The organism is Streptomyces sp. NPDC046870, assembly GCF_040704595.1.
In the GTDB taxonomy this organism is placed as follows: domain Bacteria; phylum Actinomycetota; class Actinomycetes; order Streptomycetales; family Streptomycetaceae; genus Streptomyces; species Streptomyces argyrophylli.
The window spans coordinates 1-53701 of the sequence record NZ_JBEYXM010000037.1 but is presented as its reverse complement, the minus strand read 5'-3'; the positions used below and the strand labels follow the sequence as shown (position 1 = coordinate 53701).

General features: G+C 70.4%; 48 protein-coding genes and 9 pseudogenes. 32 read left to right on the top strand and 25 right to left on the bottom strand.

The annotated features are described in order from the left end of the window. Positions 1 to 48: 48 nt before the first annotated feature. Together AB0946_RS39280 and AB0946_RS39275 are read right to left on the bottom strand one after the other, a co-directional pair. Positions 49 to 702, bottom strand: a complete 654-nt coding sequence (locus AB0946_RS39280) for a hypothetical protein (RefSeq protein WP_366765521.1) — start codon at positions 700 to 702, stop codon at positions 49 to 51. Continuing rightward, on the bottom strand, positions 699 to 1001 hold the full coding sequence (locus tag AB0946_RS39275; protein ID WP_366765520.1) for a hypothetical protein: 303 nt from the start codon (positions 999 to 1001) through the stop codon (positions 699 to 701). The genes AB0946_RS39280 and AB0946_RS39275 overlap by 4 nt, the downstream gene beginning before the upstream one ends. A 158-nt stretch (positions 1002 to 1159) precedes the next feature. On the opposite strand from AB0946_RS39275, the gene AB0946_RS39270 reads away from it, so the two are divergent. From AB0946_RS39270 to AB0946_RS39260, 3 genes are all read left to right on the top strand, one after another. Further along, entirely contained in the window at positions 1160 to 1810 is a 651-nt protein-coding gene (locus tag AB0946_RS39270; protein WP_366765519.1) for a hypothetical protein, read from the top strand. Positions 1811 to 1972: 162 nt separating this feature from the next. After that, entirely contained in the window at positions 1973 to 2581 is a 609-nt protein-coding gene (locus tag AB0946_RS39265) for a TetR family transcriptional regulator (protein ID WP_366765518.1), read from the top strand. 2 nt (positions 2582 to 2583) lie between these two features. After that, entirely contained in the window at positions 2584 to 3540 is a 957-nt protein-coding gene (locus AB0946_RS39260; RefSeq protein WP_366765517.1) for a hypothetical protein, read from the top strand. Between the two features lie 228 nt (positions 3541 to 3768). Here the strand turns inward: AB0946_RS39260 and AB0946_RS39255 are convergent, their stop codons facing one another. After that, complete coding sequence (locus AB0946_RS39255) at positions 3769 to 4542, bottom strand: DUF2182 domain-containing protein (protein WP_366765516.1); 774 nt, start codon at positions 4540 to 4542, stop codon at positions 3769 to 3771. Continuing rightward, a complete protein-coding gene (locus tag AB0946_RS39250; protein WP_366765515.1) occupies positions 4539 to 5153 on the bottom strand; it encodes a DUF1326 domain-containing protein in 615 nt (204 codons plus the stop codon). Before AB0946_RS39250 ends, AB0946_RS39255 begins: the two co-directional genes overlap by 4 nt. Positions 5154 to 5931: 778 nt before the next feature. Between AB0946_RS39250 and AB0946_RS39245 the strand changes: the two genes are divergently transcribed. Then, positions 5932 to 6609, top strand: coding sequence for a lytic polysaccharide monooxygenase (locus tag AB0946_RS39245; protein ID WP_366765514.1), 678 nt, complete (start codon positions 5932 to 5934; stop codon positions 6607 to 6609). 153 nt (positions 6610 to 6762) lie between these two features. After that, positions 6763 to 7956 (top strand): cellulose-binding domain-containing protein, encoded by a 1194-nt coding sequence (locus AB0946_RS39240; protein ID WP_366765513.1) that lies wholly within the window; start codon positions 6763 to 6765, stop codon positions 7954 to 7956. 1236 nt (positions 7957 to 9192) lie between these two features. Here AB0946_RS39240 and AB0946_RS39235 read toward each other — a convergent pair. Next, on the bottom strand, positions 9193 to 9684 hold the full coding sequence (locus AB0946_RS39235; RefSeq protein ID WP_366765512.1) for an amino acid transporter: 492 nt from the start codon (positions 9682 to 9684) through the stop codon (positions 9193 to 9195). Positions 9685 to 10249: 565 nt separating this feature from the next. Between AB0946_RS39235 and AB0946_RS39230 the strand changes: the two genes are divergently transcribed. Together AB0946_RS39230 and AB0946_RS39225 are read left to right on the top strand one after the other, a co-directional pair. Next, on the top strand, positions 10250 to 11005 hold the full coding sequence (locus tag AB0946_RS39230; RefSeq protein ID WP_366765511.1) for a hypothetical protein: 756 nt from the start codon (positions 10250 to 10252) through the stop codon (positions 11003 to 11005). A gap of 92 nt (positions 11006 to 11097) precedes the next feature. Next, positions 11098 to 12015: a hypothetical protein gene (locus tag AB0946_RS39225; RefSeq protein ID WP_366765510.1), complete on the top strand. Its 918-nt coding sequence runs from the start codon at positions 11098 to 11100 to the stop codon at positions 12013 to 12015. A 272-nt stretch (positions 12016 to 12287) separates the two neighbouring features. Here AB0946_RS39225 and AB0946_RS39220 read toward each other — a convergent pair whose 3' ends face one another. The 5 genes from AB0946_RS39220 to AB0946_RS39200 all read right to left on the bottom strand — a co-directional run bounded on the left by AB0946_RS39220 (position 12288) and on the right by AB0946_RS39200 (position 18619). Then, positions 12288 to 13052, bottom strand: a complete 765-nt coding sequence (locus AB0946_RS39220; RefSeq protein WP_366765509.1) for a hypothetical protein — start codon at positions 13050 to 13052, stop codon at positions 12288 to 12290. Between the two features lie 330 nt (positions 13053 to 13382). Next, a complete protein-coding gene (locus AB0946_RS39215) occupies positions 13383 to 13835 on the bottom strand; it encodes a PRC-barrel domain-containing protein (protein ID WP_366765508.1) in 453 nt (150 codons plus the stop codon). 36 nt (positions 13836 to 13871) lie between these two features. Continuing rightward, the gene (locus AB0946_RS39210; RefSeq protein ID WP_366765507.1) at positions 13872 to 14438 is read right to left on the bottom strand and encodes a PRC-barrel domain-containing protein; all 567 of its coding nucleotides are present in this window, start codon (positions 14436 to 14438) and stop codon (positions 13872 to 13874) included. Beyond that, positions 14435 to 14575 (bottom strand): hypothetical protein, encoded by a 141-nt coding sequence (locus AB0946_RS39205; RefSeq protein WP_366765506.1) that lies wholly within the window; start codon positions 14573 to 14575, stop codon positions 14435 to 14437. Before AB0946_RS39205 ends, AB0946_RS39210 begins: the two co-directional genes overlap by 4 nt. Positions 14576 to 14878: 303 nt before the next feature. After that, positions 14879 to 18619, bottom strand: coding sequence for a S8 family serine peptidase (locus AB0946_RS39200; protein WP_366765505.1), 3741 nt, complete (start codon positions 18617 to 18619; stop codon positions 14879 to 14881). A 244-nt stretch (positions 18620 to 18863) separates the two neighbouring features. Between AB0946_RS39200 and AB0946_RS39195 the strand changes: the two genes are divergently transcribed. Beyond that, positions 18864 to 19832 (top strand): helix-turn-helix domain-containing protein, encoded by a 969-nt coding sequence (locus AB0946_RS39195; RefSeq protein WP_366765504.1) that lies wholly within the window; start codon positions 18864 to 18866, stop codon positions 19830 to 19832. Positions 19833 to 20208: 376 nt separating this feature from the next. Here the strand turns inward: AB0946_RS39195 and AB0946_RS39190 are convergent, their stop codons facing one another. Further along, positions 20209 to 20952 (bottom strand): SOS response-associated peptidase, encoded by a 744-nt coding sequence (locus AB0946_RS39190; protein WP_366765503.1) that lies wholly within the window; start codon positions 20950 to 20952, stop codon positions 20209 to 20211. 277 nt (positions 20953 to 21229) lie between these two features. Then, positions 21230 to 21422, bottom strand: a pseudogene (locus AB0946_RS39185) (VOC family protein); the annotation flags it as partial. Positions 21423 to 22099: 677 nt separating this feature from the next. On the opposite strand from AB0946_RS39185, the gene AB0946_RS39180 reads away from it, so the two are divergent. Then, positions 22100 to 23086 (top strand): helix-turn-helix domain-containing protein, encoded by a 987-nt coding sequence (locus tag AB0946_RS39180; RefSeq protein ID WP_366765502.1) that lies wholly within the window; start codon positions 22100 to 22102, stop codon positions 23084 to 23086. A gap of 149 nt (positions 23087 to 23235) precedes the next feature. After that, a complete protein-coding gene (locus AB0946_RS39175; RefSeq protein ID WP_366765501.1) occupies positions 23236 to 23673 on the top strand; it encodes a hypothetical protein in 438 nt (145 codons plus the stop codon). Between the two features lie 657 nt (positions 23674 to 24330). Here AB0946_RS39175 and AB0946_RS39170 read toward each other — a convergent pair. From AB0946_RS39170 to AB0946_RS39160, 3 genes and pseudogenes are all read right to left on the bottom strand, one after another. Further along, a pseudogene (locus AB0946_RS39170) lies at positions 24331 to 25237 on the bottom strand (IS630 family transposase); the annotation flags it as partial. Positions 25238 to 25272: 35 nt separating this feature from the next. Beyond that, positions 25273 to 26871: an NAD(P)/FAD-dependent oxidoreductase gene (locus AB0946_RS39165; protein WP_366765500.1), complete on the bottom strand. Its 1599-nt coding sequence runs from the start codon at positions 26869 to 26871 to the stop codon at positions 25273 to 25275. A 439-nt stretch (positions 26872 to 27310) separates the two neighbouring features. Beyond that, positions 27311 to 27952 carry a helix-turn-helix domain-containing protein gene (locus AB0946_RS39160; protein WP_366765499.1) on the bottom strand — a complete coding sequence of 214 codons (642 nt, stop codon included), beginning with the start codon at positions 27950 to 27952 and terminating at the stop codon, positions 27311 to 27313. A gap of 73 nt (positions 27953 to 28025) precedes the next feature. Here AB0946_RS39160 and AB0946_RS39155 point away from each other — a divergent pair, with 73 nt between their 5' ends. The 3 genes and pseudogenes from AB0946_RS39155 (at position 28026) to AB0946_RS39145 (ending at position 31053) form a co-directional block, all read left to right on the top strand. Continuing rightward, positions 28026 to 28802 carry an MBL fold metallo-hydrolase gene (locus tag AB0946_RS39155; protein WP_366765498.1) on the top strand — a complete coding sequence of 259 codons (777 nt, stop codon included), beginning with the start codon at positions 28026 to 28028 and terminating at the stop codon, positions 28800 to 28802. Positions 28803 to 29339: 537 nt separating this feature from the next. Beyond that, positions 29340 to 29606 (top strand): annotated as a pseudogene (locus AB0946_RS39150) (hypothetical protein); the annotation flags it as partial. Positions 29607 to 29934: 328 nt separating this feature from the next. Beyond that, a complete protein-coding gene (locus tag AB0946_RS39145) occupies positions 29935 to 31053 on the top strand; it encodes an SGNH/GDSL hydrolase family protein (protein ID WP_366765497.1) in 1119 nt (372 codons plus the stop codon). A gap of 64 nt (positions 31054 to 31117) precedes the next feature. Here AB0946_RS39145 and AB0946_RS39140 read toward each other — a convergent pair. Then, positions 31118 to 31360 (bottom strand): annotated as a pseudogene (locus AB0946_RS39140) (helicase); the annotation flags it as partial. Between the two features lie 215 nt (positions 31361 to 31575). Continuing rightward, positions 31576 to 32496 (bottom strand): alpha/beta hydrolase, encoded by a 921-nt coding sequence (locus AB0946_RS39135; protein WP_366765496.1) that lies wholly within the window; start codon positions 32494 to 32496, stop codon positions 31576 to 31578. 180 nt (positions 32497 to 32676) lie between these two features. Between AB0946_RS39135 and AB0946_RS39130 the strand changes: the two genes are divergently transcribed. After that, positions 32677 to 33279, top strand: a complete 603-nt coding sequence (locus tag AB0946_RS39130; RefSeq protein ID WP_366765495.1) for a TetR/AcrR family transcriptional regulator C-terminal domain-containing protein — start codon at positions 32677 to 32679, stop codon at positions 33277 to 33279. Positions 33280 to 33371: 92 nt separating this feature from the next. Here AB0946_RS39130 and AB0946_RS39125 read toward each other — a convergent pair. Further along, a pseudogene (locus tag AB0946_RS39125) lies at positions 33372 to 33842 on the bottom strand (hypothetical protein); the annotation flags it as partial. 72 nt (positions 33843 to 33914) lie between these two features. On the opposite strand from AB0946_RS39125, the gene AB0946_RS39120 reads away from it, so the two are divergent. Beyond that, entirely contained in the window at positions 33915 to 34400 is a 486-nt protein-coding gene (locus AB0946_RS39120) for a MarR family transcriptional regulator (RefSeq protein WP_366765494.1), read from the top strand. Positions 34401 to 34771: 371 nt separating this feature from the next. Here the strand turns inward: AB0946_RS39120 and AB0946_RS39115 are convergent, their stop codons facing one another. After that, positions 34772 to 35422 (bottom strand): NAD(P)H-dependent oxidoreductase, encoded by a 651-nt coding sequence (locus AB0946_RS39115; protein ID WP_366765493.1) that lies wholly within the window; start codon positions 35420 to 35422, stop codon positions 34772 to 34774. Between the two features lie 143 nt (positions 35423 to 35565). On the opposite strand from AB0946_RS39115, the gene AB0946_RS39110 reads away from it, so the two are divergent. Then, on the top strand, positions 35566 to 36234 hold the full coding sequence (locus AB0946_RS39110) for a nitroreductase (protein ID WP_366765492.1): 669 nt from the start codon (positions 35566 to 35568) through the stop codon (positions 36232 to 36234). A 918-nt stretch (positions 36235 to 37152) separates the two neighbouring features. On the opposite strand, the gene AB0946_RS39105 is transcribed toward AB0946_RS39110, so the two are convergent. After that, positions 37153 to 37554 (bottom strand): helix-turn-helix domain-containing protein, encoded by a 402-nt coding sequence (locus AB0946_RS39105; protein ID WP_366765491.1) that lies wholly within the window; start codon positions 37552 to 37554, stop codon positions 37153 to 37155. A gap of 361 nt (positions 37555 to 37915) precedes the next feature. Beyond that, entirely contained in the window at positions 37916 to 39082 is a 1167-nt protein-coding gene (locus tag AB0946_RS39100; RefSeq protein WP_366765490.1) for an ABC transporter permease, read from the bottom strand. Positions 39083 to 39244: 162 nt separating this feature from the next. Between AB0946_RS39100 and AB0946_RS39095 the strand changes: the two genes are divergently transcribed. After that, positions 39245 to 39850 carry a TetR/AcrR family transcriptional regulator gene (locus tag AB0946_RS39095; protein ID WP_366765489.1) on the top strand — a complete coding sequence of 202 codons (606 nt, stop codon included), beginning with the start codon at positions 39245 to 39247 and terminating at the stop codon, positions 39848 to 39850. A gap of 268 nt (positions 39851 to 40118) precedes the next feature. Here AB0946_RS39095 and AB0946_RS39090 read toward each other — a convergent pair whose 3' ends face one another. Further along, the gene (locus AB0946_RS39090; protein ID WP_366765488.1) at positions 40119 to 41618 is read right to left on the bottom strand and encodes an aromatic amino acid ammonia-lyase; all 1500 of its coding nucleotides are present in this window, start codon (positions 41616 to 41618) and stop codon (positions 40119 to 40121) included. A gap of 141 nt (positions 41619 to 41759) precedes the next feature. On the opposite strand from AB0946_RS39090, the gene AB0946_RS39085 reads away from it, so the two are divergent. The 4 genes from AB0946_RS39085 (at position 41760) to AB0946_RS39070 (ending at position 45331) form a co-directional block, all read left to right on the top strand. Beyond that, positions 41760 to 42794, top strand: a complete 1035-nt coding sequence (locus tag AB0946_RS39085) for an ABC transporter ATP-binding protein (RefSeq protein WP_366765487.1) — start codon at positions 41760 to 41762, stop codon at positions 42792 to 42794. A 288-nt stretch (positions 42795 to 43082) separates the two neighbouring features. After that, positions 43083 to 43724 carry an ABC transporter permease gene (locus AB0946_RS39080; protein ID WP_366765486.1) on the top strand — a complete coding sequence of 214 codons (642 nt, stop codon included), beginning with the start codon at positions 43083 to 43085 and terminating at the stop codon, positions 43722 to 43724. Further along, positions 43724 to 44386 (top strand): ABC transporter permease, encoded by a 663-nt coding sequence (locus AB0946_RS39075; protein WP_366765522.1) that lies wholly within the window; start codon positions 43724 to 43726, stop codon positions 44384 to 44386. Before AB0946_RS39080 ends, AB0946_RS39075 begins: the two co-directional genes overlap by 1 nt. Positions 44387 to 44398: 12 nt before the next feature. Next, positions 44399 to 45331: an ABC transporter substrate-binding protein gene (locus tag AB0946_RS39070; protein WP_366765485.1), complete on the top strand. Its 933-nt coding sequence runs from the start codon at positions 44399 to 44401 to the stop codon at positions 45329 to 45331. Here AB0946_RS39070 and AB0946_RS39065 read toward each other — a convergent pair. Further along, a pseudogene (locus tag AB0946_RS39065) lies at positions 45331 to 45447 on the bottom strand (IS5/IS1182 family transposase); the annotation flags it as partial. The gene AB0946_RS39070 and the pseudogene AB0946_RS39065 overlap by 1 nt on opposite strands. A gap of 400 nt (positions 45448 to 45847) precedes the next feature. Between AB0946_RS39065 and AB0946_RS39060 the strand changes: the two are divergent. From AB0946_RS39060 to AB0946_RS39045, 4 genes and pseudogenes are all read left to right on the top strand, one after another. Then, positions 45848 to 46315: a nuclear transport factor 2 family protein gene (locus AB0946_RS39060; RefSeq protein WP_366765484.1), complete on the top strand. Its 468-nt coding sequence runs from the start codon at positions 45848 to 45850 to the stop codon at positions 46313 to 46315. A gap of 197 nt (positions 46316 to 46512) precedes the next feature. Next, positions 46513 to 46647, top strand: a pseudogene (locus AB0946_RS39055) (IS5/IS1182 family transposase); the annotation flags it as partial. A 196-nt stretch (positions 46648 to 46843) separates the two neighbouring features. Continuing rightward, positions 46844 to 47383, top strand: coding sequence for a hypothetical protein (locus AB0946_RS39050; RefSeq protein WP_366765483.1), 540 nt, complete (start codon positions 46844 to 46846; stop codon positions 47381 to 47383). A 212-nt stretch (positions 47384 to 47595) separates the two neighbouring features. Continuing rightward, a complete protein-coding gene (locus tag AB0946_RS39045) occupies positions 47596 to 48372 on the top strand; it encodes an XRE family transcriptional regulator (protein ID WP_366765482.1) in 777 nt (258 codons plus the stop codon). A gap of 204 nt (positions 48373 to 48576) precedes the next feature. Here AB0946_RS39045 and AB0946_RS39040 read toward each other — a convergent pair whose 3' ends face one another. Next, complete coding sequence (locus AB0946_RS39040; protein WP_366765481.1) at positions 48577 to 49428, bottom strand: LysR substrate-binding domain-containing protein; 852 nt, start codon at positions 49426 to 49428, stop codon at positions 48577 to 48579. Positions 49429 to 49509: 81 nt separating this feature from the next. On the opposite strand from AB0946_RS39040, the gene AB0946_RS39035 reads away from it, so the two are divergent. The 4 genes from AB0946_RS39035 (at position 49510) to AB0946_RS39020 (ending at position 51094) form a co-directional block, all read left to right on the top strand. After that, positions 49510 to 50019: a cupin domain-containing protein gene (locus tag AB0946_RS39035; protein WP_366765480.1), complete on the top strand. Its 510-nt coding sequence runs from the start codon at positions 49510 to 49512 to the stop codon at positions 50017 to 50019. Beyond that, a complete protein-coding gene (locus AB0946_RS39030) occupies positions 50016 to 50375 on the top strand; it encodes a DoxX family protein (protein ID WP_366765479.1) in 360 nt (119 codons plus the stop codon). The genes AB0946_RS39035 and AB0946_RS39030 overlap by 4 nt, the downstream gene beginning before the upstream one ends. 118 nt (positions 50376 to 50493) lie before the next feature. After that, positions 50494 to 50787, top strand: a complete 294-nt coding sequence (locus tag AB0946_RS39025; RefSeq protein WP_366765478.1) for a hypothetical protein — start codon at positions 50494 to 50496, stop codon at positions 50785 to 50787. 139 nt (positions 50788 to 50926) lie between these two features. Further along, the gene (locus AB0946_RS39020) at positions 50927 to 51094 is read left to right on the top strand and encodes a hypothetical protein (protein WP_199808327.1); all 168 of its coding nucleotides are present in this window, start codon (positions 50927 to 50929) and stop codon (positions 51092 to 51094) included. A 136-nt stretch (positions 51095 to 51230) separates the two neighbouring features. On the opposite strand, the pseudogene AB0946_RS39015 reads toward AB0946_RS39020, so the two are convergent. Continuing rightward, positions 51231 to 51365 (bottom strand): annotated as a pseudogene (locus AB0946_RS39015) (SMI1/KNR4 family protein); the annotation flags it as partial. Between the two features lie 173 nt (positions 51366 to 51538). Here AB0946_RS39015 and AB0946_RS39010 point away from each other — a divergent pair. The 3 genes and pseudogenes from AB0946_RS39010 to AB0946_RS39000 all read left to right on the top strand — a co-directional run. Beyond that, positions 51539 to 52255, top strand: coding sequence for a hypothetical protein (locus AB0946_RS39010; RefSeq protein WP_366765477.1), 717 nt, complete (start codon positions 51539 to 51541; stop codon positions 52253 to 52255). A gap of 124 nt (positions 52256 to 52379) precedes the next feature. Further along, complete coding sequence (locus AB0946_RS39005) at positions 52380 to 53057, top strand: alpha/beta fold hydrolase (RefSeq protein WP_366765476.1); 678 nt, start codon at positions 52380 to 52382, stop codon at positions 53055 to 53057. Between the two features lie 249 nt (positions 53058 to 53306). Then, positions 53307 to 53701 (top strand): annotated as a pseudogene (locus AB0946_RS39000) (IS5 family transposase); the annotation flags it as partial.

The window sequence follows — 53701 nt, the reverse complement described above, 5'->3', positions numbered from 1 at the left end:
GGACCCCCGGGGGTCCGGCCGCCCTCCTGTTGCGCCCCTCGGCCAGGATCAGGCGGCGACGCCGGAACTCTCGTCGCCCTCGTCGGCCGCGGAGACCTGGACACCGTCGTCGGTCACGAACCGGAAGGTGCCGGTGATGGCGTCGAAGAGGTCGTACACCTCGTTCTTCAGCGGCAGATTCGGGCTGGCGAGGGTGACCACCAGGAAGTCCTCGGTACTGCCGGGCACCGGCATCATCGTGTGCATCGTCAGCAGCTTGACGTCGATGTCCCCGGTCAGGCGCGTCACCTCGGTGCCGGTGACCCGGGCAACGGTGCCCACGTGCGGCACCTTCGCCGGCGTGATGACGCGGTCCCTGGGCGCCACCCCGGTCGCCGAGGAGACCCCGAGCCGCGCGGACAGGACGGGCAGGGTGAGCTCCTCGCCCTCGGGGGTGCTGACGGCGAAGACCATGGCGTACGCCATGAACAGGCCCTCGGTGTACATCGTCGCCGTCCCCGCGGCCAGCAGCGCCCCGTGGCGGCGGGCCGCCCTGGTCACCTCCCGTCCCTGGCGGAACATGTCGTTGATCCGCGCCTTCTCGCGAGGGTCGTCGGTCGAGGCGAGGGCCCGCGCGCGGGTGCGGGCCAGTGCCTCGCCGCCGAGGTCGACCTGCTGCCATGGGTCCGGTATGTCCAGCAGAAAACGCTGCGCGGTGCTCATCGGCCGGTCGCCGCCTTCCCGTCGTCGAGGTTCGACACCGCGTCCTGGTCGGTCTTCTCGAAGGAGTCCAGGATGTTGCCGATGGCGTCCCGGATGCCCTGCACCTGCTTCTGCAACTGGTGCTTGCCGTCCTCCCACTTGTTCTCGAAGTGCTGTGCGGAGCCGTGGGAGAGCTCGGGGCCGAACGCGGCATCGAAGTCGAACGTGTGGTGTCCGATGTCGATGTGATCGTGGACGAAACCCAGCATGTCCTGGGCCTCCTTCAGTTCGCTTCCGGGGATGTTGACGTCCGACGCCACTACGGGCCCCCGTTCGTGTGCGGTGAGGATTCGTTCCTCGTGGTGATTCGTGTCTGCGGGGAACACGAGAGTGCCGACGGGAAACGTTCACCGCCTGCGGGGCCGACCGATCCCGGGCGCGGATGAACCATCGCCGGTGTCCGTCTCGTGTCGCAGACATGACCTCGCTCTTCACCCACCCGCTCCTCCCCGGCGCGTCCGCACGCCGCGCCGTCCTCGCGTCCGTTCTGGCCTTGTGCGGTACGGCGAGCCTGGCGGCCTGCGGCAAAACGATCACCATCGGCGACAGTTCGGCCCCGTCGGCGTCCGTCACGCCGGCGGCGTCCAGCCAGGGAGCGGACAACTCGGCGCTGCAGGTGATCGACTCCACCGCGCAGGACGCCGGTCTCAGCGGGAACGGCGGGACCGTGGTCGGAGCGGCGGTGCAGGAGGATCCGCCGAAATGGGTGCAGTTGTCCGCGGTCACCTCGGCGCCCCTGTCGGCACCGCATCTGATCAACATCAATCAGGCGGCGCTGTACCGCTTCGACGACGACACCGCCGACCCGTCCCAGTCGTCCTGCGTCGGCGCCTGCGCGGTGAAGTGGCCGCCCGTGACCATCGAGGAGAGTGGCAAGGTCTACCTGGCGGGGGTGAACCCCAAGGAGGTCGGGGCCATCCGCCGCCAGGACGGCCAGGTCCAGATCACCGTCGGAGGACTGCCCGTCTACCGCTTCTCGGGCGACCGCGGGCCGGGGGACCTGAACGGCCAGGGCATCGACGGCAAGTGGTTCGCGGTCGGCCCGACGGGCGAGAAGGCGACGCGATAGAGAACCCCCATTGTCACCGGTGCCGGTCCGCTGGCACCCGGACGCAACACGCGTACGCCCGCGTCGCCTTCACCGTGACGTCGGGCTCGGCCCATCATGGGTCAGCGGCTCGAATACCGTACCGAGTTTGTTTCTGAACCAAGTATGGTTATTGTGGCCTGTGTGGCAGGTCTTCGCGAGCGTAAGAAGGAACAGACCAGGCAGCGGATCGCAGCGGTGGCGTTGCGGCTGTTCGCCGAGCGCGGTTTCGATGCAGTGACGGTCAATGAGATCGCCGAGGCCGCCGAGGTGGCCAAGGCAACGCTCTTCGCGTACTTCCCGACCAAGGAATCACTCGCCCTGGAGGGTGTGGGCGGCGACGACCTGGCCGGGATCGTCGCCCGGCGCCCGGCCGACCAGACTTTCCTGGAAGCGCTACGAACGCACTATCGTGCGCTCGCCGCCGGACAGGCACCGGATGCGGGCCTTGACTCGCTGCTCGCCCGCGTGCGTGTGATCCAGGACAGCCCGGCCCTGCTGAACGCGGCGAACGGCTTGCTCTACCAGCAGCGCCAAGCACTGACACAGGTCCTGACCGAGGAGTACAGCCCCACGGCAGCCGCGCTCATGGCCGCCCAGACCGCCGCGACGCTGCTCACTCTCCAGGAGAAGTACTTCCAGCGTCTGCTCGGCGGCACCCCCGCCCAGGACGCCAGCCGTGCTCTGGCCCGGGACGTCGAGCTGGCCTTCGATCTGCTGGAACACGGACTCACTCACGCGGGAGGGCGCTGACGTTGCGCGCACGAGGCATCAACTACGACACCGGAGTCTTTCCTGGCCACCAGCTCACCCGAAAGACCTTCGTTCCCGAGCAAGTCCGACGCGAGATGTCCGCGATCGCCGACGACCTGCACTGCGACGCCGTGCGCATCTCCGGCCGCGACGCGGAGCGGCTGAGCGTCGCAGCCCGGCATGCAGCCGATGCAGGCCTCGAAGTGTGGTTCTCCCCGTTCCCGGCCGACCTTCCCCCGGGGCGGATCCTGCCGTTCCTCGCCGACTGCGCGCAGCGCGCCGAGGCACTGCGACAGGACGGCGCCCAGGTGGTGCTCGTCACCGGCTGCGAGCTCAGCGCCTTCGCCCACGGCTTCCTTCCCGGCGACACCTACCTCGACCGCCTCCACGCCATGGCCACCGCCGACATCCAGTGGTGGACCTCCCTCGGGCCAGTTCCTGAACGCCTCAACGCCTTCCTCGCCCAGGCCGCGACGACGGTCCGCGCCCACTTCGGCGGGACGATCACCTACGCATCCGCCTCCTGGGAACCCGTCGACTGGGGCCCCTTCGACCTGGTGGGCATCGATGCCTACCGAACCGCGCAGAACGCCGACACCTTCCGCACCCGCCTGCGCCAAGCTCTCTCCCATGGCAAGCCTGTCGCTGTCACCGAGTACGGCACGTGCGCCTACCGTGGCGCGGGCGACCTGGGCGGCATGGCCTGGCAGCCGCCGCAAGGAGCGATCCCGGACGAGGACGAACAGGTCCGCTACCTCGACGAACTCCTCGACATCTTCGAGGAGGAAGACGTGGATACTGCGCTGTGGTTCTCCTTCGCCAACTACGACAAGCCCCGCGACCGCGACATCGCCTCCTACGGCGTCGTGCGCATGCTCGACGAGACACGCTGGGAACCGAAGAAGGTCTTCCACGCCATGAGCACCAGACATCAACGGCCGAACGGCCGCCCCGACTGAAGCCTCTCCGCGAATCAGGATCTCCTGACGCCGCATCAGCAACCGGGGCCTGAGCCGGCGTACGGCAGCAGAAACAGGAAGCTGAACCGTCCGGTTCATGCTCCAGCGGCCCGGCCGGCCCGCAGACGCACTGCCGTGCGCCGCCGGGCACTTCCCGGCCCTGCAACCGACCGTGAATGCGCTCACACATCCCGGCGTCCCCGAGGCGCGCGACGCCGATGACCGGGGTCACAGTCGTCGCAGACCCATGTCCGCCATGCCGCCGCCGGTGAGGTTGGGCGCCAGCAGGGGCAGCCAGAAGACGCCGATCGCGAGGGCGAGCGAGGCGAGTCCCACGACGCGGGCGAGGAGACGCCCCCGTGGCAGGCGTTTCTCGGCGGTGATGACGGCGGCCAGGCCCACCGTGGCCCAGAGGTTCATCACTCCGAACGCGGTGAGCAGCAGCATCAACGACCAGCAGCAGCCCAGGCAGAACGCTCCGTGATGGGCCCCGGCACGCAGGTGGCGGGCGGGGCCGCGGTACGACGCGTAGTGCAGCAGCGAACCGACCGGTGAGCGGCACCGGGTGAGGCAGACGTCCTTGAGGGGGGTGAGCTGGTAGGCGCCGCCGAGGGCGAAGACGGCGGCGGCCACCGCCGTCCCCGCGGTGGGATAGGCGGTCGCCACCCGTGCCGCCCCGGCGGCCAGGGCGTACGCGGGCAGTCCGGCGGCCGCCCAGACCAGCAGGTAGCCGGCGGTGAACGCGATCAGGCGCGGCGTCCGGCGCGCGGGTGCGGTCCGCGCGTACAGCGAGGCGACCGGTGCGGTGGCCGGCAGCATCATCGCGGCCATCATGATCGTCCACGCGCCCAGGAAGGCGGGGAGCTCGCCGGCCGCGGTCCCCGCTCCCATGTCGCCCCGGCGCAGCGCCGTCCACGTCCAGGCCGCGGCCGCGGCCACCGTGAGGAGGGCCGCTCCAGTGCGGGCCGTGGGGTGGCGGGCCGCCGTCGCGGGCCGCGTCACGCCGACCACGAGAAGGGCGCCGAGTGGGCGTTGTGGCCGGTGAAGTCCCAGGAGCGGCCGTGCACGCCGTGGCCGACGGCCCGTGTCGACCTGGCGACGGTCAGCGTGCTGTTCGCCGGGTGGAACATGCCGGACAGTTTCATCACGGGACCGTCGCCGCCGAACTGCGGGGCGACCTGGTCCTCGATCTCGATGTGGATGGCGTCCGCCACCCGCACGGTGTGCCGACGGCCGTCGTCGTGGAAGTCGATGGGTGTGCGTTCGACGCCGAGCACCTCGGCAACGAGGGGTGCGAGCGCCGCCATCGGTCCCCCCGCCTGCCCGGAGAAGACCTTGCCCAGTGCCTCCGCCTGGCCGTCGTCGGCCGAGGCGTCGACGTACAGCGCCACCTGCCAGCCGCCGTCGGCCATCACGCGCGGCGCGTCGGCGAAGACGACCACGTTGCGGTCGGACACGTCCACGCCGTCGACCTCACCCTGTGCGACGTGGAACGCGAACGTCACCTGACAGCGCTCGTTGTCGGCAGGAGCGGTCAGGCCCGAGGTGGTGCAGGGGCAGACGGTGTCGCAGTTGCAGCTTTCGAAGTAGGTACCGGTCACGTTCCACGCCATCTCCGTACTCCCGCCTGGTCCACCCGCCGGCGGTACGAAGTGACGCCCACCCGACGGGGCGCGAGGCCCGGCGCGGGCGTCGGCCTGGTGGCGCTCGCGCTCGGGAGAGGAATTCGGGGCCGCGGACACCGCCACGCGTCCGCCGGCCGCAGGATCGGCGTCGGGACGACCTCTCGGCCGAGAGGGCAGCCCGACTGCTGTCCAGGCTAGTCCGCGCCCCCGCGCCCCGCTCGGCACGCGTCGCGGCGCCGGGCCCGGCGAGGAGACCCCCGGTGCCTTCACGCCATCCCGCGCGCTGTCCGCCACGGAGCATGACCCAGGGCCGCCGCCCCTGCCGGCGGACCGTACGGGAGGCGCCGGGGACCAGGGGTGCCTCGCACGAAAGGCATGTCGACCTGGCACTCTCCGGCCAGGACGAGCGGGTACCGCCGGGGTGTTCCGCGCCTCGTCCCCCGCGAACGGGAGAACGACGCGGCTTCCTGCGCCCACCGGTCGGTCCCAGCCGAAAGGGGGCCTCGGCCACACGGGTGCCTCCGGGCTCGCCCGTGCCCTCGGTGACCGTGCGCCGCACGTCATGCCCCTCATCGGGGCCGGGGCGGCCATTCTGCCGACCGGTGCCGTGCAGGGGCGGTTTCCCGCGCTGTTCCGCGTCCAGCGGCTTTGGCGGAAACGAACTGTTGCCGCTCCGACGCGCGCCCAGCAGCCTGGAAGGCGCGGGAGCGCTCCCACGCCCCGCGACCCCCCATGAAACCGACACCCCCACAGGAAGAACCCCGTCATGCATTGTCATGCTCATGCACAACGTACGACCGGCCGCCGCCTGACGCTCGTCCTGAGCACCCTCGTCGCGGCCCTGGTCAGCCTGATCACCTGGGGCGGCGGCACCGCCTCCGCGCACGGTTCGGTGATCGACCCCGCCTCCCGAAACTATGGCTGCTGGCAGCGTTGGGGCAGCGACTTCCAGAACCCGGCCATGGCGCAGCAGGACCCCATGTGCTGGCAGGCGTGGCAGGCCAACCCCAACGCCATGTGGAACTGGAACGGCCTGTACCGCAACGGTTCCGCCGGCAACTTCCAGGCCGTCATCCCCGACGGACAGCTGTGCAGCGGCGGCCACACCGAGAGCGGTCGCTACAACTCCCTGGACACCGTCGGTTCCTGGAAGACCACGGACATCGGCGCCAACTTCACCGTGCGCCTGTACGACCAGGCCAGCCACGGCGCGGACTACTTCCTCGTCTACGTCACCCGGCAGGGCTTCGACCCCACCACCCAGCCGCTGACCTGGAAGGACCTGCAACTGGTCGCCCGTACGGGGAAGTACGCGCCCAGCCAGGACTACTCGATCCCCGTGAGCACGTCCGGCTACAGCGGCCGCCACGTCGTCTACACGATCTGGCAGGCGTCGCACATGGACCAGACGTACTTCCTGTGCAGTGACGTGAACTTCCGCTGACCTCGGCGTCACCGGTTCGCCCCACCCGATCGGACCCGGCCCGGCCAGACCGGGCCGGGTCCGCCGCCGGCCACGCCCGCCCAGCCTGTTGGGAGCGCTCCCTACGCCATCGATCGGGTGCCCGTCCCTCCTCCCCTCCCCTCGGAGACGTACATGCCCTCTCAGCCCGCGCGATGCCCTCGACGGGTGCGCACTCCCTGGACGGTGGCCGCGGCGATCCTCGCGCTGGCGGTGTCCCTCCTCGTCGCGGCGCCCGCCAGCGGCAGCAGCACCGGCAGCGCCGCCGGTTGCCGGGTCGACTACTCCGTCAACAAGTGGTCCGGCGGCTACACCGCGCAGATACGCGTCACCAACCTCGGTGCCGCACTGAGCGCCTGGCGACTCACCTGGACCTACGGCGGTGACCAGCACGTCACCTCCGCCTGGAACGCCACCGTCACCCAGACCGGCCGCTCCGTGACCGCCGTCGGCACCGACTGGAACGCCGCCCTGCCCAGCGGCGCCGGCACCGAGTTCGGCCTGCAGGGGACCTGGCAGTCCGCCGACCCCGCGCCCACCGACTTCGGTCTCAACGGCGTGCCCTGCGGCGACGACGGCACCGTACCGCCGACCACACCGCCCACCACGCCGGGCACCCCTCCCCCCACCCAGCCACCCGCCGACTGCGGCAACGCCGTGCTGTGCAGCGGCTTCGAGGACCAGACCGGCCCCTCCCCGTCCGGCGACTGGCGCTTCACCGCGCCCGACTGCCAGGGCACCGGCACGGCCGCCGTCGACACGGCTGTCGCCCACGGCGGCACCAGGTCACTGCGGGTGGACGGGCGCGCCGGTTACTGCAACCACGCCTTCGTCGCCGCCAGCACCGACCTGTCGTCGGTCGGCCCGGTGCTGTACGTCCGCCTGTGGGTCCGGCACACCACCGCGCTGCCCTCCTCCCACGTCACCTTCGTGTCGATGCCGGACACCTCCCAGGGCGGCCGGGCGCTCCGGGTCGGCGGACAGAACGGCGCGCTCCAGTGGAACAGGGAGAGCGACGACGCCACGCTTCCCGCGCAGAGCCCGGCCGGGGTGGCGCTGAGCAGGCCGCTGCCGACGGGCAGCTGGCAGTGCCTGCGGTTCGCCGTGGACACCTCCGCGCCCAAGCTGGACACCTGGCTGGGCGGCGAACAGGTGCCCGGACTGCACGCCGACGGCGTACCGACGCAGGACGTCGACCAGCAGTGGCTCTCCCGCACCACCCCGCCCCGGCCGACCGCCCTGCGGCTGGGCTGGGAGAGCTACGGAACCGGCGACGACACCCTGTGGTTCGACGACGTGGCCGTCGGCTCGTCCCCGATCGGCTGCTGAGTCAGGCGCCGGGCGTCGGATCCCTCTCGCGCGGGACGACCAGGACCGCGCCGCCGCTCACGACCAGGCCGATGGCCATGCCGGCGATCGGGGGGGAGCCGCCGGTCGCGGCCAGGCCGGTGGTGTCCGTGCCGCCGGCGGCGGCTTCTGCCTCACTCCTGGCCCTGGGCTCTCGCCGGGCCGTCCCGACTGCCTCCGCCGCCCGTACCGCCGCGCGCCTGCCCCGGGCCGCGGCGGCCCGCCGCCGTCACCCCGGGCCCCGCCCGCACTGTCGGCCACCGGCCACAGGCCGTTGCGACCGGCCGCCACGTCGCCCGCGCCGCCCCGCGCGTCGGGGCCGACTGCCTGCCTGTCTGCCGTGCCTCCGGGCGGGCCGCCCTGTACGCCAGTCTCCCGCCGTCCGTCGGCCTCCGTCGAGCTGCGCGACGGCCGGCCGCTTGCCGTCGGCGGGCCGTGCCGCCGCCCGGCACTCCGCCCGGCCGCCGGCAGCCCTCCCGCTCGCCTCCCGCCGTCCGTCGGCCTGCGCCCCGCCAGCCGCCCGCCTTCGGGCATGGGCCGCGGGCCACTGCCGTCCGGCCGCTTCCCCACCGCACGCCGGCCGCCTTCACCGTCCACCGGCCGTGCTCCACTGGTCGCCCACCGGCAACGTCGCACTCGTGTCGTGCCCGCAGTCCTCCCCCTGCCGTGACGCCGTCCGCCTGTAGTGCCCCGTCCGTCCCGCCGCGCCCGGGGAGCGCCGTGCTTGCGCCGCGCGCTGCCTCAGGTTTCCCGTCGGCGGTCCGCCGTTCCGGCTGCGCGCCGACCCGGCGAGCCCGCGCTCCGTCCTGCCGGGATTGGCCTGCGTCCGCCGTCCCGCTTCCCGGCTGTGCGCCGGCTCCGCCCGCACCGTCGGCCATCCATGCGCCCGGCTGTCGGCGCTGCGTCGGTCTCCCGCTCGTGCGCCGACCGCACCCGCCGTTCCCACGCTCGGCGCCGGGCCACCCCCGCTCGTGCGACGCGCGCTCGTGCGACGCCCGTCGGCCGTTCATGCGTCCGTGCCGCGCCGCCGTCCGGCGGAGCTCCTGCCGCCATGCTGCCGCGCACCGTCCGTCCGCTGTCCGAGGATGGCGCCTCCGCCCTGCTCCAGGTGATCAACCAGCGGCATCGCTGAAGCGCACATGTTCCGGCGGACGTGTGCGAGGTGCTGCCGCAGCCGGACGGGTTGAAGACGACGGGAGGGTGCCCTTGGAGATCCGGTCAGAAGTGGGTGGCGATGCCGAATGCCTTCCGGAGTTGGGCCATGTCGTGACGGTCGCGATCAGCCGGTTCGTAGCCTTGGTGGAAGTAGACCTGCTGTTCCGGGGACAGGCACGGGACGGCGGTCGTCAGGATCGTGCCGGTGACGAAGCACGAGGCGGGATAGAAGAACGGGTGTTCAGGCTCTGTGGACGCCTGCAGGGCGGATCCGTCCTCGGCGAAGATCAGAGGATGCAGATCGATCTCCCGGTGATGGGAATCGGTGAGGACGAAACGCACGGGGCGCCAGTCGAGGGTCTCGGTGAATCCGGCATCCGCGAGAGCCGCCACGACAGCCGGTTCCTGGCTCTTGCGGTGCATCAGGTCCAGGTCGCGGTGCTGGCGGGTTTGCTGACCGACCAGGGCATCGATGCCCCAGCCACCACCGATCCAGATGTCGACGTCCGCATTCCGCAGCACGGCGAGGATGGACAGTACGTCGTCGGCCGTCATCACCCGCGCAGGCTAGCGTTGACCATCGGGGTGGGCGAGTGGATTCGCCGTCCTGCGGGAGGCCGGTTCCGCTTCCCGGTCGACGAGGTCCGGTCGATCAGCGCCATGCGCTGGGAGCGAGTGAAGCGGAAGAACTGCCGCAGTAACACCGGCCGGCGCTTTTCCATGGGACCCGCAGGCGGAAGGCGTCGGAGGCGGCAACGACTGGCCTGAGAGGCCCGGGGACGGCACCGATGCGCCGCTCGCGCCACCCGGCGGCGAGCCGTTCGGCCTGATCGGTGGGCAGGGCCAAGCCGCGAAGGCCACGCACAGCAACTGGCCAAGGTGAATGACCACACCTCCTCCGGGATCGCTGCGGCTCTCCAGAAGCGAGCTTGTCGGTCGCATCACCAGGCTCCCGACGGCTGCAAAAGCCGTACCCCCGTGGCCCGGCCGGGCGATAGGGTCCAGATGTGCATTGATCCTCCGGGCGGCAGCCACGTGCAGCCGCGGACGGTGCGGGGCGCCCCGTAACGGGGTCGCCCCAGCAGGCATACCCGTCATCGCCACACCGGAGATCCCCACCATGAATGCTCAGCAGCCGCTCACCTACGACGCGTTCGTCGAACTCGCCGTCGCCGACTCAGCCGTCCTCGGTCTCGTCCTCAAAGGTTCCCAGGCCCACGACGGCATGATCACCCCGCACTCCGACCACGACCTGTACGTGGTCGTCGCCGATGACGCCACGACCGACCTGTCCCGGTTCACGGGGCACCGCAGCACCGAGCTCGACCTCGTCCTCGTCACTCTCTCCGAGTTCCGTGGAACCGCGATGCCGGGTTGGGAACGCTATGCCCTCGCCCGTGCCCGGGTTGTGCTCGACCGGCTCGACGGAGGCATCGCCCGCGTCCTTGCCGACCGGGCCCGGCTGGATGCCGATGAGGCGTTCCGGGACGCCGGCGGATGGCTCGACGCCTACGCCAACTCCCTCTACCGCTCGGTCAAGAATCACCGGGACGGCCTGGCTCTGGCCGCCCGCCTCGACGCGGCCGACAGCATGCGGTTCCTGCTCGAACTGCTCTTTGCTCTCCACCGTCGCCCTCGCCCGTACAACAAGTACCTGAAGTGGGAGCTCGCCCGGTACCCGCTGCCGGGCTGGGACACCGACGTGCTGCTGCATGCTGTGGACCGCATCTCGGCGACAGGCGACGTATCCCTGCAACGGCAGCTGTTCACCCTTGTCGAGCACGCAGCCCGAGAAGCCGGACACGGCGAGGTGCTGGACGCATGGGGCGACGACCTCGACCACATGCGACCGCAAGAGGCAGGCGACACTGCCTGAGCCCTGCCCCGTAATACGGGATCGCAGCCGCCCAGGAGGGCTCCCGTTTCGCCGGGCTGAGCCCGGCCCACGCACCCAGGGAAAGGAAAGCCGTGCTGGAACACACCGACGATCGAGCAGTGAACGACTGGTGCATCGAACACCTGGGCTCCCCGGTTGCCGAGCGCACGTTCACGGCAGGGAACCTCTCCGTGGTTTACGGCCTGCGGCTGATGAACGGCCGCGAGGTGGTCCTGAAGATCCGCGACGACGACGCGCGGCTGGGAGCCTGTACCCGGGTGCAACACCGGATGTGGCAGGCGGGCTACCCGTGCCCGGAGCCATTGGCCGGTCCGTTGCCGCTGGGCACGAAGGTCGCCAGCGCCGAGGCTTTCCTGCCAGGGGGCGAAGAGCCCGCGCCCGCCGATGCTCCCTGGCAGTTCGCCGGTCTCCTGGCCGACTTAGTGACCCGCGCGGAGAAGCTGGATCCGCAGCCCCTGCTACGACCGGCTCCCGCATGGGTCCACTGGTACCACGAGGAGGACGGCGTCTGGCCGGTCCCGGATGACCGCAACGTCGACCTCAATGCCGAACGGTGTTCTGCCACGGCGTGGCTCGACGAACTCGGCGCGGCCGTACGCGAGCGGCTGGAAGAGATCCGCGACGCTGCCTGCGTGCTCGGACACGGAGACTGGGACGGCCGCAACGTGAAGTTCCGCGACGGCCGGCCGCTCGTGGTCCACGACTGGGACAGCGTGATCTACGAGCCCGAGGTGGTGATCATCGGTCAGGCCGCCGCGATGTTCGAGGCCGGGCCCACTGGCGCGGGCGCCTCGGTCGAACGGACGGCGGCCTTCCTGGAGGAGTACGAAATCGCGCGCAGACGAGTGCTGAGCGGCAACGAGGTGCAGTTGTGCTGGGCAGCGGGCCTGTGGGTACGCACCTTCAACGCCAAGAAGTTCCATCTCGACAACTTCGACGCGCTGGGCCGCGACGAAGCCGAGGCGAGGATGAGGCACGCCGGGATCTGATGACGGTGAAGCTTCGAAACTCCCCACACCACGGGGGACCCGGTTCATCTGAAGTGCAGTGGATGCGGCCCTTACCTCGCGCCTGCCTTCCACACCGGCAGCTCACCCACGTGACGGACCCAGCCGAACTGGTCGTCACCGAACCGAATGCCAACCGGCACGGACACGACAAAGGCCCCGACCAGCGGCCGGGGCCCCGTCCCAGCGTCACGCGCGAGTGTGGGATCGGCCCGCCCACAGCGACTGCGGGCGTGAGAGACGGCCCAGGGAAATCACTTCACCACGACGTTGTCCCCGGCCGAAGTCGACGGCCCGGTGGTGGTGTTGCCGTAGTACGCCCAGCGCCACGTGCCCGTCTTGGACGCCTTCACGGTCGTCTTGAGATCACCCGAGCCGTTCGCGTACACCTTCTTCACCGTGGTGTAGGAGGTGGCCCCGGTGGGCTTGAACTGCAGGCTCACCAGGCGGCCTCCGTAGGAGGCGTACTTCCTGGTCTCCCAGTTGGCCCGCGTGACCTTTCCGGTCACGGTGATGGTCCTGCCCTTGCTCACCGGCTCGGGTGAGGCGTTCACGGTCAGGCGGGAGTTGCGCTTGACGTAGACCGTGAGGCCCTCGTCATCGGTGTCACCGCCGCCGCCCTGGAAGTACACCTCGGCCGCGACCTTCCAGGCTCCGGCCTCGCTGTTGTGCATGTCCCACACGCTCGGGTCGAAGTACATCGTCTCTTTGATGTCACAGACGCCCGAACTCACCTTGATGCAGTCGCTTGTCTCGATCGCGTGCCACAGCCGTTCACCCGTGTTGCCGCGGTACAGGAACACCGCCGGCCACTTCCACTTGTGGGTGGTCTCCATCCGGAAGGAGGTGGGTACCGCGACCTCATTCGACACGCCGATCACGATCGGCTTGCCGCCGTTCACCTGGACACGGGTGAACGAAACCCCGCCTTCGGCCGCGCCGGCCGGAACCGCGGCCATGCCGGTGAACACAGCGGCCGCGCCACCGGCCACGACAGCTCTCCAGAGCTTCTTCCCCACTTGATCCCCGATCTCTGTACCGAAAGGCGCCGGAGACTCATCCTCCGGCACGCCCTAGACAGCCGTGATCCACACGGGGTTGTACACGCGTGGATCACGATCGGGCATCACACGACCTTCGCCTCGCGCGAGGCGATGCGCCGGGCGGTGATGTCCGCGAGGTACGGGCCCTGACCGCACCTCGGTGTCCTGCACCGCTCCTGTAGTCAGGGTCCTGAACAGCGGGTCAAGCGGCGCCGAGCAGGCCGCGCTGATGGCACAGACCTGGTCCGGGCGCGGAGTTCACGTGCGTCACCAGCGCACCAGTGCGAACAGGGGAACGGCGGGAGATCACGGTGAGCCGACGGCGCCGGTGAGCGCAGGTTCGGCGCGTACCACCACGGCGTAGGAGCCGAGGCCCATCAGGCGCGCACCGGCGATCTCCCCGAGGGCGGTGTAGAGCGTGAGGATGCGACCGGAGACGGGGTCGAAGGCGATGTCCCTGACCACTCCGTGCTCGACGCCGTGCTCGGTCAGGACCCGGCTCCCGAGTGCCCGGTGATGGGCGGGCACACGGTCCTGCCCCCGCTCGGCCAGGACACGTGAGTGGACGATCACCGCGTCCGTGCCCACTGCCTCCAGGGCACTCCACGGCAGCGCTTCGGCGCGGTCGGCCGCCCCGGACAACCGCACCGCGGCCACCGTGGCGTCCTGCGCGTCGACGGTCAGGTCCGCCACCTTGCCCACGGTGGTCGCGTCGTCGGCCGTGATCACGGGTAGGCCGACGGCCTGGGAGAAGAGCATCGCGGGTCCTCCTTCGTCGGGCGGAGCGGCGCCTGGTCAGCGGTGCCGCATATGAGTGAGGAAGGCTTCGACCTGGGCGGCGAAGCTGGGCAGGTCGTCCGTGACGAAATGCTGTGCCTGCGCGGGAACGACGAGGGCCTGACCGGAGACGGCCAGGGACTGCCCACGCGGCACGAACACCCTGCGGTGCTGCCGGTCGAGATTGTCGTTGGCGGCGACCTCGAAGCCGACCACCCGGCCGCTCGTCCCCGTCTCGACGACCAGGTCGGCCACGGTCCCGATGTCGGTGCCCTCCTCGGTGAGGACCGGAGCCCCCAGGACTCGGCCCCGATCGGCTTCGCCGCGTCCGACGACCGCGTCCCGGTCTTCGAAGAGAGACTGGCTGACGATCATCACCGCGGCTGGTCCGACCGCGTGCACACGGGAGAAGGGAAGACTCTGCTTCAACGGCCCGGCCAGCAGGCCTCGCCCGCTCAGGGTGAAACCGGTGATCCGGCCCGCCGGCCCGTCGAAGACGATGTCCTTGATCTGTGCCACCGCCTCCCCGCCGAGTGTCACCACCACTCGTCCGGACAGTTCGGACGCGAGTACCAGGGTGTTCACCGTCCGCCTCCCCGGCCGGCGCGCCCGCGGTTGACCGCGATCACCGTTCCGGACCGGCGTCGTGCCTGAACGAGGACCACCGCCCCGGCGAGCAATGCCACCACCGCGACGAAGACGACCAGCCAGAACCACAACATCGTCTTCCACCTCCCTGCCGTCGGCCATCCGTCGTGAACCGAGATGCACTCAGCGACCTCTCCGTGGTCTCCTGTTGCCCTCTGTACTGGCAGACACGCCTGCGTTTCGGAGTGGATACGGGCCATCCACGTCCCTTGCAGCGGCAGATGGCTGCGGCGAGGCAGGGAAGGCGAGGTAGTTGCGGGGTTGGCGCTCGTGCGGTGACAGCGCCGTCCGGGGCCGCCCGACGGCGGACGGTCCGTCCGTGGTCGTGCCACCACGGACGGACCGGTCTTTACCCGCGTGCGAGCCGCGGGGTGGAGTCAGCGCAGGCCGAACGCCCGGATCACGGTCTGGTGCACCGCGTTGCCCGCCGAGTCCTCGGCGCTCGCCCTGAGCGACACGTAGGACGCGTTCTTCGGCGCGTCCAGGCGGTACCGTCCGTCATGGTCACCGGTGGCCCTGTGCCATGTCGTGCCACCGTCGTAGGACAGCTCCAGGGTGACCGCGCCGACCCGGCCGGCGCCGGCGGCACCCGGCAGCTGTGCGGCGGTGGCGGACAGGGTGTCGTGCCTCCCGGCCCGCCCGGCCGGGTCGGTGGCGACCGTGTAGTCGATCTGCACCAGCGGCAGGACCGTGTCGGAGCCGTCCGACGCCGCCTTCGAGGTGAAGTCCCACTCGGTGCGGGTGCCGGAGGAGTACGGGGTGAACGGAACGTCGCGCTTGCCCGTGACGACCAGCCGGTACGGCAGCTTCCCGGCGCCCGGTGCCTCCCCCGAGACGTTCGTGAAGGTTCCGGTGCCGAGCTCCTTGGTGCCCTGGTAGAGGGTCTGGCGCTGCTCCGCTCCGCCGTCGATCTGGTTCATGCCGACGTGGTCGCGGCTGCCCCAGGCCGGGATGTCGATGTACAGGTGGTCGCCCTTGCGCGTGGGAAGGCTGTAGACGTCGTTCAGGTAGGGCCGTTCGATCGGCTTGAACCATTCCTCGGACTGCCTGCTGCCCGCCCGGTATGCGGTCTTGGCCCCGGCTTCGAAGACCATGCCGTCCGCGTAAGCGCTCTGGCTCCAGCTGTTGAAGCCCCCGGTGGAGACCCAGTCGGTGCGCTTGCCGCGCACCGGCTCCGGCATCAGCTCGCCGATGGCCCAGTCGTTGTAGGCAGGCCAGTCGAAGCGGAACTCGCCGCCGGTCTTCCCCGGAGCCGGGCTGTCGAAGGTTTCGTCGACCCGGGCGAGGTTCCTGGAACTGCCCGCCACCACCATGCGGTCGGGGATCTCGTTGTGCCAGGTCCGGCTGAGGTCGTAGACGTACGGGCTCACGGGCGCGGAGTCGACCGTGACGAAGGCGTCGCGGGCCCGGGCCTGGCGGACGAGCTTCTCGCCCTCGTCGGTGCTGAGCAGGCCCACGTCGAGCGGGACGGGCGTCGAGCCGAACGGCGCGTTGTAGCGGCGGAAGCCGCGGCCGTCCACGTTGTTCACGACCAGCATGAGTTCGGCGCCAGCGGCTGTCGCGGCGGCCGCCTGGTCGATGTCGGTGACGTCGTCGTTGCGGCGTACCACCACGGCCTTGCCGTGCGCGTCGAGGTGCGCGTAGTCGCTGCTCGCGCCCTGGCCGGCGAAGACCAGGGGGAGCTTGGCACTGCCCTGGGGCAGGGGGGTGACGCCGTCCTGGCGCAGCACATCGGTGAAGTCGGTGGTGCGGGTGGAGACGGCCAGCGCGGGCTTCTCCTTGCGCCAGCGGGCCGCCAGGTAGAAGTCGCCGTGAGTGACCTCGTGGGTGGTCGGCTGGGCCCACAGGCTGTCGTAGTTGGTCTGGGTCTCCATGTAGTCCCGCCAGACCTGACCGCCCATCATGCGGGTGTAGTCCAGTCGCTGGTAGGTCGTCTCGGTCCGCTGAGGGGCCGTCATGTCGACGCGGTCGATCCCGGACGCGTCAAGGGTGACGGTGGTGTCGCGGTCCAGGTCGACGTCGGGGTCGCCCAGCAGGGCCATGCCCCACGAGTGGGGGCCGTGGACGCCCTGCACCGTCTTGAAGGAGAGCACCGAGTACACGTCCTTGGGCAGGTACATCTGCCCTGTGCCGGAGGCGTCGATCTCGACGAACGCGGGGGAGTCGTCACCGGACCTGAGCAGTTCGACCACGCCGGACATGGGCCGGCCATGGGCGTCCTTGAACGTCATGGTCAGTTTGTGTTCGACGTCCCCGAGGGAGACGGCGGTGTGTGCCGCGACCTTCCCGGCCGCGGTCCTCGCGACGACCTGGCCGGTGTACCGGCCGTCGGCGGGGGCGGCCGAGCCGTCGATGGTCACGGTGACACCGGCGCTGCCGTGCGCGGGCACGACCACCTGGGGGGCGGAGAGGCGGAACACGCCGGCCGGGGCGTGTGCGGCCTCGACGGTCAGCGCGAGGGTGACCGGCGTGTCGGTGGTGTTGGTGTAGGTCACCGGGCGCCGCACGCCGCCGCCGGAATTCTGCGGGACCTGCGCGGCGTACGCGGTCGCCGTGGCGAAGACACCGGCGTGCGCGGCCGCGGCGAGGTCGAGGCGGCCACTGCCCGCCTGGAAGGCGTCGTACTGCGGGGTCTGCCGGGAGCTGCTGGTCAGCAGGTCCTTCAGCTGGCTTCCGGTGAGGTCCGGATGAGCGGCGGCCATCAGCGCGGCGGCGCCCGTCACGTGGGGTGTGGCCATGGAGGTGCCGCTCATGGTCTGGTAGGCGCCCGCGTCGTTGCCGTCGAACCGGGAGTTGGCCGCCAGGATGCCGACGCCGGGCGCGGTCATCTCCGGCTTCAGGGCGCCGTCCACGCGGGGGCCCTGGCTGGAGAAGTCGGCCACGGAGTCGCCGGAGTCGACGGCGCCCACGGTCAGCGCGGTGCTCGCCGCGCCCGGTGCGCCGATGGAGCCTGGTGCGCCCGCGTTGCCGGCGGCGACGACGAACAGCGCGCCCGTCTCGGCGCTGAGCTTGTCGACGGCCTGGCTGAGGGGGTCGGTTCCGTCGGACGCCTGCGACTCGCCGAGACTCATGTTGATGACCTTGGCGTGCTGGTCGACCGCGGCCCATTCCATGCCGGCCAGGATCCAGGAGGTCTGTCCGGAGCCGGTGTCGTCCAGCACCTTGGCGATGTCGAGCCGGGCGCCGGGGGCGACACCCTTCTCCCTGCCGTCGGAGGCCGCGCCGGTGCCGGCGATGATGGACGCGACATGCGTGCCGTGGCCGAAGCGGTCGTCGGTGCTCTCGCCCGGTACGAAACTCCGCCGGCTCGCGACGCGGTCCACGAGGTCGGGGTGTCCCGCGTCGATGCCGGTGTCGAGGACCGCCACGTCCACGCCTTGTCCGGTGTTGCCCTCCGCCCAGACCTGCGGCGCGCCGATCTGCTTGGTGCTGTCGGCGAGGTCGGCGTGGACGAGGCCGTCCAGCCAGATGTGCGCGATCCCGTCGGCGAAGGCGGGTGCGGCGGCCTGCTTGCGGGCTCGGTCGGTCGTCGCCGTCCCGGCCACGGACTTCCAGAAGTCCGCGGCGCGCGAGCGGTCCGCGGTGAGGGCGGCGCCGCGTATGCCGTCGAGGGTGCGGACCCGGGTCGCTCCGGCGGGCAGGGCCGCGGCCTTGGGGCGTGTGCCGGCGGATTGCGTGTAGGAGACGATGAGCGGCAGCTGGTCGCGGTGCGCGTCGTCGTACCCGTCGGCGATCATGTCCGTGATGTTGAACAGCTGCCGGTCCAGGGTGCCCTCGGCGACGAAGGGCAGTACGGACTCGGGGAACACGTAGAGGTCGTCGCCCGATGTCAGGACGCGGGTCTGTACGGGGCGTCCGCCGTCACCGCGGACGCTGACGGTGCCTCCGGCCTTGCCGTCGGTGCCGGGGCTCCGCCGGGTGGTGACCACGTCACCGGTGATCAGTGTGACGGAGTGGTCGCCCGCGGGCACCCGGTCGGACGCGGACGCGGTGGACGCGGCGTCGGAACGGGCGGCTGAGGACGCCGAGGCAGTCGCGTCGTAGGGGCCCGCCAGCGCGAGTACCAGAGCGCCGGCCGCAACCGGCACGCTCCAGCGTCTGCGGTGGTGTGCTTTCACAAGGTCTCTCCCGGCTCTGCGGTCGGGCAGAGCACGGTCGTCCTCTGCCGTCCACGGTGCGCCACCTGACGGGTCGTCGGCGTCGAGGGCCTCGGATCCCTTCCACGGGCGGCGTGAACGTTCAGAGTGAAAGCTTGTGAAGGAGAGATGTCTAGATCAGACTCGTGTCGTAGATCGCCAGTTGGCGATTCGCGTCACGCGCATCCCGACGGCCCGTCGGGCGGTGATCACGGGAGGGCGGCCGGTGCTGAGCACGCTGGGGATCAGCGAGTTCGACGAAAAGGTCTACCGGGTCTGTCTGACCATGTCGGGCCGGACGGCCACCGAGATCGCCGAGAGCCTGGGCACCACGCCGAGCCGGATCCGGCGCACGATCTCCCGGTTGGTGGAGCTGGGCATGCTGCGGAAGGAAGGGCACGGCCAGTACCGTCCGGTCAGCCCGCACACCGCGTTGAGCGCGCTGCTCGCCAGACGCCGGGCCGAGAGCGAGGCGGCGTTCACCGCGGTGTGGGGCGCCGTCGAGGACCTGGCGGACGAGTACCGTGCCCGCCGGCTCCGGGAGGATCCGACCGGACTGGTGGAGGTGATCACGGGCGAGGCGGAGATCACGGTGCGCGTCGCCGAACTGATGCAGTCGGTTCGCACTCACTTCTGGGTGCTCGATCGTCCTCCCTATCTCGGCCATTACAGCACCGAGTTGGAGGAGGCCCTGACGATGGACCTGCTGGGCCGCGGCGTCGACATCCGGTCCGTCTACACCCCGGAGGCGCTGGCGCAGCCCGGCCGTTTCGAGCTGATCACCCACCTCGCCCGGATCGGCGAGCAGGCCCGCATCCTGCCGGCCCTGCCGTTCAGACTGCGCATCATGGACCGACGCGTCGCGCTGGTCGCGCTGGTCCCGGGCCGTTACGACATGATCGCCGTGGTCCACAGGTCGGGACTGCTCGACGCGCTCCTGGAGTTGTTCGACTCCTACTGGCAGCGTGCGCAGTCCGTCGTCGCCACCGACCCGGCGACGGCCGACGGGCCGAGCGCTCAGGACCTCCTGCTGCTGAAGATGATGCAGGCGGGGTACAAGGACCAGGCGATCGCGCGGCAGCTGGGAACGAGCGCGCGCACCGTGACCCGCCGGATCGCGGCGATCGCCTCCGGGCTCGGCCTCGACACCCGCTTTCAGGTGGGGGCCGAGGCCGCGAAGCGAGGCTGGATCTGAAGGGTGTTGCAGAAGGCCGTGAACTTGGCTCTTGCGGTGGGGTGTTGAAGGCCAAGCGGGTGTGGGTGGGGAAGTGCACGGGGCAGCGGGTGGATCAGCCGCGGACATCGCTGCCCGAGCCGCCTCGCGCGCGGACGCGGTGTCCAGGCCACGCTCTCGGCTCCCAGGAGGGGCGCCCGGGCACGGCAGACTGGAACCGGTGAGCCGACCGCTCCGACTCCGGGCTCCGGCACCGCCGACGTCCGTGGACTCGTCCTTGCGCGCGTCCCCCTGGAGCGGAAGACCAGGCGGCTCTGCAACGTTCCGGCCGGCCAACTGACGGCTGGCTGTGTGCAGGAACGACAGGTGAGGCGCCTCGCCTTCACCGCCGGCGCGGCTAAAGGCTGACCGGGTCGAGGAGTTGGGGACCGTCGTTGCGGACGTTGTTGACGGCCGTGGAGACCGGACGCGCCTCCAGGTGCCCGTCGGCGGGCCGGCCGAGCAGCGCCCGCAGCTCGTCCGCGTCCTGGTGCGCGGGGTCGAGCCAGGCCTCGTAGTGGTCCTCGGTGAGGGCGAGGGGCATGCGCGGATGCACGCGGCCGGCCGCGTCGGTGGCCTCGGTGGTGATGATGGTGCAGGTCGTCAGCCAGGCGGCCGGGTCGTCGTCCCGGGCGACGGCCGGATCGCGCCAGTACTCGTACAGCCCGGCCAGCGCCATCACCTGGCCGTCCTCCGGGTGGATGAAGTACGGCTGCTTGCGCGCCTTGCCGGTGGCCGGGTCCTTACCCGGCACCCATTCGTAGAAGCCGTCCGCCGGGAGCAGGCAGCGGCGCCTCAGGAACGCGCGGCGGAACGCCGGCTTCTCGTGCACGGTCTCCACCCGGGCGTTGATCATCCGCGCGCCGATCTTCGGCTCCTTCGCCCAGGACGGCACCAGGCCCCAGCGCAGCGGCCGCAGCTCCCTCACCGGCGCCGCACCACCGCCCTCGTCGCGCGGAGCACGTTCCAGTACTGCCCACACCTCGTCGGTCGGCGCGACGTTCCAGCTCGGCGTGAGCGCCTCCGTCGTAGGCCATTGGGCGGCATGGAACAGCTGCGCCAGGTCCTGTGGGCTCCGGGTGGCAACGTATCGACCGCACATGCGCCCACTCTCTCACCGCCGCGCCCCTCAACGAGACGCCGGGCGGTCGAGTCGCGTCGGGTCCGCCAGCCGAACGGGCACGCGGGAGCCCGCTGGTGTCATCGATTCCAGGGACCAGGACGCCCCCTGTGCGCTCCTGGTTGACCGGGCACCCGGGCAGCGTCCTTGCGGCCCGGCGGACACCGTCGCTCCTGCGTCGGGTGACCGCGAGGTTGGGGGCGGCGCCTTCTTGCCGCGCGCCCTGGTAGGGGGCCGCCCCGCCGGGTGCGCGCCCGGCGTTGCCCTCGGGGTCGGCCATGACCACCCAGCTCCGGGCAGGGCCTCGACCCACGTCCACTTTGGCGGCGCCAAGGGATCGGGCTGACGTCCAGGTGGAGCCGGTTCTTCGCGGTCTTGCCCTCGGACACCTGGACGAAGAGCAGGGTGGGCGGCATCTGGCGGGCCCGGACCTCCTCGACGGTCGGCTCCCAGCCGGATGCCACCGCGCTCCAAGGACCTCGCGGCCCTGCGTGCCTGCGCCGCCCGGCACGCCGCCGCCCACGCCAAGGCAGCCACCGTCCGCCCCTACGCCCGGTGCCACTGCGGCTCGCAGCACTGCGCCTTCGGATGTCCGGGTGCGGGCCGGCGCCCGCAGGGTTTGGCGGACTGGTGGCACCGCGTCGTGCCCGCACCGGCCTCCCGGCCGCGCGCCGGTCCCGCCTGCCGCCGGCCGGGCCCCCGTGGGCCCCGGCCCCGCCCCGCCGTCCGCGCCCGCCGCCGTGCTTCCCGTGCCTGCCGTCCTGTGGCCGCCGACGGCGGCGCGGCACGGGAACGGCTGCGGCTCGGACGGCCGGACAGACGGGAACCGAACGACGCGCGCGGGCCCAGCCCGGTGGTACGGGGCGCCACAGACCGGCACAGCGCGGCGGCCCATGCACCCTCTGGGGACGTGTTCGCCGTGGATCGAGGTCCCCGGCGATTTCGTGGCCGGTGCGAGGTCGGCGCAGGAGGCCGGGTGAGCGTCAGTGGGGAAGCTGCTGCCGTCGCCGACGGGCCGGCAGGACCGCCTGACGTCCGGGAGCAAGGCACAATGCCCGCGATGTGTCGCCTGAACTTCCGTTCCGTAGACGAGAGTTGCCGGTGGACAAGGTCGAAAAGAGGGGGAGAGGTGCTCGGGACCGAGTTTTGCAGCAAGGATGTGCCTGCACAGGACAGGTTCGAGTACTGGAAGGAGGTGGTGGGCCGAACGCGTGCTTGTGACATGGGCAGTGTCCACGCGGATGACTTCCAGGCGGAGGGGCGACTGATGGAGCTGGGACCAGCGACTGTGGTCACGGCTACGTTCCTGCCCACCCGCTTCCAACGCGACCCCGTGATGGTGCGCCGCTTCGATCAGGAGGTCTATCACCTGAGCCTGCTCGTCGAGGGAAAGATGGCCCTGGAGCACGCCGGGCGGGCCGACAGCTTCGGCCCGGGGGACTTACATCTGGCCGACAGTTCGCGGTCGTTCGACCTGCGGTCGACGGACGGTCCGCTTCGTCGCACCCTCACTGTGCTGGGCGTGGACCTCCCCAAGGCACTGCTGCCCTTTCCATCGCACAGGGTCCATGAGTTGCTGGGGCGGGGCATGTCCGGAATCGACGGCACGGGGGCCCTGCTGGCGGATTTCCTCATCGGCATCGAGCGCCATGCGCCGACTTTGCAGCCCTCAGACGCACCGCGCTTGAGCACGGCCCTGGTGGACTTGATGTCAGCCTGGCTTGCCCAGCTGCTGAACACACCGGCCGTCCTGGAACCGGAAACGCATCGTCGCGTCACAGTACAGTCCGTCAAGGCATTCATCAGGCAGCACCTGCACGACCCGGCACTGACGCCGTCCGTGATCGCTGCCGCACACCACGTCTCCCTCAGCTATCTCCACCGGATCTTCCAGCAACAAGCCCAGGGCGAGACAGTCGCCGCCTGGATCCGTGCCCGACGGCTGGAGGGCGCGCGCGGTGACCTGGCCGACCCCTCCCTGCGCGGCACCCCCATTTACGCCATTGGGGCACGCTGGGGCTTCCTGCGTGCTGACGACTTCGCCCGCGCCTTCCGTGCCGCTCATGGAGTCTCACCCCGCGACTTCCGGCACCAGTGCATGGCCGAGTCCGCGTAGACCCAGAGCCAAACAAGCGTGCACGGATCGCCGGTGACCGCAAGACGGTGGCCACGGCATTCTCAACCACGCGCAGGCCGAAGAACCCGGTCGCGCAGTCGGTTACTCCGTCGCCTCGAAGCAAGAGACCAGAAAGAAGGCCACCCCCTATGCGTTTGACGGCTCCGCGTCCCAAGGCCCTGCTTGTGGCCGCCATGACGGCCGCCACCCTCGCGGCCACCAGCGCGTCGGCCAGCGCCGCCCAGAACTGGCAGACCGTGACCTCCACCCCCAACATGACGTGCAGCGCGTACAAGCACCACAAGGTGTCCAACAACGTCGACTTCAAGGTCTGCATCGTCGTCAACAGCAACCTCGACGCCCAGGCTGTGCTGGTCGTACAGAACAACGCCAGCGTGGCGGTCTCGATCGGGGGCGAGGTCGCCACCAACTTCGGAAGCAACGTGGACTGTGCCTCCTCCACGCTCAACCCCGGCTTCACCCGCGGGTGCTACTCCCCCACTGTCCACGTGGGATCAGGCCAGACCCTGATCGCGGACGCGCGGCTTCGCCTCAACGGCGTCGACGAGTGGTGGAGCGCCTCCTGAGCGACCGTTCTGGCAGGATCTGGCCGCGGTGGACACCAGCGCGGCCAGATCCGCATGCCTCGTCGGTCCATCACCCCGGACACTCCCCTCACACGGTCCTGCCACTACCTAGTGCACTGACCGCATAGGTTCGCCGGGTTAGCGGTGGGAGGGGCGGCAGACATCCGTGCCGACCCTTGGACATCTCGGTGATCGATTGCTGTGCGCGGTACGCAGACTGACCAATGCGGCTACGCTCCACGGCGTGGGGCATAACGGGTGGAGAGCACTGATTGGTGCGGCGGGGGCGAGTGCCTTGTGCTGGGGAGTGGCTGGGACGGTGCATCTGGGGTTGGTGCATCACAGCAATGGGCGGCGCCGTGACGGATGGAGCCTTCCCGAAGGTGGGGGGCTCTATGAGTTCGCGTTCATGGCAGGAGCCATCGTGACGTTGTACTCCGTTCCCGGGCTGCTTCGTTGCAAGGAGTGGTGGCTGGCGCTGAGCCTGAGCCTCGGGCCTTTGGTGGGCGCGGTTTCGGTACTCGTTCTGGGACAGGAACCGCGGTATTGGGTCACTGCGGCGGTCATGGTTGCTCTCGGGGTTGCGGCACCTTTGGTGAGCCTGTGGTGGGGGCGTCGACGATCTGGTGCTGTGACCGCATAGGTTCGCCAGGTTGGTCAGGCCGCGGCTATGAGGGGGCGTCCGCCCCAGCGGATTCCCTTCTCGCTTCGGATGCGGGCGCGTTCTTTGCGTTCGGCGGCCAGAACGTCGCGGTGGCGGGCGTTGGTGTTGCGCCAGCGGAGGTAGGCGTGCAGTGTCCGGGTCTGCACAGTGTGGTTGGGGTGATCGGAGTTGGCGATGGTGAACTGCCTCAGCGGTCCGAAGTGCGCCTCGATCGGGTTCGCCCACGAGGCGTAGGTCGGCGTGAAGCACAACTCGACCTTGTTCTTCTCCGCCCAGCGGCGGATGTCGCTGCCCTTGTGGGCGGACAGGTTGTCGAGGATCACGTAGACCGGGGCGCCGTCGGGCCGTGCGGCGCGGACCGACTTCAGCGCGGCCAATGTGTTCGCGGCGCCCTTCCTGCGGCGGTTGACGCCCCACAGAGTGTCGTCACCGATCGAGTAACAGCCATGAAAGTAGCGGACCCCCTGGGTGCGGTGGTGGGTGGCAGGCAGCCTGTCAGGATGGCCCAGCCCAGCCGCAGCCTGCCGTGGGGCTGATCCCGAGCGGACCGAACTCGACGAACGCGAAGACCCGGTCCGGGAAACGGTCCAGTACTTCCTCAATCCGGTCCAGTTTGGCGTCGCGTTCTGGGTCCGGGGACTCCTTCCACGTCTTGGTGCGCTGGAACGTGATGCCGCGGCGAGCGAGCAGGCAGCGTAATGCCTCGCGGCCTATGCGGATGAAGCGGCCGTGCACTTCCCGCAGGTAGGCGACGAGTTTGCGCAGTGACCAGCGGGTGAAGGGCCGGCCGAGTTCGGCAGGCCGGGTGGTGGCCGTCTGGATGACGAAGTCCTCGTCGTCAGAGCTGAGCAGGCGGGGACGGCCTCCCGCCCATCGAGGGTCCAGGCAGGCCAGGCCGACGTGGCCGCGTGCCTGCCTCGTCCGCCGGGTCTGGGTCAGCGGCGTTTGTTCCGGCGCGTGCGGCGGATGAGCTGTTGTGCTGCCAGGTGTCCCGAGCCGCCGCCGAGCCCGGGGCCGGGGTGGGTGGAGGCACCGATGTGCCACAGGCCGGGCACGGGCGTGGCGTGCCGGGAGGCGCCGGGCACGGGGCGCCACAGCAGGTTCTGGTCGAGTTCGGCCGAGCCGCCGTAGGGGTCGCCGGCCACCGCGTTCGGGTTGTACGCGGCCAGGTCCGGCGGTGTGACGGCGTCCCAGGCGAGCACCTTGTCCGGCAGATCCGGGGCATGGCGGGCGATCCGTTCGAGGACCCGGCGGACGTATCCCTCGGTCAGTTCCCCGGTCCAGCGGCCTGTCGCGTCCAGCTCGCCCGCCGCGTCGCCGATCGGCTCGTACGGCAGTTCCTGGAGCTGGATCCACAGGGCGGCCGCGCCGTCCGGCACGCGCGACGGGTCGAGGACGTACTGCTGGCCGACGACCACCGTGGGCCTGCGCGGCAGCAGACCCGCCTCGGCCTCCGCGCACGCGATCGCGGTGCTCGCCGACCCGTCGCTCAGGTGGAGCAGGGGCACGCCGGCCAGGCGCTCGTCGTGCCAGCGGAGCGGGGCGGACAGGGCGACGTGGAGCTGCATCGCGGAGCGTCCGTAGCGGTAGTACCGGGCCCGGTCGCGGACAGCGGGCGGGACCGGGGCATCCGGCGGCAGCAGTCGGCCGTACAGCGCGGTCGGGGTCACGGAGGCCAGGACGGCGTGGCGGGCCCGGATGGTCCCGCCGTCGGCGACCACGCCCGTGACCCTGCCGTCCGTGAGGATCAGTCGCTCCACCGGCTGCCCGGTGCGGATGTCCACCCCGAGTTCGCCGAGCAGCCTCTCGAAGGCGCGGACGAAGAGGTGGGCGCCGCCCGCCACGACAGGGAGGCCGAAACCGTGCAGCGCGGCGGCGATGGCGGGCAGCATCAGACCGCCCGAGGCGTGGTCCGGGGAGAGGCCGGCGTGCAGCAGCCACGGCGCCCACAGCGCATCCGGCTCGTCGCCGCGGAACGCGCTGCGGCAATACGAGCGGCCGCTGGTGAGGGTGGCCCGCAGCCACGCCTCGGTTCCGCCGAAGCGCTCGCGGCGCAGCAGTCTCACGACGTGGCGGAGCACGCGCGGGGAGCGCAGCTCGTCGCCCAGGATGCCGCCCACGGCGTCGATGTTGTCGAGGAACCGCTGCAGCATGGCGAGGTAGGCGGCCCGGTCCTCCGCGTGGCCGAACGTCTCCGCCGTGGCCGCGGGGTCGCGGTGGGCGAGGACCACGCGGCCGTCGTCGGTGACGGTGCCCGTCACGAGGCCGTCGGTGTTGCGGTACTCCAGACCGTGGCGGTGCAGGTCCTCGGCGAGCGCGGCATAGGCCCGGCCGGACACGAACAGCGGGTGCCACGAGGAGTAGGTGTCGTGCAGGTAGCCGGGCAGGGTCCGCTCCTCGGTGGCGATGAAGCCGCCCAGCCGACGGCTCCCTTCGACGAGGGCCACCGACCAGCCGCCCTTGGCCAGCTCGGCGGCGGCGACCAGGCCGTTCACACCGGAACCGACGACGATGGCGTCGACCGTACCTGTCATCTCTCAGCCTCCTCGATCCGCAGGTGCCGGCCGCGTGAGGTCCCGCGGGGAGCCGGTCCCTCGGCCGGCGGGGCGGGGACGTGACCGTGCCTCCCACCCACCTTCCTCCCGGGAGCCGGGCACCTCCAAAGTGTCGAGGTGGTCCGGCGGCGGCAAGTGGCCGACGTGGAGAAGGCGCCCAGGAAACACCTGCGTCGCCCTGAGTGTTCATCTGATTGCTTGTGGTCACTCGCGTCGATCGGATGAACGGGTGGCATCCCGCGCTGCCGGTGCCGGTCCTCTTTGTCCCGCCTCGACGGAGTTTGATCGTCCGCTCCTCACCGCAAGGTGCCACGGGGTCGGCTTCGGAGGCGTTCAGCGGAGGGCGCGGAAGTTGGGGGGCGTACGCCTCGGTGGGCCGGCGTCGGCCGAGGCCGACCGGTCGGTGACGGATCCGCGCTCAGGTGGCGCCCGGCAGAGCCGAGGCGAGCATGCCCGTCAGCCAGTCCTCGTAGGTGTCGGTGTCCCAGCCGCGCCCGGCGGTGAGCTGGGTGTACAGGTGGGGGCCGGTCAAGGCCCACCAGGAATCCGCCAGGCGGGCCGTGTCGGCGTCCGGGGGCAGGACGCCCGCTTCGGCGAGATGGGCGACGAAGGCGCTCACGCCGGTCAGGCGCTCTTCCTCACTGGCGGCCAGGACCTGGCCGGCCTCGGGGCCGGCCTGGGCGAGAAGGGCGGACAGGGCGGCGAGGCGTTCGTGGACACCGCGGACGAACGCGGCGTACAGGCGGAGCTTGGCGTGGGCGTCGCGGGTGGCCAGGACGGCCTGGAGCTGGGGCCGCTCGGCCATGGTCAGGGGTTCGTCGTCCCCGGCCAGGGTGACGTCCCACAGTGCCTTGACCAGCCCCGGCTTGCCGCCGAACGCCTTGTAGAGGGTCTCGGGGGAGACGCCGGCACGCTCGGCCACCGCGCGGACGGTGGTGGCCTGATAGCCGTCGCGGAACAGCAGCTCCCGGCCGGCCGCCAGAATCGCGGCACGGTTGCGGTGCGCGGCCTGCTGTCGGCGCCGCGAATCGTACGGCCTGCGCGGAGTCCCACTGGGCATCTCGTTCTCCCTCTTATCCGTTACAGTCGACTGTATCAAAATCTGCCCGCCCCGCCCGCCCCCGGAGGAACCCATGCCCCGCTCCACCCCCTCAGACCGCCGCGTCGCCCCCGGCGTGGACCGCCTCGGCGACGACGTCGTCAACTTCTACCTGGTCGAGGAGCCCGACGGCCTGGTCCTCGTCGACGCCGGACTGCCGGCCCACCTGAAGCAGCTGCGCGCGCACCTGGCCGGCTCCGGCCGCTCCCTGACCGACATCCGGGCCGTGCTCCTGACCCACGGACATCCCGACCACACCGGGATGGCCCACACCCTCCAGCAAGCCGGCGCCGACGTCTGGGTCCACGAGAGCGACGCCGCGATCCTGCGCGACGGCCCGCGCAGCGCCCTACGCCATGCCAAGCCGGAACGCTCGATGCTGCCCTACCTCCTGCGCCGGCCCGCATCGATCGCCACTCCGCTCCGCCTTGCCCGTGCGGGTGCGTTCACCGCCCCCGCCACCCCTGGCGTGCGTGTCTTCGGCAACGACCAGCGGCTCGACGAGGTCCCCGGCGCACCGCGGGCCGTCCTGCTGCCCGGCCACACCCCCGGCAGCACCGGCTACCTCTTCCCCGAACGCGGACTGCTCTTCACCGGCGACGCCCTGGTCACCCATGACGGCCTGACCGGACACACCGGACCCACCCTGGTCTGCCGCGGCTTCACCCACGACAGCCACACCGCCATGACCTCCCTCGACCGGCTCGACGAACTCACCGACGCGACCCTGCTCCTGCCCGGCCACGGCCAACCCGTCACCGGCGACCCCCGCACCGTCACCCGCCAGGCCCGACAGGCCGGCTCACACTGAGCACGCCCCGACGCCGCCGACCGACGCCCGACCGGTCTCGGATGCCGACGCCTGCGTCAGGCAGCGGTGCCGTCCGGCGCCGAGCCATCGCCCATCGAGCCCGGCAGGTGCCTGCCACATTCGTGAACAGGTGCTGTCGGTCTTCGTGAACAGAGCCACGTGGAACGAAGTTCACCGGCGCACGCTGGAAGGCGACACAGGCGACGGACTGGGGGAGGCCGAAGGACACCCACCCGCACCTGTGCGACCACTGCACGCAGAAGGCCGACACCGCCAAGGCCCCGGCAGCCGACGAGCGCGGGCACCAGGAGCCGGAGCGCGTCGGCTGGAGCGCCACCCCAGAGCCCCGGCCGTTGCTGTGCGGGGACTGCGACCGGCAGGCCGTCGCCGACCCACAGCAGGCCTCGCCGAGCGCCCATCGGCAACGAGAGCAGGGCCATGCCGTGCCCGAGCAGAAGGCCGGCGGCACCTGGCTCACCCGCTTCCGCGGATGACGCGACCGGCCCGACTGTCAGCGGCGGCTGCCGAGCTGAACGGATGGACCGTGATGACGAGCAACTGCTATGCCGCCGGGTCTACGGCGCCGACCACGACCAGCCGGGCCCGCGACCCGACCGGCGCTACGCCGAACTGGGCGGCGGCCCGATGGACGGCCTGCTGCCCGACATCACCGGCTGGACGCCCGACGAGGCCGGCACCGGCGTCGCGCCGGCCACCGAGCTGGGGCAGTTCGGCGCCGGCGGCCGCGCCCTGTACGGGCCGCGCCCCGGTGACCGGGGCCGCTGGGACTGGACCGGCGACACTTCCTACCGTCCGGACCGGCTCGCTCTGCCCCTCGGGCGGCCGGAGGGTCACCGCAACGCCACGGCCGGGACGGCAAGTTGGCCATGCCGTTCAGATCCGCGCTCGCGTACGCGAGGGCAGATTCACCCGCGAGGCCGTCCAAAGCCGTTGATCTCTCTGTAGCGCGCCTCTTCGCAGTCAGGGTCGGCCACCGGCGCACTCACCGTGACCGGAACCTCAGCGCAATACGCCCGGGTGGTTTACCCGGTACGCCCGTCCAGGGGCCATCCGCCCTCGCCTATCTTCATTCCGTAGTCATCTGACTACACAGAGTGAATGGAGATCGCGGATGCGTTCGACGTCCATGGGCAGACTGGCAGCCCTCGCCTCGACGGCCCTGCCGACCCGTCCGGAGGGAGCCACGCGGCACCCCGTCTCCCGTCGGCGACCGAGAGCACTGGCGGTGGGGCTCGCCCTGGCGGTGTCCGCGCTTGTGCCCTCGTACCCCGCTGGCGCGGCTGATGAGTATCAGTGGGCCGCGCTGGGTGACTCGTACACCGCCGGCGGCTTCGTCGGGGACCCGCTGCCCCCGCTCGGCGATGCGTCGCGGGACGGCTGTGACCGCACCAGCGACGCCTACCCCGGCGTGGTCGAGCGGGAACTCGACGAGTTCCCGCCGGGCAAGTACGTCCACCTGACCAACGTCAGTTGCGGCAACGCCACCATCAACGACATCGCCAACACCAAGCAGACGCCGATCAGCCCGGTCCAGCCCCCTGCCGCGGGCTGGCCCGCAGTCGACCCGCAGATCCAGCGAGCGAAGCTCAACGACAAGACCGATGTCGTCACCATCGGTGTCGGCGGTAACAGCCTGCCCTTCGGCGGCATGCTCCTCAAGTGCCTCGAACTGGGCGCTACGCTCGGCAAGTCCTGCCGGGAGTACTACACCAGTCCTCCCGAGGGGGAGGAGAGCATCCAGGACAAGCTCGCCAGGGTCCAGAGCGAGTACGTCGAAATGCTGGCCAAGGTGCACCAGGCCGCACCCGACGCCAAGGTGATCACCGTCGGCTATCCGGCCGTCCTGCCCGAGGAGGGCAGTGACTGCAACCGCGCGTCCCTCACCGAGCTGAGCTCGATCAAGCACGCCGACGTCGACTGGCTCCGTGACAACGTCCTCAAACCGCTGAACAGCACGATCCGGCAGGTCACCTCGTTCTTCGGCGACCGCTACGTCGACGTCTACTCCTCCAGCGTGGGCCACGACGCCTGCCAGCCCGCGGACACCAAGTGGGTCGAGGGCATCTGCGGCGACGCCGCGGACTACTGGCCCGCCAAGCTCCCCGGCACGCTGCTGAACTGCGGTCTCATCGGCAAGCGCGTCACCCTGGTCCACCCCAACGCCGAAGGCCACGCCAACACCGCCGCCCACGTCGAACGAGCCATCCGCATCGCCCTCCTCGACCACTGACCAACAGACCGAACCCGGCGCCAGAGCCACGGCCCCCGACCTCGCCAACCCGCCGAACGCCCGGCTGCATCACCATGTGGTGGAAGACGAGCGTGCGCCGGAAGTCCCCCTCCGATGACGCCTTGAGCAGCGCCGTCTGGAGGGCTGCGAGCGGGGCGCCGCGGACCTCGTCCGAGTGGCTCTCAGCGCCCAGGAGTCGCGTGGCCTGGAGCTGGGTTTCGGTGATGTCCACGCACACCATCTGGTAGGAGGCACAGATTGCCCGGTCGATCGCATCCGAGAGGGTCGGCGTGAACGCCCGGCTGCCCCGGAGCCGGATGACCGGTACTTCGTCACGGCTCCGGGCGCCGGCCTGATGTCCGGCCAACCATGGCGTGCGGAAACAATCGACGCGGTAGGTGATGACACGAATGTGATGTGCATGCGGAATTGGTTACCGCCGGGAAAGAGCATGCGGGATTCCCATGTGCGTTACAGAGAGATTCTCTCTTCACGGGCCGGCGGGGGAAATCAGCTGAATCGCTACTCGACCGAGAGTGCCGCCGCGAGGGCCTGGGTCCAGGTGCCCACCGCACGGCGGGACACCGGGATCTCCGGCGCCAGTACGTCGAACATGTGCGGTACCCCGGGCACCACGTGCAGCTCCACGCTGTTGCCCGCGTCCCGCAGCCGGGAGGCGAACTCGACCGCCTCGTCCCGAGACGGGTCGACGCCGGCGGCGAGGACGTACGTGGGCGGCAGGCCCGACAGGTCACGGATCCTGGACGGGACCGCATAGCCCTCGGCGTCATCCACGCCCTGGAGGTACTGCTTCCACATGGTCACGGCGCCCTCGCGGTTCCAGATCCTGGCGTCCGTCACCGCTCGGGCCGACGGCGTCTCCTGCCGGTCGTCCAGCACTGGGTAGCCCAGGTAGAGAAAGGCCGGGACGACACCCTTCCGGTCGCGGGAGGCGCACGCCACACCGGTCGCCAGGGCGGCACCCGCGGAGTGGCCGCCCAGTGCGATCCGCCCGGGGTCGATCCCCAGTTCCGTGGCTTGGGCACCGGTCCACTGCAGGACGTCGTAGCAGTCGTCGAACGCCGCGGGGTATGGGTGCTCGGGGGCGAGTCGGTAGTCGGGTGCGATGACGGCGATGCCGAGTTCCCGGCACAGGCGCCGGCAGGTGGCGTCCTCCGCGTTCGGGGCACCGATGGCGAAGCCCCCGCCGTGGATCCAGACCGCGGCGGCGGTCGGCGTGCGCCGCGTGGACCTCGGCGTGTAGACGCGCACGGGCACCGACCGGGAACCCACGTCGACGGCGCGGTCCTCGACGGTCACCAGCTCGTCGGACTCGGCGGCGCCGGACACCGTGACCATCTGGGCGCGCGCCGCCCCCAGATCTGCGAACACGTCGACGGGGGGCAGGGTCTCGTACACGGGCAGAAATTGCGGATCGAACATGGCTGCAGCCGCCTTTCACTGTCTTGTCCACTGGACAATAACATTCGATTGTCCAGTGGACAATTACTGTGTACTGCGGCGCCCCAGGTCGGGAAAGCCCTTGAGTCGAGTGCACTCCCGCAACGTTTCCCCTGCGGCGTTGTACGCTGGACAACAAAACGCGACAGCTAGGGATTCGACGTGCCTCTGACCACCCAGCGGATCGCCGAGGCGGCGCTCGCCGTTCTCCGGCGGGACGGACTGTCCCTTTTGAGTCTGCGGGCGGTGGCCACGGAACTCGGGGTCCATCACAACGCCGTGCGCTGGCACGTCAGTACGAAGACAGGACTGCTGGAGCTCGTCTCGGACCGCATCGTGGCCGACTGCCTCGACGAGCCGCTCCCGCCGGCGACCGACGAGCGGCTGTTCGAACTGTGGAGCAGACTGCGCGCGGCGCTGCTCCGGTACCGGGACGGTGCACGCCTCGTCACCGGGGTGACCACCACCGGGCCGCACACCCTGGCCCTTTCCGAGGTGTCGGTCTCGGCTCTCCTGGAGCAGGGCCGCGATCCGCAGGAGGCGGTGTGGCTGCACTGGGCGCTGTTCTACTTCGTACTGGGCCTCACGGCAGAGGAGCAGTCGTTCGACGAGACCCTTGTGTCCAGCCTGGCCGAGACGGTGACAACTGAGGCCCATCCGACCTTGTCGCGGCCGGACATCATGACGCACATGGTGCGCGGCGACTTCGACCAACGCTTCGCCTTCGGTGTGCGCCGGCTGCTGACTACGGACCGGAACCGGTAGGGGCGGGGCGCGTGCTGAGGGAGGGCGGACGTGGTCGTGGGGGACGGGGGGTCCAGGTGGGAGAACTGGGTGACGCCCTCGTTCCGGTCGTCCGCGGCGTCCCCGGCAGAGACGCTGCGTACGTCGTCCACACTGGCCAGCGTCGCGTCGGCGAGTAGGCGTCCCTAGGTGTCGATGCTCAGCCCGCCAACGGGCGGCCAGGTCCGGGACGCAGAATCCCGTGGTCCAGATCGTCACCGCGCTGGGCAGCTCGCGGCCGTCGTCCAGCTGTACAGCGTCACCTCCCTCACCTGCGCGCGGGAACCCTAGAGGGCGGTCACACCCAGCTGCTCCGGGCACCCCGGGATCGGCGCCGCCGCTGCCCACCGCGTGGACGAGGTAGCCGTACGAGACCGTGCCGCCGCCCGCCGGAGACACCCGGCGCTCGGCATCGTGGACCCGGGACGCGGATTGACCAGGGTCACCGACACGCCATCGTGCCGAGCCAGGCGATCGGCCGCCGTCACGCCGCCGACCACGACCACTTCGACGTTTCCGTTCGTCGGCGGCCCCGACGTGTCCATGGACGGCTGGACATGCCGCACCCAGCCATTTAGTTACGACCGATACCGTATCGAACGAAGTAGTCTGGCCCCATGCCCGCTGACGCTTCTCACCGAACCACCGCCTCGCGTGCGACCGACCGCCCCGGTGACACGTCGCCTTTCGCTCTCGGACTGCTGCTGCGCCGGGCGCACTGGCGCGCGGCAGCGGTGATGGGGGAGGCCCTTCGGCCGCTCGGCATCGAGTTGCGGCATTTCGCGGTGCTGATCGAGCTGGTCAACCACGGCCCCACGGTGCAGCGGGACCTGGCGGCGGCGACGGGCTCGGACAAGGCGGGAATCATGCGGGTCGTGGACGACCTGGAGCGGAAGGGGCTCGCCGTACGCAAGGCCGTACCAGCGGACCGGCGAGTGCGGGCAGTGGAGATCACCCCGCAGGGGCGGGAGCTCTTCGATGCGGCCCACGTGGCGGCGGAGTCGCTGGCTGAGCGTCTGATCGCGGGACTGGGGCCCGGCGAGCCCGAGAAGCTGACGGATCTGCTGACCCGCCTCGCCCATCCGGCAGACGGCGAGGCGTGAGCGCGCGGAGGCACCGGTCGTCGGCCGCGTCGGCGCGCTGTCTCGTGCGGCGTCCGGAGCGAACCCGGCCGTGAGGACTGTGGTCGTCATTCGTCGGCCTGACGACGGGCGGCCGGGGCCGTCGCCGACGGGGCCGCGTCGTCCGCGCGGGTGCCGCGCCACACGTGTGCCCGGTGGTGTGCTCCTCGTCCTGGCCGAGCACCATCACCGTCGTCCCGGTGCGAGCCCTGCCGACAGGCCGGACACCGGGCGCCCTCAGAGCCGGGCCGCCGTGGCCCAGGGGCAGGGTGAGGCGCATCGTCGGAAGGGGCGCACGCGGCGTGGACGCAGTGTGACCTCTTGGAGTGGGGCCTCACACGGCGTCCACGGGGTTACGCGGCGAGGCGCTCCGCGAGTTCCTTGGCCTTGGCGGTCGCCTCCTCGAAGGCGCGCTCGCGAGAAGCCTCGTAGAGGGGGACCAGTTCTGCCATGGCCGGGTTGCGGGGGGCCATGGTGAGTTCCGGCACGATGAAGTCGAGGTCCAGACCGAGGGTGTGCTCGAGGACGGCCTCCAGGTAGTTCTGTACGAACTCGAAGCCCGCGCGCGGGGCGCCTGGGGCGTAGGAGCCGCCACGGCTCGCGACGACGACGACCGGGGTGCCCTGGGCGGAAGGGGCCTCGCCGGCGGTGCGGCCCAGTAGGAGCACGCTGTCCAGCCACGCCTTGAGGGTCGAGGGAATCGAGAAGTTGTACATGGGGGCGCCGATCAGGACGGTGTCAGCCCGCTCCAGCTCCTCGATGAGCTTCACGCGAGCGGCGAACGCGGCGGACTGCTCCCGGGTGCGCTCGGACGGGGCGGCGTAACCGGCGGACCAGGCGTCGGCGGTGATGTGCGGGACGGGGCCGGCGGCGAGGTCGCGGTAGATCACCGTACCTCCCGGGTGCTGCTCCTCCCAGATCCTGCGGAAGGCGGCCGTGACCGAACGGGACGAGGACGTCTCGCCCCGGAACACGGACGAGTCGATGTGCAGAAGCGTGGTCATGGACTTCCTCCAAGGTGCGGAGCCCGTGGCGAGGCCAAGGGACGGAATCGTACGCGTAGGTCGTTGCGATCGATATGGTATCGACTGATACTATCTTGAGTGTAACGAAGCTGAACCCGTTGAGCAGATGGAGGCCGGCGGTCATGGACGTCTACGAGGCGGTCGCGAGCCGACGGGCGGTGCGTGCGTTCACCGATCGGCCCGTGCCGAGGGAGACGCTGAAGCGGGTGCTGTCCGCCGCGGCCTGGGCCCCGTCCGGCTCGAACATCCAGCCGTGGCACACCTACGTGGTGACCGGTGCGCCACTGGCGGAACTCAAGAAGCGCGCCGGCGAGCGCCTGGCCTCGGGCGACCCGTGGGACACGCCGGAGTACCAGATGTACCCGCCCGAACTGAAGTCTCCGTACCGCGAGCGCCGATCCGCCTTCGGCGAGCAGCGCTACGGTGCGCTCGGCATCGCGCGTGAGGACCTGGAGGCGCGCCAGCGGGCGGCCGCCGCGAACTGGGACTGCTTCGGCGCACCCGCCGCCCTGTTCTGTTACATCGACAAGGGCATGGGTTCGCCCCAATGGGCCGATGTCGGCATGTACCTGCAGAGCATCATGCTGCTGCTCCGCGCCGAAGGACTGCACAGCTGTGCGCAGATGTCCTGGGCGAAGTACCACAAGTCCGTCGCGGAAGTCCTGTCACCTCCGGATGGACTTGTCCTCTTCTGCGGCATGTCCATCGGGCACGAAGACGTCACAGCGGGTGACGCCCGTATAGGACGGGCGCCGCTCGACGAGACGGTCACCTTCGTCGACGGTCTCTGATTCCGTTCTGACGACTCTCCGACCTCCGACGCCGCCCCTGACGACGCCCAGACCTTCGACGAAGCCCCCTGGCCTTCCTCCGGCCTGGCCCGTCGCCTTCAAGGACGGGGCCGCACCGGTGGGAGGTCGCCGCCGTCGGTCCGCTCAACTGCATCCGCAACATCGCCGGCAGTGAGGTCGTCACGCTGGACGAGCCGTGCCGGATCACCCTGTGCCACGAGGGCGACAACCGGACCGTGGTCATTGACCCCACCGCCGGTACGTTCGCCGTCGTCAGGTCTACGTCCTCGCCGACAGGAACGCCACCTCGCAGCCCCCCGCTACACCGACCGGCTCTCCTGACATCCCCGCCTCCTGCGTGGCCGGTCCCAGCCCGGCAGTCTCTTCGTCGCGTCCGCCGGATGCGGGGCTCGAACCGGACGGGGACCCGGCTGCGGTGCGTCTGTAGGAATCGTCGAGTGGTTGGTGCGGGGTCAGCTGCGGAAGGTGTTCCAGCGAATGTGCCAGAGGTGCCACCCGGCACCGACAGTCCGGGGAAGGCCTCAGCCCACCGAGCAGCCCGCCCCGCTCCCGCCGCACCGTCGGTGGCGAGTCCTGTTCGTGCTGGGACCGCCTGCCGGCCTGCTCGGCATGCACGCGCTGGCCCCCGTCGGCGTCACGTGAGGACACGGCGGCCATCTGTCTGCAATGGCGGTGGACAGGGCCGTTGTCCGGCCGCGTCCCCACCGCCCTGAGCAACGATCTTGTCCCGCCGCCGGGTGCAACCCGCTCGGCCGCGCCGTGCGGACCGGCATACTTGATCGCCTTCCAAGGCCCTCGGCTGGGGAAGCCGAGAACACGGGAGTGCGTCGGCCGGTTGGACTGGGCGAATGATCGACGGGGAGTCTCGGCGGACGCAGACCCTTTCCCCGTGGTTGGTCAGCGGCCCGGCGTGGCCGGTTGATCCGATGCCGACGAGCCGCTCGCTGGAAGGTGATCCTCTGCCCACAGGAACAGGACGGCCAGAGGAACGAGGAAGGCCTTGCCGTGCGGAGAGAGTGCGTAACGGGTTCTCGACGACGGCCCGGGCGGCACGTCCTGGGCGATCAGGTCGATCGCGGTCAGTTCCTGGAGGCGCTGGGCGAGCATGCGGTCGCTGATGCCGGGGACGCGCCCGCGAATGTGCGCGATGTCGGCCGGGCCGTTGGCCAGGGCCATCAGGATCAGACCGTTCCAGCGCCTGCTGAGCAGGGCGAAGGCCCGGGTGATGGCCGGAGAGCTGTCGTCCGACGGCGGGTGTCCGGACCGGTGCTTCGGCTGGGGATGTCGGGGGATGGTCATGGTGTGTGTTCCATTCCGGTACGGCGCGAGGCATCGCGGTGCGACACCTCGCGCAGTACTCCGTGGTCGTGTACGTGTCCGGAGGCAGTCCTTGTGTCTGCGGGCCGCGCCCCTGGGTGGCGGTCCGGCCCCGTGGAGGAGCGCGCCCTTCGTGATGCCGGCCTATGCGGACAGCGGCGCCCTGGCTATGGGGCTTGCGCGCGTTGACAGCCACGACCGCGATCCACGCCCTCCGCCCGGAAACATGGCGCCCGAGGCGACGAAGGCCGGGGAGCAGCCGTGCGTCAGTGCCTCATTCGCTCGACACAGGGCCCAGGTCCTTGGCGGCTGGAGCGTGATCGCGCGCACGGAGCGCTCGCCATCAGCCGTCACCGTCATGGCGACGGGCGTGGGCGTGGGTGTGGTGCGGAATCGGCGAAGCGGCGCCGGGCCCCGGCGAGGCCGGGAGCAACTCCCTGGTCGCACTGGTCTTCGCGCCCCGGGCCGCCCCGGTGACCCGGTGGCCGCACATGACTGCCGTGAGCCCGCAGACGCTCCACAGAGCGAGGACGGCAAGGTGGCCGGCACCGGCGTTGCCGTCGAAGTACGTCGTCTCGCGAAGCAGACTGGCTCCGGCACCGGGGGGCAGCAACTGGCCGACGTAGCCCGCGCCTTCGGGGAGCATCTCCGGAGCGGACGTGGCGCCGGAGCATGCGTTCCCGACGAAGACCATGAGCGCCGCGCTGAGACCAAGGCCCGCCGGGCCCAGGAGCCGGACGACGCCGGCAGCGGTGGCGCTGATGGAGATCAGAAAGAGCGACAGGATCGCCCACGTGGCCACGTGATCGTGGGGCAGCGCCCCCAGGAAACCCTGGGCCACGAGATAGACGCCCAGGGCCGCGACGGCGCATGCGACGAGAAGTGTCAGCACTTGGTTTCGCGCGCGTGCCAGGGTGCGAGCCGTCGTGACGAACGCCCCGATGAGGATGCCGCAGATCGTGAGAGGGAAGACCGATGAGCTGAACACCACTCCCCGGGGGTCCTCTGCGGCGAGGGGCACCACGTCCACCGCCTTGACAAGGATCTTCGCGGAGGAGTCAGCACCGGTGGCTGCCGGTCCGGCGGCCTTCTGCTGGCCGGCGCCCGGCCGAGCGGCCGCCTGCTTGCGGGCCTTCGCCGGGGGATGGGCGGCGGCCTTCTGCCGGGCGATCTGCTGGTTGGCCTTGTCGGCCAGCTGGTGTCCGACATCGGTCAACAACTGGGCTACGGAAGGGCTGGCGGCGGTGGCCTTCAGCACGGTGATGCCGCGGCCGGAGATGGCGAAGGCGCCGTAGACTTCCCGGTTCTCGATCGCCGACCGCACGGCCTGCCGGTCGGGATAGAGGTGGAAGTCGAACGCGCCGGGCTTCGCTCGGGTCAGTCCCTCCACCGCGTGCTGGCCGGCCGGCCCGGTCCCCACGATCCCGACCGGGACGTCACGCGGCGAGATCCGTCCCGCCGGCCACGCGAACGCCATCACCGCCAGAGTGATCATCACGGGCAGTGCCACGGCGGCGATGGCCGCTTCGCGCCATCCCGGGTGTCCTGACAACGGGTTCCTCACAACCCAGCCTTCCGTAAAAAGGAATGATCGTTTTTCTTGGCCACAGTTGTACCCGCGTCGCTGGGGAACGTCAATACGAATGTTCGTTTTCTTTGATAGGCTGGCCTCATGCCCAAGGTCACCCAGCAGCACATGGACGCCCGCCGTGCGCAGATCCTGGACGCGGCGCGCCGTTGTTTCCTCCGTGACGGTTTCCACTCCACGTCCATGCAGGACCTGTTCACGGAGGCGGGGCTGTCCGCGGGTGCGGTGTATCGACACTTCACCAGCAAGGACGAGATGATCCTCGCGATCGCCGAGGAGAACATGCGCGATGTCCTCGACATCACTCTCGCCGTCGCGAAGAACCGGCAGGGCCAATCCATGGGGGCCGTCATGGCGGAGCTGCTCGACGTGATCCGGGCCAAGTCCGCCGAGGAAGACGTGGCCGGCCTTGCTGTTCTGGTCTGGGCAGAGGCCATGCGCAACCGCTCGCTGGCGCGCAAGCTCGACGACCTCATGGGCGGCATCCGCGCCAATCTGGTCACCTTGGTGCGTCACCAGCAGGAACAGGGCGGTCTGCCCACGAACGTGACGGCCGAGGCGATCGCTTCGACGATGCTGTCCGTCCTCCCCGGCTACATCCTTCAAGTGGCTCTTCTGGATCCCACTGTTGTGGCCGAGGTGCCTGACGCGGTGCGGGCGTTGTGGCCGGGGCCGGCCGGGGAGCGCTGAGCGGTCTCGCCGCTCACAGGCCGCACGCGCTGGTCACACGTGGGGCATCCGAGGGCCACGATGAGCCGAGACCGTGCGGAGGGGGTGCCGTTCGGCCCCGCAGGCAGATAGATGCCACCCGGTGGTTCCTTCTGCCTGTCGCCCTGCTTGCGGGCCCCGGCCGCATACCGATGGGCGCGACAGACCGTGGAGTCGATGTTCAGGTCCCACGCGATCGCACCCTTCACAATACGCGGGCGCATGGCAGGCGGTTGGGCCGCTCCGCGATTCAGATGGCCGCGAACCGGTCCAGCAGTGCGGCTGCCGCTGTCACGTCGTCCGTGAGGGGACGGTCGGCTGTGTCCGGGTTGAGGACGCTCTCGGCGAGCGCGAACGCCTGTCCCGCCGGTAGCCCGGGGTCGGGTCTCAGGTCGCGCTGGCGCAGCGCGCGGACGGCGGCGACGAGTTCGCAGGCGATCACCAGACGGTAGGCGTCGCACGAGCGCAGGGCCTGTCGCGCGGCCAGCGAGGCGAAGCTCGCCTGTTCCTCGACGCCCCGGGAGAGTACGGCGTGGCCGAGCGATGCGGGCGCGGAGAACGCCCGCAGATCGCCCAGAGCCGCCCCGGCCGCGTACTCGAGGATCATCACGCCGGAGGAGGCCGGCTCGTGATCGGCGAGGAAGGGGCGCAGTCGGGTGTAGGTGGGCTCGTTGAGCGTGGACAGGCGGGAGGTGGACAGGCGGGCCACCTGGGTGAGCGCAAGCCTGAAGTGGTCCAGTGCGAGGGCGAGTTGGGTTTGGTAGAAGCCGCCGTGGTGGTAGGCGGTGAAGTCCTCGGGAGCGATGAGCGGGTTCTCGGCGGCTGCGTTGATCTCCACCGTAAGGACCTGCTCCAGGGCGTCGGCGGCGTCGTGCGCGGGGCCGTGGATCTGGGGCAGGCAGCGGAAGCCGTAGGGGTCCTGGATGCGGCCGAGCGGCGGGGTCGGCCGGTCGGCGGAGCCTATGAGCGCTCGCATCCGCCGGGCCACCTCGGCGCTGCCGCGATGCGGTCGGGCAGCGTGCACGGGCGCGGAGTAGGCCTCGTGGGAGCCGTCGACGGCGAGCAGGGAGAGCGCCGCGACGACCTGTGTGGCGCCGACGAGCCCGCGCAGTTCGTGCAGAGCGAGCGCGGACTGGCCGAGGGACAGGGCGTTGCTGCTGATCAGGGCGAGGGCATCGTTGTTGTCGAGTAGCTGGGGTTCGGGGGCGCCCGCACCGCGCCAGGGATGTTCTCCAGCGAGCGCGAGTCCGACCTGGGCCAGGGCGGCTATGTCGCCGGTGCCGACGGAGCCGAATTCGTTGACGACCGGGTGGGCGCCGGTCTCCAGGGCCTTGCACAGCGCCGTGATCACGCTGGGTCGCAGGCCGGCGCCGCCGGCCAGCAGCTGATTGGCGCGGACGGCGAGCATCGCGCGCACCTGGCGGGCGGGCAGCTGTTCGCCGATGGCACCGGCATGGCTGCGCAGCAGGCGCAGGCCATGGCCGGCGGCGGCCGCGGCGGGCACGTCCTCGTTCCGGTTGGCGCCCACTCCGGTGGAGCGGCCGTAGACGCGTCCGGTGGCCGCGATCTGGCGGGCTGCCTTCCAGGTGTGTTCCGCGCGCCGCATCGCGTCAGTCTCGGGGACGGGGCGCGCGGCACCGTCGGCGAGGCGTACGACGTCCTCGACGCCGAGGCCGTTGCCGTCCAGGACGACGGTCGTGGCCCGCGGGGACGGCACCCACTCCGACGCGTCCACGATGCGAGACGACATCACACTCGAACTCCCCTCAAACCGGGCATCTTGTCTTGCTGTTCGATCATCTGGTGCAGCGGATTGGCGTCGAACCGTTGACAAGCTATTCAGACACAGAGAACTCTGCATGACGTTATACAGCCGGGCAAGGGACATCTCATGATCCAGTTCGATGCGGTCCACAAGCGTTTCCCGAACGGCACCACAGCGGTTCACGACCTCAGCCTCGAGATGCCGGAAGGCGGCATCACCGTCCTGGTCGGCTCCTCCGGTTGCGGCAAGACGACCACTCTCCGGATGATCAACCGGATGGTCGAACCGACCTCGGGCACCATCCGCGTCGGCGGCCGGGACGTCACCCGGCGAGACGCGGCCGAACTGCGCCGCTCCATCGGCTATGTCATCCAACAGGCCGGCCTCTTCCCGCACCGCACGGTGCTCGACAACATCGCCACCGTCCCATTGCTCCTCGGCTGGAACCGCAGAAAGGCCCGGGCCCGAGCCGCAGAACTCCTGGAGACCGTCGGCCTGGCCGCCGAGGCCGGCAAGCGCTACCCCCACCAGCTCTCCGGTGGTCAGCAACAGCGCGTCGGCGTCGCCCGCGCCCTCGCCGCCGACCCGCCGGTGTTGCTCATGGACGAGCCGTTCGGCGCGGTCGACCCGGTCGTGCGCACCCAACTCCAGGACGAACTGCTGCGCCTCCAGAAGGAGTTGAGCAAGACCATCGTGTTCGTCACGCACGACATCGACGAAGCCGTACGACTCGGCGACCGGATCGCGGTGTTCCGCACCGGCGGCCACCTCGTCCAGTGCGCGCCACCCGCCGAACTCCTGGCCCGCCCGGCCGACGACTTCGTGGCCGACTTCCTCGGCGCCGAACGCGGACTGAAACTGCTGTCGTTGAAGACCCTCGCCGAGGTCCCCCAAGGCCCGGCTCCGCAAGGCGACACCTGGACCCTCGTCCTCGACACGCGGAACAAGCCCCTGCACTGGGCCGCTCGGGACGCCGAGATCCCGGTGCGGCCGCTGAAAGACAGCGACTCCCTCCTCGCAGCCCTCAACGAATCGGTCGCCTCTCCCACCGGCCTGATCGTCCGTGTCGACGCCGACGGCGTCCTCACCGGCGTCTCCACCCGCGACGACATCCACGAGCACGCCGGCCGGGCCCACACCGAAGTGAGGGCGGCCGCCTGATGCCGAAGCCGAGCCGCACGCCGGAGTTGGGGCTGGTGAGGCTTGCGGTCCCGGAGCATGGCGCAGCCGCCGCACAAGATGGCTCTCGGCCCGTCAAATGGTTTCGCGGACTCGTTCTGCGCGTCCTCGCCCCACCAGGCGATGGTCCGCAGAGCCTGGCCGGCGGCCTGCAAGAAGGAGCGGACCCCCAACGCTACGGACGGCAATCGGCATGAAACCCATCACTGCCCCGCTCGCGCGACCCCCTCGTCGCCACCGAGCGGGCCGCGCGAAGGAAAGCAGGGCCGCATGACGATCGACTGGTCGTGGATATCCACCCACACCGACGACCTCACCACCCTCACCCTCTCCCACTTGCAGGCCGCGCTGACGGCCGTCGCCCTCGGCCTGCTGGTTTCGCTTCCGCTGGCCGTGGTCGCCCACCGGACATCCTGGCTGCGCGGCTTCCTGCTCGGCGCCTCCAACGTGCTGTTCACCATCCCGTCGATCGCGATCTTCGTTCTGCTCCTGCCGGTCAGCGGTCTGACTCGCACCACCACCGTGATCGGCCTGACGATCTACACCCTGGTCGTCCTGCTGCGGAACACGGTGGAGGGTCTGGACTCGGTCCCGTCGAAGGTGAAGGAGGCGGCGAAGGCGATGGGCACGCGCCCCCTGCGCACTCTCCTCACCGTCGAGTTTCCGCTCGCGCTGCCTGTGATCATGGCCGGGGTCCGCATCGCCACCGTCATGTCGATCTCCTTGGTGTCCGTCGCGACCTACATCGGCGACGGCGGCCTCGGCCAGCTCTTCACCGACGGCTTCCAGCGCAATTTTCCGACCCCGGTGATCACCGGAGTGGTTCTCACCCTGTTCCTCGCCGTCGTCGCGGACGCCCTGCTGGTCGCCGTCCAGTACGTCCTCACCCCGTGGACCAGGAGGCGGGCCTGATGTACGAACTGTTCAAGAACCTCGGGACGTGGCTGGTCAGCGGTTCCCAGTGGGCCGGCCCCGACGGCATCGCCCACCGTCTTGCCGAACACCTCCAGTACTCCCTGCTGGCCACGCTGATCGCCGCGGGCATCGGCCTCCCGATCGGCCTGGTGATCGGCCACACCGGAAAGGGCGCGTTCCTCGCGATCAACCTCGCCTCCTTCGGTCGTGCCCTGCCGACCGTCGGCCTGGTCGTCCTGGTCTTCCTCGCCGGCGGCCTGTCGATGCTGCCGGTCTACGTCGCCCTGGTCGCACTCGCGGTCCCGTCGATCGCCACCAATACGTACGCCGGGATGAACGCCGTCGACCCGGACGTGCGCGATGCCGCACGCGGACAGGGCATGCGCGGCCATCAAGTCCTCTTCCAGGTCGAGTTGCCGCTTGCGCTTCCGTTGATCATGACGGGCCTGCGGCTGGCCCTGATCCAGGTCGTGGCCACGGCGACCATCGCGGCCTATGTCTCCTTCGGCGGGTTGGGGCGCTACGTCTTCGACGGCCTCGCCCAGCGGGACCTGGTACAGGTGCTCGGCGGCGCGGTGCTGGTCGCCGTGGTCGCCGTGGCATTGGACCTGGTTCTCGCCGCCCTCCAGCGCTTCCTCTTCCGTCACCGCACCGCGTAGGGAAAACGACCAATGAACCGACGTTCCCTCCTCGGCGGCCTGTTCACGGTCGCCTCCGTCCCCGCCCTCGCCGCCTGCGGGAGCGGCATCACCTCACTCAACGGCCAGGGCTCCGCCGCCGGAGGTGGCGGCTCCAGCAAGGGCGGAGTCACCATCGGCACGGCCAACTTCACCGAGAACCAGGTGCTCGGCTATCTCTACGCGGCCGCTCTGAGAGGCGTCGGTGTGAAGGTGACCGTCCGCCCCAACCTCGGCACCCGCGAGATCGTCATCCCCGCGCTCAGGGGCGGCGACATCGACCTGCTGCCCGAGTACCAGGGTGCTCTCCTGAACTACCTCGACCCGAAGTCCACCGCTACCGAGTCGGGCGCCATGCAGAACGCTCTCACCCAAGCGCTCCCCTCCGGGCTCCAGGTGCTGCCCTACGGCATGGCGGAGGACTCGGACGCCTTCGTCGTCACCCGGGAGACGGCCGAGAAGTACGGGCTCACCTCCCTCGCCGACCTGCGTGAACAGAACGGCAAGCTGATCATCGGCGCCGCGCCCGAGGTGAAGAAGCGTCAGGTCGGCGCGGTCGGCCTGAAGGAGGTGTACGGCGTGGAATTCAAGGAATTCAAGTCGCTGGACTCGGACGGTCCGCTGGTCAAGGGCGCCCTGAAGAAGGGGAACGTGGACGTGGCGAACCTGTTCACCACCGACACCGACATCAAGGCCAACGACTGGGTGGTCCTCGCCGACCCCAAGCAACTGGTCCCCAGCCAGCACATCGTTCCGCTCATCGCCGACCGCAAGGCCGACGACACCGTCCGCAAGGCCCTCGCCCGACTCGGCAACCTCCTGACCACGGCCCAGCTCACCGAGCTGAACCGGCAGGTGGACAAGGACAAGAAGGACCCCGAGGATGTGGCGGACGCCTACGCCAGGCAGCACGGGCTGCTGAAGTAGAAGCCGGGCGGGCGTCCGCCCCGGCGGTCCCACCGCAGACGGTGACCGATCCGGTCCGACGGCCGCGGGATGACTGCGCGGAGCTGCCGGCGGCGCAGGTGGCCGCGGATCGCTTGGTGCTCAGCCCGCCCCGGGAGCTCCGAGTGCTCGCTGCGGTGGTCCGCCCTCTTTTGAGGCTCCGGCGGCGTGCTGGCGGCAAGTAAGCGGCGGAAGTATGGATGCCGTGAACGGGTGAAGGCCCGGCACTGCACGGGCCGCCGACCCGGTGGGGCGGGTCGGCGTGGTCTCGATCCGCTGTTGCGATCAATGACAGGCCGGTATGGAATGAATGCCGGACGGGATCAGGCTCGCTCGGGGCGTCCAGCGGACGGACTCACCTCGGCCGCATGCGCGACCCGCGCACGATGGCAAGCCGGTCAACACCTCGGCAACCGCCCGCAGCAGGCCTTACGAGATTCCTGCCGGTGTCCGGGGCGGACAGCGGATGCGAAACCTCATGACGTCGTGGGAGCTGCAATGGTGTCCAATCCTCCTGCACCCCCTTTCACTCGGGAGAGCGCAATCGAGAAGGTGCGACTCGCCGAAGACGGATGGAACACCCGAGACCCTGAGCGTGTAGCCCTCGCCTACACAAGGGACAGTCGCTGGCGCAACCGCGCAGAGTTCGTCAATGGGCGCGACGAAATAGTCGCCTTCCTCACTCGGAAATGGCATAGAGAGCTGGACTATCGACTGATCAAGGAGCTGTGGGCGTTCGACGGAAATCGCATCGCCGTGCGCTTTGCGTACGAGTGCCATGACGACTCGGGCAACTGGTACCGCTCCTACGGAAACGAGAACTGGGAGTTCGACGACGAGGGACTCATGCGGGTTCGCCTGGCATGCATCAACGATCTCCCCATCAAAGAAGAAGAACGCAAGTACCACTGGCCGCTCGGGCGTCGTCCCGATGACCACCCGGGGCTGAGTGATCTGGGCTTCTAGGTGGCGTGCCACTCCTGTTGTGCGTCGGTGAGGTCGTCACGGCCCGAGTGGACCCGTACGCGCGCGAGCCCCCCACCGCATCGAGGCGCGGGGCCCGGCACCTCCGCACGCTCGGGGCCATCGCGTGAAAGTACCGCACCAGTTCGCCCTGGCGGGACCTCGCCGATGAGTTCGGCTCGCTCCACACGGCTCACCAGCGGCTGATCGGTGGCCGGCCCAGGACCCGACCCGAGCGGGTCGTCGCCCACCAGGGCTACTCATCCCCGGAGAACCGCTCCTACCTGCGCAGACGCGGCATCAAGGCAGTGATCCCGGAGCGGCCGGACACGGCCTGGGACGCCGTCGCCGCGTCGGCGTGCCGGGGCGGCTCGGCACCGCCGGTGCCCCGTCCCCCGCGCCCCGCCCGTTCCCGGGGACGTCCCCGGTGTCCCATGGGACGTGGGAACGGCATTCTGACAGTTCGTCACGGAAACGCTGGCTGTCGTGATCACGGTGCGTGGTCACGAGAACGACAGCCCGGAGGTTTCCATGATCCGACGGACCCTGCAGAGCGGCCTGCTGGCCGCGGTCGCGGTGCTCGCCATCCTGCCCACGGCGGCCGGCGCCGCCCCGACGGGCGGCACCACCCCGTACCCCACGCCCGCCGCCGGCGTGCGGCACACCCTCCCCTCGCTGCTGCCCGCGCCGACCCGGCCCCAGTCGGCGAAGCACCGCACCGCCCGCCACCACCGCAGCGTCCACCGCAAGTACCACGCCGCGCGCCGCCTCCACTCGGCGCACCGCACCCACGGGCTCCGCCGCGTCATCGTGCAGACCACGTCGTACCGGCGCGGCATCCCCGCCGTGGGCCGCGTGGTCACGCACCGCCTCGCGCTGAACGTCCGCTCCGGCCCGGGCACCGGTTACCGGGTGGTCGGCCACCGGCACCACCACCGGCTCGTGGCCCTCACCTGCCGGCGCTACGGCACCGGGGTGTCCGGCAACCACACGTGGTACCGGCTGACCCACCACAGGGGCTATGTCTCCGCCCGTTACGTCAGGGTCGGCGCCACGCTCCCGTGGTGCTGACGGCCCCTCACCGCCGTACGCCCTGAACCACCGCCCGTCCCGACCGTCGAGGCCTGTTCGAGGAGCACGCGTCCCCGAACAGGTCTTCGACGCGCTCATGTGCCTCACCCTCCTCACACCTCACTGAGTGTTGCAACGGCCTTCCTCTCGGGAAGCCATTCCGGCATCAAGGGCGAAGCGCCCATAGTGGAAAAGGAGTCGAGGGACGCACCATGCCCCACCCCGAAAAACCGACCGCGCCCGACGAACCGTTGCTGGTCAGACTGCGGGAACTGAAGGACGGTACGGGGCTGAGCCTGGCGGCGCTGGCAGCGCGCACCCCGTACAGCAAGTCCGCCTGGCACCGCTACCTGACCGGTGCTCAGCGGCCACCGCGGCCGGCCGTGGAGGCACTCACCCGGCTGGCCCGCGTCGATCCCGACGCGGTACTGGCCCTGTGGGAGGCCACCGAGCACACCGCCGACGGGCCCTCGCCCGGGAGCACCCCGGACGGGATCGGACCCCGGCGCTCGGGCGGGCGGCGGTGGCTGCCACTGTGCGTACTCGCGCTGGCGGGGGTGACGGCCGTGGTGGACGCCGCCGTCGCTGCGCACGACCAGAGCGGTTCGCCCGGTACGCCCGTCGTGATGGCGGTCCCGCACTGCCTCAGGCTTTCCTGCCGGGGCGAGTTGCCCGACGCGACGGCTTGCGCACGCGACGCGCGGACCACCAGCACCGTCACCGACCCCGCCTACACCGTTCGGCTGCGCTACTCCCCGGCCTGTGGTACCGCCTGGTCGGAGGTGCGGGTGCGCTCCCCGCACGCCCGCGAGGTCTCGGTACGCGCGGGCCGGGACGTCCTCTCCACGACCTACCCGGCCGACGACACCACCGGCTACACGAGTCCGATGCTCTCCGTACGCTCCCCCCGGGGCGTCGAGGCCTGCGCGGAGGTGGCCGAACAACTGGCCTGCACCGGCATGGACGTGCAGGATCCGGACGAGGGCTGATCCCCTGCCCGGGGGGCGGGCGACGGTCCGCCCGCCGAGCTCCCACTATGCCCTCGGGCCGGCAGTTCCTCCTTCAGGAGCCGTCAGCGCGCCCTAGGCAAGCCGAGCCGGGCGGACCGTGCGCGCGTGAGCACCCCCTCAACTCGCAGAAGCCGAGCCACGACCCGGCCGTTGTTCACGAGCGGCAGCACCGGTTGCCGATGCTCAGCGACGGTACGCGGTCGTCGCGATCTCGATGAACGATCGGAGCAACGGGTTGGTGTCACCCTCGTTCCACACCGCCACCACCCGGCTCGGCGGCATGTCGACCAGCGGCACCACGGCCAGCTCCGCGGGCAGGTCGTGTCCGAGTGGGGCCAGGCCGACCGTGCCGTTCCACAGCACGGCGTGCAGACATTCCTGGACGGCGCGCACCTGTGGACCCTCGCGTGGCGTGCCACCGTTCCAGTACGACTGCCAGAGGGGGTCGGTGCCGCGCGGGAACTGGAACCAGCGGCGGCCGCTCAGTTCCGCCAGCCGCAGTTCGTCGCGGCGGGCCAGCGGATCGTCAGCGCGCACGACCACGCCGACCGGATCGGCCCGCAGCGCGCGCACCGTCAGGCCGGTCTCGTCGAACGGCGCCCGGGTCAGCGCCACGTCCACCAGTCCGGCACGCAACCCGCAGGTGGGATCGGTCAGATCGGTGTCGCGGATACGGACGTCGATACCGGGGTGCTGCCGGCGGTAGGCCGCGGCCAGCCTCGCCACTCCCGGGTCGGTGCCGTCGCCCAGGATGCCGATGGTGATGGTCGCGACACCGGCCGCCGCGCCCACGCGTACCCGGACGCGGTCGGCGTGGTCGAGGAGCGCCCGCGCCTCGTCGAGCAGCACCGTGCCCACCGCAGTGAGCGTCACGCCGGCCGGCGAGCGAGTGAAGAGCAGGGCCCCGACATCGGCTTCCAACCGCTTGATCGCCCGGCTCAGCGGCGGCTGGCTCATGTGCAGCCGGGCGGCGGCCCGGCCGAAGTGGAGTTCCTCGGCGACCGTCACGAAGTAACGCAGGATCCGCAGCTCCACGCTGCAACGATACCGGCAGGGTATCGGCGCCGCGGGACAGGTCTTGGACAGGCCCGGGGACCCGGCGGTGAACTCGTGGGCATGACCGAAGAGACCAAGACCGGCGAGCCGCACACCCACCCCGCGATATCGGTGAGCGGCCCCGGCGACGGCGAGATGATCATTCTGGGCACCACACGGATGAGGGTCCTGGAGGACGGCAGCCACACCGGACACCGCCTCGCGATCACCGAGTCGCTCCTCGCCCCTCACACCCAGGGACCGCCGCAGCACCGCCACGCCCGACACGACGAGGGCTTCTACATCCTCTCCGGCACCGTGCGGTTCACCGTCGGGGACAAGGACTACGACGCCACCACGGGCACACTCGTGATGATTCCGCCCGGCACCCCTCACACCTTCGCCAATCCGACCGACCAACCCGCCCTCATGCTCAGCACCTTCACCCCTGACCTGTACGTGCAGTACTTCCGGGACCTGCGGGACGTGCTCGCCGACGGCAGGCCGCTGACACCACAGGCCAACATCGACGCGATGAGCCGGTACGCGACCGAGCCCGCCGAACCGGTGACCTACGAACGGAAACGATGAACGTCGCCTATTGGACCCTCGCAGGACTGCTCGCCCTCTTCTACCTCTACGCAGGCACCTTGAAGGTGGTCCGTGGCCGCGATCAACTCCGGCCGATGATGGCCTGGGTCGACCGCATACCCCTGCCTGCCCTCAAGGCCCTGGGAGCGGTCGAAGTACTCGGCGCGACCGGCCTGATCCTGCCGCCGCTGACCGGCATCGCCCCCTGGCTGGCGCCGGCCGCGGCCATCGGATTCGTACTCCTGCAGACCGGCGCGATCGCCGTCCACCTGACGAGCGAAGACCGCCGGATCGCGCTCAACGCCGTGCTCATCCTCACCGCGGCGGTGACCACCTGGCCGGCCACCCGGCTCTGACCGAACACAGTGCTGGGACTGCGCGGACGAGGGCGAGCGGGCCGCGGTTCGGGACGGCTGTCGGAGGCCGGGCTGATCGTGATGCGCGGTCGAGGCGCTTCGGGGTATACGGCCCGGCATGGCACCGATGACTGAGCGCGTCATGTTCCTGCGGGCCGTGCGGCAGATGCACCGGATCCGTTCCTTCTATGCCGGGGGTCTCCTGTTGTGGGCGGTGTGCGCCGCCTGGACCGGCTGGCAGGCGCCGGGAAGCCGGCAGATGTGGGCCTGCGTCCTCCTTCTCGCCGTCTTCACCGGTCTCCTCATCACTGCCGACCTGTCCCTGCGGCGCCTGGAAGTCCCCAAGACGGGCCGGCCCGCGCATCACGCCGCGTCCCGCAAGGCGGCAGGCCCTCGTCACGCTCACGCCTGAGCCCGTCACCGTCGCCGGCCCCGCCGACTCGTTTCGGGGCCGCGTCTGGCGGGGCGGCGCTGGTCGGGGATGACATGACGTCTGCGGAGGCGATGACCGGGCATACGGGTCTCACCCACCTTCGAGAGGAGTTCGTCTCATGCTCGGCATAGTCGCGGCGGTGCTGTTCTTCGTGTCGTTCCTGATCAACGCGGCGGATCTCAGCACCAACGATGTGTTCTCTTCGACGAACGTGATGCTGCTGGGGCTGACCGCCCTGGCTCTGCACGTGGCCGGTATCGGTTCCGGCTGGGCCCGCAGACGCTGACCGCCATCACCCCGGGGCCTGGTGACAGTTGTCACCAGGCCCCGTCCCGTGTCAGCCTGGCCGGCGTCAGTCTCGGCTTCGAGAGCGGTCTGGGGCAGGCCTGGGGATGTGGCACCCAGCCGGGCTCGTGGGAGGTGGCTGCCTCCCAGGGCCCGAAGCCGCCGGCCGGCAGCCACAGGAAGTCGCCCAGATCGCGCGCGACGACGCCGGTCTCCCCTTCGGAGCCGAGGAAGTCGACAGGCTGCTCTACCAGTGCCCGGCCTCGGCGGACCTATCGGCGCAGCCGGACCGGTTCAGGTGAGCCGGCCCCCTTGGGTACCCGTCCGCGCTGATCCAACGCTGTGGATCGGGGTAGATGCTGGAGATGTCGCGGCGACCTGTGGTGTCGACGGATGCGTGGGTGCGGTGACGTTGTCGTGGCAGCAACCGGAAGGGGCAGGCCGTATGGCGCGTACGCGTGCGGATGCAAGGACGAGGCATCCTCGCCATGAGCGCAGGGGCGAGGCACGGCTGCCGGCGGTGGTGGCGACGCTTGCCGCGATCGCCCTGTACCTGTTCCTGCCGCAGCGACTGCTGATCGCTCCCCGTTACGTGCTCCCCGCCCTGGAATGTCTGCTGCTCGTTCCGCTCATCGCGATCAACCCCAAACGTCTGACCCGGCAGACGAAGGCCTTCCGGGTGCTCTCGCTGGCGCTCGTAGCCGTCATCGCCGTCAGCAATCTCGTGGCGCTGACCCTCCTGATCCATGAGCTGGTGTACGCCGGAGTGAAGGACGGCCGTTCACTGCTGGTGGCTGCGCTGCAGGTCTGGCTCACCAACATCATCGTCTTCGGTCTGGCCTACTGGGAGCTGGACCGGGGCGGCCCGGTCAGCCGCACCCAGGTGCCCCGTTCCGCTCTGCCCCTGGCGGACTTCCGCTTCTCACAGGACGAGAACGACGACGCCGTCCAAGAAGTCGCCGACGGCGCCAGCGGCGCCTCGGACTGGGTTCCGACCTTGGCGGACTACCTGTATGTGTCGGTGACCAACTCCACGGCCTTCAGTCCGACCGACACGATGCCGCTGTCGACCCGCGCCAAAGCGATGATGAGCGTGCAGAGCGTCTCCGCCCTCCTGACTTCCCTGCTGGTGATCGCCCGAGCCGTGAGCATCCTGCACTGACCAGCCCGACTCCCGCCAGCCTCGCGACCTGGGCAACGCCGCCCACCACCGAACCCTTGAACGTTGACGAAGCGTCTGATCACCAGCTCTACGCGTCTGCTGCTGCTTGACCTACGATGACGCGGTGAGGTTCGTGATGGTGCCGGGCGGCTGGCAAGGCGGGTGGGTGTTCGACGCAGTCGCTGCTGAGCTGCGCCGAGCCGGTCACCACGTCGAGGCGGTGACCCTGTCGGGGTTGGAGCCGGACGGTCCACTCGATGTGGACTCTCCGCCGAACCTCGACACCCACATCGCCCAGGTGACCGACATCATCGAACGCGGCGACGGAACGCCCGTCGCCCTGTGCGGGCACAGCTACGGCGGGATGGTGATCGCCGGTGTCGCGGATCGGCTCGGCGACCGGCTCGATCAGCTCGTCTTCATCGACGCCTATGTCCCGGACGACGGGGATTCGTGTTGGTCGTTGACCAGCGACCGCTTCCGGGAGCTGTTCATAGCCGGCGCTCGCGCCGACGGTCGATGGGTCGCAGTGCCCGAAGGACTCGACCCTCGCGCGCGACCGCACCCACTGGCGAGCTTCGTTCAGTCGATCAGGCTGGGAGACGATTCCGGCTGCGCGTTCGGCCGGACGTTCATCAGCGGTGGCGCATGGCCGGGTAGCCCGTTCGTGGCCCTGACCGAGCGGTTGCGCAACGACTCGGGCTGGCGGGTTCACGAGATCCCCGTCGGCCACAACATCGCCCGCCGAGACCCGCATGGTCTCGCTGCCGTTCTCGGCGCATTGCCGCCCGCCTCCGCCTGACGCACATCCGCTCACTCCGCTGCGTCGCCGTCCTCGCCGAGGTGGACGGCCGCCGGGTCGTGCAGAGGCCGACCGCCGCATGGCGGGCGTCGTCGTTCCGCCACTGCGCCCCGCCTCCTGGCCACCGCCTCCTCCTCCAGCAACCCGGCCGCCACGGCCCGCGCCGCCCGCCTCGGCCTCCCCGCCCCTGACCGTCGTGCGGTCGGACCTAGGTCGTGTCCGCAAAGTGTCGGCGTCGTTGGTCTGTTCATGGTGCGTCGTCATGAGCTGACCGATGAGTCGTGGGCGGTGATCGAGCCGTTACTGGCCCCGCCGCGGATGGGCCGCCCGGTGCGGGACCGTCGCCAGGTGGTCAACGGCATCCTGTGGAAACTGTCCACCGGTGCCGCCTGGCGGGACCTGCCCGAACGCTACGGCCCGTGGAAGACGGTCTACGAACGCTTCCGCCGCTGGTCCGCCGACGGCACCTGGGACCGGCTGCTGGCCCATGTCCAGCAGCACTCGGATGCCGTCGGCACGGTCGACTGGACGGTCGTGTGTGTCGATTCGACCACCGTGCGGGCCCACCAGCATGCGGCCGGGGCCCGAAAAGGGGGCCCTGGCCGGGCGAGGCGATCGGCCGGTCCCGCGGCGGGCTGACCACG

Bases quoted from the DNA above. Each gene is read 5' to 3' on its own strand.
- AB0946_RS39280 (WP_366765521.1), bottom strand. From the start codon at position 702: ATGAGCACCGCGCAGCGTTTTCTGCTGGACATACCGGACCCATGGCAG.
- AB0946_RS39270 (WP_366765519.1), top strand. From the start codon at position 1,160: ATGACCTCGCTCTTCACCCACCCGCTCCTCCCCGGCGCGTCCGCACGC.
- AB0946_RS39250 (WP_366765515.1), bottom strand. From the start codon at position 5,153: ATGGCGTGGAACGTGACCGGTACCTACTTCGAAAGCTGCAACTGCGAC.
- AB0946_RS39245 (WP_366765514.1), top strand. From the start codon at position 5,932: ATGCATTGTCATGCTCATGCACAACGTACGACCGGCCGCCGCCTGACG.
- AB0946_RS39240 (WP_366765513.1), top strand. From the start codon at position 6,763: ATGCCCTCTCAGCCCGCGCGATGCCCTCGACGGGTGCGCACTCCCTGG.
- AB0946_RS39235 (WP_366765512.1), bottom strand. From the start codon at position 9,684: ATGACGGCCGACGACGTACTGTCCATCCTCGCCGTGCTGCGGAATGCG.
- AB0946_RS39230 (WP_366765511.1), top strand. From the start codon at position 10,250: ATGAATGCTCAGCAGCCGCTCACCTACGACGCGTTCGTCGAACTCGCC.
- AB0946_RS39215 (WP_366765508.1), bottom strand. From the start codon at position 13,835: ATGCTCTTCTCCCAGGCCGTCGGCCTACCCGTGATCACGGCCGACGAC.
- AB0946_RS39205 (WP_366765506.1), bottom strand. From the start codon at position 14,575: ATGTTGTGGTTCTGGCTGGTCGTCTTCGTCGCGGTGGTGGCATTGCTC.
- AB0946_RS39190 (WP_366765503.1), bottom strand. From the start codon at position 20,952: ATGTGCGGTCGATACGTTGCCACCCGGAGCCCACAGGACCTGGCGCAG.
- AB0946_RS39175 (WP_366765501.1), top strand. From the start codon at position 23,236: ATGCGTTTGACGGCTCCGCGTCCCAAGGCCCTGCTTGTGGCCGCCATG.
- AB0946_RS39165 (WP_366765500.1), bottom strand. From the start codon at position 26,871: ATGACAGGTACGGTCGACGCCATCGTCGTCGGTTCCGGTGTGAACGGC.
- AB0946_RS39160 (WP_366765499.1), bottom strand. From the start codon at position 27,952: ATGCCCAGTGGGACTCCGCGCAGGCCGTACGATTCGCGGCGCCGACAG.
- AB0946_RS39155 (WP_366765498.1), top strand. From the start codon at position 28,026: ATGCCCCGCTCCACCCCCTCAGACCGCCGCGTCGCCCCCGGCGTGGAC.
- AB0946_RS39145 (WP_366765497.1), top strand. From the start codon at position 29,935: ATGCGTTCGACGTCCATGGGCAGACTGGCAGCCCTCGCCTCGACGGCC.
- AB0946_RS39135 (WP_366765496.1), bottom strand. From the start codon at position 32,496: ATGTTCGATCCGCAATTTCTGCCCGTGTACGAGACCCTGCCCCCCGTC.
- AB0946_RS39120 (WP_366765494.1), top strand. From the start codon at position 33,915: ATGCCCGCTGACGCTTCTCACCGAACCACCGCCTCGCGTGCGACCGAC.
- AB0946_RS39115 (WP_366765493.1), bottom strand. From the start codon at position 35,422: ATGACCACGCTTCTGCACATCGACTCGTCCGTGTTCCGGGGCGAGACG.
- AB0946_RS39110 (WP_366765492.1), top strand. From the start codon at position 35,566: ATGGACGTCTACGAGGCGGTCGCGAGCCGACGGGCGGTGCGTGCGTTC.
- AB0946_RS39105 (WP_366765491.1), bottom strand. From the start codon at position 37,554: ATGACCATCCCCCGACATCCCCAGCCGAAGCACCGGTCCGGACACCCG.
- AB0946_RS39095 (WP_366765489.1), top strand. From the start codon at position 39,245: ATGCCCAAGGTCACCCAGCAGCACATGGACGCCCGCCGTGCGCAGATC.
- AB0946_RS39090 (WP_366765488.1), bottom strand. From the start codon at position 41,618: ATGTCGTCTCGCATCGTGGACGCGTCGGAGTGGGTGCCGTCCCCGCGG.
- AB0946_RS39085 (WP_366765487.1), top strand. From the start codon at position 41,760: ATGATCCAGTTCGATGCGGTCCACAAGCGTTTCCCGAACGGCACCACA.
- AB0946_RS39080 (WP_366765486.1), top strand. From the start codon at position 43,083: ATGACGATCGACTGGTCGTGGATATCCACCCACACCGACGACCTCACC.
- AB0946_RS39075 (WP_366765522.1), top strand. From the start codon at position 43,724: ATGTACGAACTGTTCAAGAACCTCGGGACGTGGCTGGTCAGCGGTTCC.
- AB0946_RS39070 (WP_366765485.1), top strand. From the start codon at position 44,399: ATGAACCGACGTTCCCTCCTCGGCGGCCTGTTCACGGTCGCCTCCGTC.
- AB0946_RS39060 (WP_366765484.1), top strand. From the start codon at position 45,848: ATGGTGTCCAATCCTCCTGCACCCCCTTTCACTCGGGAGAGCGCAATC.
- AB0946_RS39050 (WP_366765483.1), top strand. From the start codon at position 46,844: ATGATCCGACGGACCCTGCAGAGCGGCCTGCTGGCCGCGGTCGCGGTG.
- AB0946_RS39045 (WP_366765482.1), top strand. From the start codon at position 47,596: ATGCCCCACCCCGAAAAACCGACCGCGCCCGACGAACCGTTGCTGGTC.
- AB0946_RS39035 (WP_366765480.1), top strand. From the start codon at position 49,510: ATGACCGAAGAGACCAAGACCGGCGAGCCGCACACCCACCCCGCGATA.
- AB0946_RS39030 (WP_366765479.1), top strand. From the start codon at position 50,016: ATGAACGTCGCCTATTGGACCCTCGCAGGACTGCTCGCCCTCTTCTAC.
- AB0946_RS39025 (WP_366765478.1), top strand. From the start codon at position 50,494: ATGGCACCGATGACTGAGCGCGTCATGTTCCTGCGGGCCGTGCGGCAG.
- AB0946_RS39020 (WP_199808327.1), top strand. From the start codon at position 50,927: ATGCTCGGCATAGTCGCGGCGGTGCTGTTCTTCGTGTCGTTCCTGATC.
- AB0946_RS39010 (WP_366765477.1), top strand. From the start codon at position 51,539: ATGGCGCGTACGCGTGCGGATGCAAGGACGAGGCATCCTCGCCATGAG.